Origin of the sequence: Nocardioides sp. CCNWLW216, from assembly GCF_037120545.1 — a bacterium.
Classification (GTDB): domain Bacteria; phylum Actinomycetota; class Actinomycetes; order Propionibacteriales; family Nocardioidaceae; genus Nocardioides; species Nocardioides lianchengensis.
In genome coordinates, this window is the sequence record NZ_JBBBBJ010000014.1 from 77966 (window position 1) to 134128 (window position 56163).

The following is a 56163-nucleotide window of genomic DNA, read 5'->3' on the forward strand; positions in this document are numbered from 1 at the left end:
GTGCCCCGAGCAGCTTCCCGACGGGAGCAGCCGTCCCTAGGAGTGGGTCGTGCTGGCAGGCTGGAGGGGTGGACGACTACCGCTGGGCGACGCACGCCGACCCCGACTTCCTGGTGCTGCAGCTCCCCCCGGTCCCGGTCGTGCACGAGTCGGTCGCCCACGACGCCATGAAGGCGCTCTTCGCCCAGCGCGGCTTCCGGCCCGTGGACGAGGCCGACCGGCTCGACCTGCGGGCCGCCAACGGCTGCGCCCTCACCCGGACCGGCCCCGCCGACCTCGAGCTGCTGGTCGCGATCGGTGAGCAGGTGGGCGCCAGCCGGATCCCGCTGACCGACCTCGACCCGGCCTGGCTGGACCGCGCGGTCGCACTCGGCCACGCCGCCGTGCTCATCGCCGACGCCTCGGTCGCCGACGACGGCTCCACCTCGCGGGAGCTGCTGCGGCGCGACGTCGACGCCGGGGGAGTCCGGGCCGCGCTGGTGCCGGTCGCGGGGACCTAAAGACGCCGCTTGGTCACAAACGGCAGCTAAGAGTCGTCTCAGTTGACGTTTGTGACCAATCAGCACGACCCGGGCACCCCGCCTCAGGTCCCGGTGAACTGCGGCGCCCGCTTCTCGGCGAACGCCCGCGGCCCCTCCTTGGCGTCGTTCGAGGCGAAGACGGCCATGCCGACCTTCGCGTCGTCCGCCCAGCAGTCCTCCTCGTGCTTGCCCTCGGAATCGCGGACCGTCCTCAAGATGGCCTGGACGGCCAGCGGGCCGTTGGCGCAGATCAGGTCGGCGATCTCGTGCGCCTTGGTCAGCGCCTCGCCGTCGGGGACGACGTGGCCGATCAGGCCGATCTCCTTGGCCTCGGGGGCCTTGATGGCGCGGCCGGTCAGGAGCAGTTCGAGGGCGACCGTGTAGGGGATCTGCCGCGGGAGGCGGACCGCCGAGCCGCCCATCGGGTAGAGCGACCAGCGTGCCTCCGCCACCCCGAAGCGGGCCGACTCGCCCGCGATCCGGATGTCGGTGCCCTGAAGGATCTCGGTGCCGCCGGCGATGGCCGGGCCCTCGACCGCGGCGATGAGCGGCTTGGTCAGTCGGAACCCCTTGAGCAGGCCCTTGATGACCGACGGGTCGAAGCCCGCCTTGAAGCTGTCGTCGGGCGAGCGCTTGGTGGCGGCCTTGAGGTCCATGCCGGCACAGAAGTAGCCACCGGCCCCGGTGAGGATCACGACCCGCACGGAGTCGTCGGTGTTGGCCTTGTCCCAGGCCTCCTCCATGATCGCCATCATCTCGCCGGAGAGGGCGTTGCGGGTCTCGGGACGGTTCATGGTGACGACGAGCTTGTGCCCGTCCTGCTCCACCAGGCAGTGAGGTTCAGGCTGGGGTTCGGTCATGCCGGGCGATGCTAGCCAAGAACGAGAACGTGTTCTAGTCTCGCCGCGTGGCTCTGAACATCGCTGATCTCTTCGAACACGCCGTCGACGCCGCCCCTGAGAACCCCGCGGTGAAGGTGGGGGAGCGGACGGTCACGTTCGCCGACCTGGAGCGTGACTCCAACCGGCTGGCGCACTTCCTGCAGTCCCGTGGGGTGCGGCCCGGGCAGCACGTCGGGATCTACGCCAAGAACAGCATCGAGCACGTCGTGGCGCTGCTGGCGGTGCTGAAGATCCGCGCCGTCGGCATCAACGTGAACTACCGCTACGTCGAGGGCGAGCTCGACTACCTCTTCGACAACTCCGACATGGTCGCGCTGATCCACGAGCGCCCGTACGCCCCGCTCGTCGCCGCCTGCTATCCCAAGCACGCGAAGCTCGACACCGTCGTGGTGATGCCCGACGCGATCGAGCCCGACGACGCCAGCGACGTCTCGTCGTACGACGGGGTCCTGTGGGAGGACGCGCTCGCCGGGCAGAGCGAGGCCCGCGACTTCGGCGAGCGCAGCCCCGACGACCTGCACATCATCTACACCGGCGGCACCACCGGCTTCCCCAAGGGCGTGATGTGGCGCCACGAGGACTTCTGGCGCACCCTCGGCGGCGGCATCGACTTCTACTCCGGCGAGCCGCTGGAGGAGTTCGACCAGTCCAAGCAGGCCACCGACCCGCGGATGGTCACCTTCCCGCTCAGCCCGCTGATGCACGGCGGGGCCCAGGCCGGCCTGCTCATGCACCTGTTCGCCGGCCACCTGACGATCATGGAGCCCAAGTTCGACGCGCAGCGCACCTGGGAGATCATCGACCGCGAGAAGATCCAGCTGATCTTCATGACCGGCGACGCGATGGCCCGCCCGCTGATCGAGGAGTTCGAGCGGAAGGCCGCCACCGGCTCGCCGTACGACGGCTCGAGCCTGTTCGCCATCTCCAGCAGCGCCGCGATCTTCAGCCCGCAGGTCAAGCAGCGCTGGATCGCCGCCTTCCCGAACGCCGTCTTCACCGACTCCGTCGGCGCGTCCGAGACCGGCTTCCAGGGCATGGGCATGCAGGACAAGGAGCAGATCAGCAGCGACGGGCCGGTCGTCGGGCTGGGCCCCAGCAGCGTGGTCATCGACGACGACAACCGGGTCCTCGACCTGGCGGCCAACGTCGGCAAGGTCGGCCGGCTCGGCCGCGGCGGCTCGGTGCCGGTCGGCTACTACAAGGACCCCGAGAAGTCGGCGAAGACGTTCCTGGTGATCGACGGCGAGCGCTACTCCGTCCCCGGCGACAACGCGCGGATCGAGGAGGGCAACCGGGTGACGCTCCTCGGTCGCGGCTCCAACTGCGTCAACACCGGCGGCGAGAAGGTCTACCCCGAGGAGGTGGAGATGGCGATCAAGGGCCACCCCGCCGTGTACGACGTCCTCGTGGTCGGCATCCCCGACGAGAAGTACGGCCAGGCGGTGGCCGCCGTGGTCGAGCTGCGCGAGGGCGCGACGCTCGACCTGGAGGAGCTGCGCACCTTCCTGCGCGCCCACCTCTCGGGCTACAAGCTGCCGCGCAGCCTCACCTTCGTCGACCAGATCCCGCGCAATGCCACCGGCAAGGCGCAGTACCCCCGCGCCAAGGAGCTGGCCCTCGGCGCCCAGACCGCTGGAGCGACCCCCTGATGCGCACGCCCCTCTGCGACGAGTTCGGCATCGAGTACCCGATCTTCGCGTTCACCCCGTCCGAGCACGTCGCCGCGGCGGTGTCGCGCGCCGGTGGGCTGGGCGTGCTCGGCTGCGTGCGGTTCAACGAGACCGACGAGCTCGAGCGGACGCTGTCCTGGCTCGACGAGAACACCGACGGCAAGCCGTACGGCGTCGACATCGTGATGCCGATGAAGGTGCCTGAGGAGGTCAAGGGCCTCGATGTGTCGTCGATGATCCCGGACGAGCACAAGCAGTTCGTCGACCAGACGCTGCTCAAGCTCGGCGTCCCGCCGCTTCCGGAGGGCGAGGGTCGCGAGGGCGTGCTGGGCTGGCTGCACTCGGTCGCCCGCTCCCACCTCGACGTCGCGCTCCAGCACCGGCCGGTGCTGATCGCCAACGCGCTCGGCTCGCCGCCGGTCGACGTGATCGAGAAGTGCCACCAGCACGGCGTGAAGGTCGCGGCGCTGGCCGGCGCGGCCAAGCACGCCCTCTCCCACGTCCGCAACGGCGTCGACATCATCGTGGCCCAGGGCTACGAGGCCGGAGGTCACACCGGCGAGGTCGCCTCGATGGTGCTGCAGCCCGACATCGTCGACGCGGTCGGCCCCGACGTACCCGTCCTGGGGGCCGGCGGGATCGGCTCGGGTCGCCAGATCGCCGCCTCGCTGGCCCTCGGGTCGCAGGGTGTGTGGACGGGCTCGATCTGGCTCGGGACGGCGGAGTACCGCGAGCTCTCGGCCAACCACTCCGCGTGGGAGACCGCGTTCACCCGGGCCACCTCGTCCGACACCGTCCGCACCCGGATCTACACCGGGAAGCCGGCCCGGCTGCTGAAGACCAAGTGGGTCGAGGCCTGGGCCGAGGAGGGTGCCCCCGCGCCGCTGCCCATGCCGCTGCAGAACCTGCTGGTCGCCGAGGCCCACAACCGGATCGTGGCGGCCAACGACCCCGACGTCATCTCGATGCCGATCGGTCAGATCGTCGGCCGGATGAACGAGGTGAAGCCGGTCGCGCAGGTGATGGCCGAGCTGGTCGCCGAGTTCGAGGACACGGTCGCGCGCCTCAACAAGGTCTGACGCCGGCCGGTCCCCGCGACGGGCGGGCACCGGGACGGACCGGGCGCGACGGGATCATCGGCGCGGTCCGCGAACCAGGTCGGCGGAACGTGCATCAGACCTGGTGCACGACGCCCCGCTCGTCCCTGGAGGATCCCCATGTCCGCTGGTCGCCTCGTCCGCGCCCTGCTCGTCGTCGCCGTTCTCGCCACCTCAGGTGCCGTCGGAGTGCCGTCCGCGCAGGCGCTCGTCGAGTCCCGGTGCCAGGGGCGGGCGCCGACGATCGTGGCGACCGAGAACGGCCAGCGCGTGCGGGGCACCGACGGACCCGACGTGATCAGCATCGGGGGGTCCACCGGGGTGTACGTCGATGCGCGCGGCGGCGACGACCTCGTGTGCTCGACCGCCTGGACCCAGGCCGTCGTCCGTGGCGGCACCGGCGACGACGTCTTCGTCGACGAGCTGGGGCCCGCCTCGGACCCGGACGGCGACGTGGAGCCCACGCTGATCGAGAGCGGGCCCGGCAACGACCGCGTCGTCGGTGGACCCGGCACCCGGACGACCGCCTCCTACGGGCGATCCGCCACGGGGGTCAGGATCGACCTGGCCGCCGGTGTGGTGGCCGACCGCGACGAGCGCGACTCCCTGGTCGGCGTCCACTCGGTCTCGGGGAGCCGGCACGCCGACCGGTTCACCGGGTCTGCGGGAGAGGACGTCTATGCGACCGGCGCTCCCGAGTGGCGACGTCCCGACCCCGACGATCGCGACGTCGTCGACACCCGCGGTGGGGACGACGCCGTCTACGGGTCGAACGCCGTCATCCGCCTCGGCCCGGGCGACGACTACGCCGACGTCGCGAACTCGCGGGTGCAGGCCGGCAGCGGCGACGACGTGGTCAACCTGGCCGCGCGGGGGGTGGTCCGCGGCGGCCCGGGCAACGACCGGCTGAGCGCCGCGAGCGACTTCGAGGAGCTTCCGAGGCAGCAGGTCGCGGCGCGCCTCTACGGCGACGGCGGCGACGACACCCTCGAGCCGTCCCACGCCTGGTACGACGGCGGTTCCGGTGGTTGCCCCGGCGGGTGCCGAGCCCGTCTCGACGGAGGTGCTGGGCGGAACGCGCTCGAGCTGATCGGCTCCCGCACCCGGGTCGACCTGGAGGCCGGGACGTTCGTCGCCGACGGCGCCCGGGCCGGCCTCCGGAACCTCGACACCGTGATCGGCACCTCCGGCGCCGACGTGATCCGCGGCAGTGGCGGGCGGAACCGGATCTACGGCAAGGGCGGACGCGACACCCTCGCCGGTCGGGGTGGTCGCGACGTGCTCATCGGGGGCGGCGGTCGCGATCGGGTCGACGGCGGGTCCGGCCGCGACCGCTGCGTCGGGGAGATCCGCCGGTCCTGCTGACCGCCCCGACCGGGCGACGCGCCGGAAGCGGTACGACGACCCCCGCTTACTGAGAGTGATAATCATCCGTGTGACCAGTGCGGATCCCACCCTGTCCACCTCCCGACGCGCCATCGGCCAACCGGAGGTCGTGGGGGTGCTCCTGCTGGCCGCCCTGCTCGCGCAGGGGCGGCTGGCCGACACGCTCGACAACGAGGCGCTCGGCACCTGGTGCACGATCTTCGTGGCGGTCGTGGTGCAGTCGACGCCGTTCCTCCTCGGGGGCGTCCTCCTCTCCGCGGCCATCTCGGTGCTGCTGTCCGAGCGGGTGCTCCAGCGGATCGTGCCGAGCAACCCGGTGCTCGCCGTACCCGTGGCCGGGCTGGCCGGGATCGGGCTGCCCGGGTGCGAGTGCGCCGCCGTACCGGTCGCGGGGAGTCTGATCCGGCGCGGGCTGGCGCCGGCGGTCGCCCTCACCTTCCTGCTGGCCGCGCCGGCCGTGAACCCGGCGGTCCTGGTCTCCACCGCCGTCGCCTTCCCGGGGCAGCCCGAGATGGTGCTGGCCCGCTTTGGCGCGTCGCTGCTGACGGCCGTCGCGGTCGGCTGGTGGTGCCTGAGCCGCGGTGACCGGCTGCGACTGCGGCGCCGTCCGGACCCGCCGCACCTGCACGGACCTGGCCGGTTCGTCGCCACGGTCCGGCACGACTTCCTGCACGCCTCGGGGTTCCTGGTCCTCGGCGCGATGATCGCCGCGGCGGTCAACACCTTCGTCCCGCGCTCCGTGGTCGACACGGTCGCCGGCCAGGCGGTCGTCGGCGTGCTCACCCTCGCCGCGCTGGCCTTCGTGGTCGCGCTGTGCTCGGAGTCCGACGCCTTCGTGGCGGCGAGCCTGACGGCGTTCTCGGACACCGCGAAGCTCGTCTTCCTGGTGGTCGGGCCGGCGATGGACGTGAAGCTCGCCGCGATGGAGGCCGGTCAGTTCGGCAGCGCCTTCGCCGTCCGGTTCGTGCCGGTCGTGATCGGCACGGCCGTGCTCTCCGCCTCGCTCGTCGGGTGGTGGCTGCTGTGAGGACGACGACCCAGGGCCTGGTGCTCGCGTTCCTCGGGGCGGTGCTGGTGCGCCTGGCCTGGGAGGGGGCCTACCTCCGCTTCGTGACCGAGTGGATGCGCTGGCCGCTCCTGGTCAGCGGGGTGCTCCTGGTGCTGCTCGCCGTACGCCCGCTGCTCTCGGCCGGTCAGGCCGGCCAGGACCACGCGGACGGAGTGCCGGCGGTGACCTGGCTGCTCCTGCTGCCCGCGCTGGTGGTCTTCGTGGTCAGCCCGCCCGCGCTCGGCGCCTACCTGGCCGAGCGGCGGGCCGACGAGGCGCCGCCGGCCTCGCCCGTGGCGAGCTTCGCGCCGCTTCCGGAGGGCGGGACGCCGGTCCTCGAGGTCGAGGAGCTGCTCTGGCGGGCGCTGGACGACGACGGGGCCACGCTCGCCGGGCGCAGCGTCGAGGTGCGCGGCTTCGTCAGCCACGGCCCTGACGGCGTCTGGTACGTCACCCGGATGGTCATCGGCTGCTGCGCTGCCGACGCCGCCGTGGTCCGGGTCCAGGTCGAGGGTGCCGACCGTCCGGAGCGCGACCGCTGGGTCGCGGTCACCGGGACCTGGCGGGACGGCACGGGCGTGCGGGCGGGGGAGCAGGCGGTGCTCGACGCCGAGTCCGTACGACGGATCCGGACGCCGGCGGTCACCTACGGCTGAGCCGGGGCGCAGTCCGCGCAGGTGCCGAACAGCTCCAGGGTGTGCCGGACGTCGGTGAAGCCGTGCTCGCTCGAGACCTGGGTCGCCCAGCGCTCGACGGCCGGCCCCTCGACCTCGACGGTCCGCCCGCACTGGCGGCAGACCAGATGATGGTGGTGGTGGGCGCTGCAGAGCCGGTAGACGGCCTCGCCCGCATCCGTCTTCACCTGGTCCAGCTCGCCCGCTTCGACCATCGCTTGCAGGGCGCGGTAGACCGTGGCCAGGCCGACCGCGTCGCCCTGGCCACGGAGGGCGCCGTGCAGGTCCTGCGCGCTGCGGAACCCGTCGGACTGCTCGAGGACGGCCAGCAGCGCCCGGCGCTGCCGGGTCGATCGCTGGCGGGGGGCGGTCACCACCGCGGGCCGCGCTGGGTCGGTCGGAGCATCCGCCCAACCTACAAGGCTCGCGGGCCCGACGGCGGTGACCCGCCTCACCAGCTCGACTTCCTGATGCCGGGGAGCTCGCCGCGGTGGGCGAGGTCGCGGAACCGGATCCGCGAGGTGCCGGTCTTGCGCAGGTAGCCGCGCGGGCGACCGTCCACCTGGTCGCGGTTGCGCAGCCGCACGGGCGAGCCGTCACGGGGGAGCCGGGACAGGGCGCGCACGGCGTCCGCCTGCTCGGCCGAGCCGGGCGGCGCCGTCCGGACCGCGGCCTTGAGGGCGGCCCGGCGCTCGGCGTACCGGGCGACGACCCGCTCGCGCCGTCGCTGGGCGGCGATCTTGCTCTGCTTGGCCATCAGCGCTCCTCGCGGAACGCGACGTGGCGACGGACCCGGGGGTCGTACTTGCGCAGCTCCAGCCGGTCGGGGTCGTTGCGCCGGTTCTTCTTGGTGACGTAGGTGAAGCCGGTGCCGGCGGTGGAGCGCAGCTTCACGATCGGGCGTACGTCGCTCCCGCGGCGGGCCATCAGATCCGCCCGTCGCGGCGCAGGATCTCGGCGGCGACCGCGTCGATGCCGCGGGCGTCGATCACCTTGATGCCGCGAGCGCTGACCCGCAGCGTGATCGTGCGGCCCAGGCTCGGCACCCAGTAGCGCTTGCGCTGGACGTTGACGTCGAAGCGGCGGTTGGTGCGGCGATGGGAGTGCGAGACGCGGTGGCCGAACCCCGGCACCCGTCCCGTCACCTGGCAGGTACGTGACATCGTTGCTCCTCTCGGTCATAATGAGAACGATTCTCAGTCTAACCACATTCACAGGAGGACGCATGAAGGACGGCATCCACCCGGCGTACGGCCCGGTGGTGTTCCGCGACCGCTCGACCGGGAGCCTGCTGCTGACCCGGTCCACCCTGGCGGGCCGGGGCGCCGGCGGGGAGACCGTCGAGGTCGACGGGACGGCGTACCCGGTCGTCGACGTCGACGTCTCGAGCGACAGTCACCCGTTCTGGACCGGCCGGGGGCGGGTCATGGACACCGAGGGTCGCGTCGAGAAGTTCCGCCGGCGCTACGGGGCGGGCTCGTGAGGACCCCGGTCGTGCTGCTGACCGGCGTCGACCGCGACGCGATGGCGGCGACCATGGTCGGACTTCAGTTCGACCTACCGGCCGCGGTCGCCGTACGGCACCACATCGACGTCGAGCGCGGGGTGCTGGAGCGGGTGGTCAGCGACGTGACCGGGGTCGTCGAGCGCGTCGACCACGAGCTGGAGCACGCGTGCGTGACGTGCGCGATCCGCGAGGACGTCGTCCCCACGCTGGAGCGGCTGGCCCGCTCGGGACGGTGGTCGACGATCGTCGCCCACCTGCCGGTCGGGGCCGAGGCGGCCCAGGTCTGCCAGGTGGTCTCGTGGGACACCCGTCTGGCCCGGCACCTGCGGGTGTCCGGGGTGGTCGTCGCCGTCGACGGCCAGCGCGTGGTCGACGACCTTGTCGGTGACGACCTGCTCGCCGAGCGGGGCGACCACAGTGCGGTCGACGACCGGCGCGGGGTGGCCGAGGTGAACGGCGCGATGGTCGAGTACGCCGACGTCGTCGTCACCCGCGGTGAGCCCGACCCGACCGGCGAGGCCCTGTTGCGGGCGCTGGCCCGCCCGGACGCCGACGTCGTCGCCGGGGTCGAGCACCTCGAGGCCGCGGGCCTGACCCGCGACCGCCACCAGCACGGCCGCAGCCGCGCGTGGGTCGACGCGGTCCGCCGGGACCCGCTCCCGCCGCTCGCGTCCGACCGGGTCTGGCGGGTCGAGCTCGCCTCGCCCCAGCCGTTCCACCCCGAGCGCCTCCTGGAGGACCTGGAGAGCCTCGGCGGCGGTCGGCACCGCTCCCGCGGCAGCTTCTGGCTCCCGACCCGTCCCGGCCAGGTGCTGGTCTGGGACGGCGCCGGCGGCCAGCTGAGCATCGGCGCCGGTGAGCCGTGGCGCGACCGAGAGCCACACACCCGGATCGTGCTGACCGGCGTCGGGGCGGAGCCGGCCCACCTGCGCGACGCCTTCGCGGCGATGCTGCTCGGCCCCGACGAGGCGGCGGCCGGCGGCGGCTGGCGGGTCGCCGAGGACGGGTTCGAGCCCTGGCTCGGCCCGGTGCGGAGGGTGGCCTGATGGCGGTCCCCAAGCGTCGTACGTCGCGCAGCAACACGCGGCACCGCCGCGCGCAGTGGAAGGCGGCCGCACCCGACCTGGTCACCGTCGACCACGCGGGCGAGCGCTACCGGGTGCCCCGCCGCCTGGTCGCCGCGGTCCACCGCGGGCTCGTCGATCCCGCCAGCGGACGGCTCCGGAAGGAGGGACGATGAAGGTACGCAACTCGCTGCGCTCGCTGAAGAGGCAGCCCGGGGCGCAGGTCGTGCGCCGCCGCGGCCGCGTCTACGTGATCAACAAGCAGAACCCGCGGCTCAAGGCCCGCCAGGGCTGACGCCGACCCGTCGATCCCGATCCGACACGCCGCACAATCTGGTCATCCAATGACGGGTGGGCGGGGCTAGACGGATGCCGGCTCCGAGGCGGCGTACGACGTCCCGCGCGGCTCGCGGACCCAGAGCACGCCGCCGCCCGGGGTGGGTCCCTGGGCCGCGAGCTCGCGCTTGAGCACCTTGTTGGTGGCGGTGCTGGGCAGGTCGTCGGCGATCCGGACGAACCGTGGCCAGGCCTTGGGGGAGAGGTCGGGCTGGTCGGCGAGGAACGCCTCCAGCTCGGCCGGCGTGAGCGTGGCCTCGTCGCGGAGCACCAGGGCGGCCATCACCTGATCGCCCACGTGCTCGTCGGGGACGGCGTACACCGCGACGCGGCTGATGGCGTCGAGGCGCAGGAAGATCCGCTCGATCGGGCCGGCGGCGAGGTTCTCGCCGTCGACCCGCATCCAGTCTGCGGTGCGGCCGGCGAGGTAGATCCAGCCGTCGGCGTCCTGGTAGGCGAGGTCGCCGGACCAGTACATGCCGTGCCGCATCCGGTCGGTGTTGGCCTGTTCGTCGTTGTAGTAGCCCTGGAAGTAGCCGGCGCCCTGGGTGTTGACCAGCTCGCCGACGGCCTGGTCGGCGTTGGTCAGCGCCCCGGTCTCGTCGAAGGTCGCGACCGGGCAGCGGGTGACGGTGTCGGCGTCGTAGATCTCCACGCCCTCGAAGGGCTTGCCGATCGAGCCCTTCGGGGTGCCGGCCTCGCGGGTGATGATGATCGCGAGCTCGGTGGAGCCGAAGCCGTCGACGACCTCGCAGCCGAAGCGGCGCGAGAAGTCGTCGATGTCGCGGTCGCTCGCCTCGTTGCCGAACGCGACCCGCAGCGGGTTGTCGCCGTCGTCGGGCTGCTCGGTCGTGGCGAGTACGTAGGCGAGCGGCTTGCCGACGTAGTTCATGTACGTCGCGCCGTACTGCCGGACGTCGGTGAGGAAACGGGACGCGGAGAACTTCGTCGGCACCATCGCGGCGCCGCTGCCGATGGCGACCGCCCAGCCCGCGACGACCGCGTTGGAGTGGAAGAGCGGCATCGAGAGGTAGCAGACGTCCTCGGACGTCATGGCGAACCGGCCGATGAGGTTCATGCCCGAGAACAGCACCATCAGGTGCGCCACCTGAACGGCCTTCGGGTCCCCGCTGGTGCCCGAGGTGAAGATCATCATGAACGTGTCCATCGCCTCGACCTCGCGATGGGGCACCAAGCCGGCGACGTCCGTGGTCGAGGCGGCGAGCAGCTCGGCCCACTCCGGGCTCGAGGTGTCGAGCACCCGCACGCCGTCGAGATCGAGACCCCCGAGCAGCGGCAGGTGCTCGGCGTCGGTGACCAGCACCTGGCACTCCGAGCGGCGGACGTCCTTGACCAGGCCCTCGCCGCGGCGGGTGGTGTTGATGCCGCAGAGCACGTAGCCGCCGAGGGCCGCCGCGGCCATCGCGCGCAGCATCTCGGGGGTGTTGCCGAGCAGCACGCCGACGTGGAGCGGGCGGTCCGGGTCGGCGAGGCCGATCATCGCGGCGGCCTCGGTGGCGGCCTCGTCGAGGTGCTCGCGCCAGGTCCAGGACCGGTCGGCGGTCAGGACCGCGACGCCGTCGTCCTCGGCCCGCTCCCGAAGCAGCTGCTGCACGTTCTCGGCCACGATTCCCCCATCTCCGACGAGTTGACGCGTGTCAAAATATGGCGACGGTCACACACGGTCAAGCAGGTCCCGGTAGGCGGAGCCGCGCTGGTCGCGCGCCCAGTCGAAGCCGCCGGGAAGGCCCGCCAGCTCCCGCTTCAGCACCTTGTTGGTGGCCGTGCGCGGCAGCGTGTCGACCACCCGGACGAACCGGGGCCAGGCCTTCGGAGACAGGTCGGCCTGACCCGCCAGGTGTGCCTCGAGGTCCGCCGGCGACAGGTCGCCGCGCAGCACCAGGGCCGCCGCGACCTGGTCGCCCACGGCCTCGTCCGGGACGGCGTACACCGCGGCCTCGGCGACCGCCGGGTGGCGCAGCAGCACCCGCTCGACCGGGGCGGCCGCGAGGTTCTCACCGTCGACGCGCAGCCAGTCGGCCGTGCGGCCCGCGAAGTAGACGAACCCGTCGGCGTCGCGGTAGGCCAGGTCGCCCGACCAGTACATGCCGCCGCGCATCCGCTCGGCCTCGGCGTCCGGGTCGCGGTAGTAGCCGGCGAACGCTCCGCTGCCGGTCGTGTTGACCAGCTCGCCGGTCGCCTCGTCCGCGTTCAGCAGCTCGCCCGAGGGGCTGAACACGGCGTCGGCGGTCTCGGACATGGTCTCGGGGTCGAGGACCGCCACGCCCTCGAGCGGGCGGCCCAGGGCCCCGGGCGGCATGTCGGGCACCCGCTGGACGATGACGGCGTTCTCGGTCGACGAGTAGGAGTCGACCACGGTGCACCCGAACCGCTTCCCGAACGCGGCGATGTCGCGCTCGTTGGCCTCGTTGCCGAAGACCAGGCGCAGCGGGTTCTCGGCGTCGTCCGGCTGCTCGGGGGTGGACAGGACGTAGGTGAGCGGCTTCCCGACGTAGTTGGCGTACGTCGCGCCGTACCTGCGGACGTCGGGCAGGAAGCCGGACGCGCTGAACCGGGGCGCGAGCGCCATCGCCGCGCCGGCCGCGAGCGCCACCGCCCAGCCGGCCATGATCGCGTTCGAGTGGAACAGCGGCATCGCCAGGTAGGCGACGTCCTCGCCGGTCAGGCCGAACCGGCCGGCGAGCAGCTCTCCCGGCCCGGCCACCTTGGCGTGCGTGACCCGGACGGCCTTGGGGTTGCCGGAGGTGCCGCTGGTGAAGATCAGCATGAACAGGTCGTCCGCCCCGACCTCGACGTCCGGCACCGGTGCGTCGGCGTGGCCCGCCAGCAGTCCGGCCCACTCCGCCCCGTCCAGCCGTACGACGGGGACTCCGACGTCGACGCCGTCGAGCAGCCCGGCGTGTGCGGCGTCGGTGAGCACGACCTGGGTGTCGGAGCGCCGGACGTCCTCGACCAGCGCCGCGCCGCGCCGGGTGGTGTTCAGCCCGACCACGACCTGGCCGCCGAGGGCCGCGCCGCCGAGGACCAGCGAGAACTCCGGCACGTTGTCGAGCAGCAGCCCGACGTGTGGCGGGGCGCCGGCCGGCAGCAGCTCGTCGAGCACGGCCGCCCGGACCGCCGCCGCCCGGACCACCTCGGCCCAGGTCGACGACTCGTCGCCCGCGAGCAGCCCGGCCGAGCCGTCCTCGGCGCGGGCCAGCAGCAGGTCGCGGACGGTCACGCGGGCTCGGCGGCGAGCGTCTTCCCGACCAGCAGGGCCTGCTCGGTGGCGCCGCCGTACAGGAACTCGAAGCGCTTGGCGCCGGTGAAGTAGCGGTGCACCGGCCCGTCCAGGTCGATGCCGACCCCGCCGTGGACGTGCACGGTCGTGTGCGCGACCCGGTGACCGGCGTCCGCCGCCCAGAGCTTGGCCATCGCGACGTCGGTGTCGGCCGGCAGGCCCTGGTCGAGCAGCCAGGCCGCGCGCCACAGCATCAGCCGCTGGCCGAGGGTGTCGATGTAGCCGTCGGCGAGGCGTTGGCTCACCGCCTGGAAGGTGGCGATCGGCCGCCCGAACTGCTCGCGCGTCTTCGCGTACGACGCCGTCAGCTTCAGGGCGCCCTCGGTGAGCCCGAGCTGCTCGGCCGAGGCGGCCAGCACCAGCAGGTTGCGCAGCCGACGGTCGACGCTGCCGTCGGCCGGGCCGACCAGCCGCTCCGGGCCGAGGAGGGCGCCGTCGAGGTCGAGGCGGGCCACCGCCTCGCCGTCGGAGAAGGTCTGAGGGACCACGGTGACGCCCTCGTCGCCGGGCGTGACGAGGAAGACGCCCACACCGGCCGCGGTCTCGGCCGGGACCAGGAAGAGGTCGGCGTACGCGCCGGCCGGCACCACCGCCTTGCTCCCCGTCAGCCGGTACGACGCCCCGTCGGCCGCCGCGAGGGTCGTCGGACGCGCCGGGGCGAAGGCCCGCTCCTCCGAGACCGCCGCCGTCAGGACCTGGCGGCCGGACGCCGCCGCGGGCAGCCACTCCCGCCGCTGCTCGTCGCTGCCGTGCTCGGCCAGCAGCAGCGCGGCCGGGCCGTGAGCGGCCAGCGGCACCGGCGCGACGGTGCGACCGACCTCGACCAGCACCCGGGCCAGCTCGATCAGCCCGAGCCCGGCGCCGTCGTACTCCTCGGGCACGGCGAGGCCCAGCAGTCCGGCGCTGCCGAGCTCGGCCCACAGCTCGCGGTCGAAGCGGCTGCCGGCCTTCTCGACCTCGCGCATCCGCTCGTTGGTGGCTCGGTCGCCCAGGATCTTGGCGGCCAGCTCGGCCGCGTCGTCCTGCTCGGGAGTGAAGGAGAAGTCCATGCTCAGTCCTAGATCGCTTGCGGTGGACGGGTGTGAGGCGGGCTTTCGGTGGTCGAGTGCCCGTCGTGAGGAACGAGCGACGGGTGTATCGAGACCCGAGAGCTATCGCTTCGCGGCCGGCAGGCCGAGGCCCACGTAGCCGATGATGTCGCGCTGGATCTCGTTGGTGCCGCCGCCGAAGGTCATCACCAGCGACGAGCGATACATCCGCTCCAGGCGGCCCGCGAGCAGGGCGCCGTCCGAGGTGCCGGTCAGGCCTGCGTTCGGGCCGACGATCTCCATCAGCGACCGGTAGACCTCGGTGGCCAGCTCGGAGCCGTAGATCTTGGTCGCCGACGCCTCGGCGGGGGAGAGGTCGACGCCGTGGTCGGCGTCGGAGGCCAGCTTCCAGTTCAGCTGGGTCAGCATCTCGACCCGGGCGTGCGCCCGGCCGAGGGCGATCTGCACCCACTCGGAGTCGATCACCCGCTGCCCGTCGGGGTTCTTGGTCTCCTGCGCCCAGGCCCGCACCAGCTTCAGCGACTGGGTCAGCGGGGCGGACGAGGTGAGCGCGACCCGCTCGTGATTGAGCTGGTTGGTCATCAGCGACCAGCCGCCGTTGAGGTCGCCCACCAGGTTGCCGACCGGCACCCGGACGTCCTCGTAGTAGGTCGCGCTGGTCCCGACGCCGGCGACGGTGTGCACCGGCGTGTACGACACGCCCGGGGCGTCGGCCGGCACCAGGATCATCGACAGGCCCTTGTGCCGCGGCAGGTCGGGGTCGGTGCGGCAGGCCAGCCAGATCCAGTCGGCGTACTGGATGAGCGAGGTCCACATCTTCTGGCCGTTGATCACGAACTCGTCGCCCTCGCGGACCGCCTTGGTCTTCAGCGAGGCCAGGTCGGTGCCGGAGCCCGGCTCGGAGTAACCGATCGAGAAGTGCAGGTCACCGGCGAGGATCTTGGGGAGGAAGTGCTCCTTCTGCGCAGTCGTGCCGTAGCGCATGATCGTCGGCCCGACCGTGTTCAGCGTCAGGTAGGGGATCGGGACGCCGTGGTCCGCGGCGACGTCGGTGAAGATCAGCTGCTCGACCATCGAGCGCGCCTGCCCGCCGTACTCCTCGGGCCAGCCGATGCCGAGCCAGCCGTCGGTGCCGAGCTGGCGGATCACGCCCTTGTAGACCCCGGCCTCGCCGAACTCTCCGGTCGCGGACGCGAGACCGGCGCGCACCTCCGGGGTCACCAGGGCGGTGAAGTACTCGTGCAGCTCCTCGCGGAGGGCGAGGTGCTCGGGGTCCAGAGCGAGGTGCATGCGGTCTCCCGGCCAGAAGGTGTGACAGTCGATGATGCGGGGGTGCGCTGGCACCGCCGCCGCAAAAACTATAACCTGTTCTCGTTTTGGTCCACAGGCACGAGCGACCCCGACCGGGCCGGACTCAGGAGGCACGCATGAGCGACACCAGGTTCCTCGACCAGGGCACCCCGCCCGCGCGGTTCGCGCGCGGCTGGCACTGCCTGGGCCTCGCCGAGACCTTCCGCGACGGCAAGCCGCACGCGGTCCACGCGTTCGGCACCAAGCTGGTCGTCTGGGCGGACTCGCAGGGCGAGATCCAGGTGCTCGACGGCTACTGCCGCCACATGGGCGGCGACCTGACCCAGGGTGAGGTGAAGGGCGACCAGGTCGCCTGCCCCTTCCACGACTGGCGCTGGGGCGGCGACGGCAAGTGCAAGCAGATCCCCTATGCCCGCCGCGTCCCACTGCGCGCCCGCACCCAGCGCTACCCGGTCGCGATCCGCAACGACCAGGTGCTGGTCTGGCACGACGTCGAGGGCTCCGCGCCCGACCACGACATCCTGCCGCCGCAGCTGCCCGGCCTCGCCGAGGGCGAGTACACCGACTGGGTCTGGGAGTCCGAGCACATCGAGGGCTCGCACTGCCGCGAGCTGATCGACAACGTCGTCGACATGGCGCACTTCTACTACGTGCACTTCGCGTTCCCGACGAGCTTCCGCAACGTCTTCGAGGGCCACGTCGCGACCCAGTTCATGGAGTCCAAGGGCCGCCCCGACAAGACTGGCGGGTACGGCGACGCCGAGCTGTTCTTGAAGTCGGAGGCCACCTACTACGGGCCGTCGTACATGATCAACTGGCTCGACACCGACTACAAGGGCTTCAACACCGAGGTCGTGCTGTTCAACTGCCACGTCCCCACCGGCCCCGACTCCTTCCTGCTGCAGTACGGCATCGTGGTCAAGAAGCCGCAGGGCATGGACGACAAGACCGCCAACTTCATCGCTCAGAAGTACGCCGAGATGTTCGGCAGCGGCTTCCTCCAGGACGTGCACATCTGGAAGAACAAGGTGCCGGTCCAGAACCCGCTCCTGTGCGAGGAGGACGGTCCCGTCTACCAGCTGCGCCGCTGGTACGAGCAGTTCTACGTCGACGTGGACGACATCGCCCCCGAGATGACCGACCGGTTCGAGTTCGAGGTCGACACTACGAAGGCCAACGAGTTCTGGCAGGACGAGGTCGCCGAGAACCTCCGGAAGAAGGCCGAGGAGGACGGCGACCCGCACGGCCCGGACGGCAACGGCGCGGACGCCGACAGCCCCCAGGTCATGACGGGTACCTGAGCGCCCATGGCCTCCTTCGTCCCGACCGACGCCGACACCCTCGAGGACCAGCGCCTCTACACCCAGGCCCGGCTGACCGAGGTCGCCTGCCTGGACTGCCTGGCCCGGGTCGGTGTGAAGAAGAACAGCGAGCACCACACGTCCGTCCAGTGGAACGCCGAGGCGCGGGCGCACTGTCCCGACCTCGCCCGGCGCTCCGGTGGGCGCGACGTGCATCCCGCCTGCCCGCGGATGCTGGCCAGCATCGATGCTGCCGCACGCGACGGGCAGATCCCCATCGGAGCCGAGGACGGTTACTGAGCTGATGTCCGACGAGTCCTTCGAGCTGAAGGTCGTGGACGTGGTCGAGGAGACCGCCGACGCGCACTCCATCTCCTTCGAGGTCCCCGCCGGCGCCGAGGAGCGCTTCGCCTACAAGCCGGGCCAGTTCCTGACCCTCGCCGTCCCGTCCGAGCGGACCGGGGTGGCCGCGCGCTGCTACTCGCTGTCCAGCAGCCCGGTCGGCGGCGGAGCGCTGACGGTCACGGTGAAGCGGACCGCCGACGGCTACGCCTCCAACTGGATCTGCGACCACCTGCGCGAGGGCGACAGCATCCGGGTGCTGCCGCCGAGCGGCATCTTCACCCCCGCCTCCCTCAGCGCCGACCTCCTGCTCTTCGCGGGCGGGTCCGGCGTCACGCCGATCGTCTCGATCACCCGCACCGCGCTCCAGCAGGGCACCGGGCGGATCGTGCTGTTCTACGCCAACCGCGACGAGAGCTCGGTCATCTTCGCCCGCGAGCTGACCGAGCTGGCCGCCGAGCACCCCGACCGGCTGCTGGTCGTGCACTGGCTGGAGTCGGTCCAGGGGCTGCCCAGCCAGGAGCAGGTCCGGGCCTTCGCGAGCGCCTACCCGTCGTACGACGCCTTCGTCTGTGGTCCGGCGCCCTTCATGAAGCTGACCGTCGCCGCCCTGAAGGAGCTGGAGTTCCCACGCGAGCGCCGGCACCAGGAGAAGTTCATCTCGCTGGGCGGCAATCCCTTCGGGGATCTGCACGACCAGGAGGTCGCCGAGCACGAGATCGAGGCCGCCGAGAGCGACTCCGACGACACCGGAGCCGACCTGGACGCCGATCCCGCGGCGGCCCGGCCCCAGGGGCCGGTCCGGCTGGAGGTCGAGCTGGACGGGGAGCACCACGCCTTCGACGACTGGGCGCCCGGCACCAGGCTGCTCGACCACCTCGAGTCGAAGGGCGTCAAGGCGCCGTACTCCTGTCGCGAGGGGGAGTGCTCGGCCTGCGCGATCCGGCTCCTCGAGGGCGAGGTGAAGATGCTGCACAACGACGTCCTCGACGAGGAGGACCTGGCCGACGGGATCCGGCTGGGCTGCCAGGCGGTCCCGGTGACGGACACCGTGAAGGTCACCTACAACTGAGCCCGTTGCTGCCGATAGGGGTGGCGAGCCGGGAACAGTGGTCTCCACGTCGCGGCAACAACCGATCCGGTCGTCTGGACCAGTACCACCCGCGAAATCCACAGTTTGGTAACAGCACTCCTACAGGCCGGTGCGGTCTAGTCCACAAAACAATTTCAGACGGTTTCCCTAACCCCGAGGTTTTCGGTCCCGTTGACTGGGTCAGAACCTGCCCACGAAGTACGGACGGCTCCCCCCACAGGCCGGCACCCGCCGGCCACGGTCGTCCGTGTTTTGGAAGGAGGGGGTCATGGTCATTTTTCTTCTCGTCGCCGCTGCCGCTGTTCTCGCGGTGCCGCTCGTCACCGGTCTGCCCGGATCGTCCCCTCGCGGACGTGAGCGCGACCGTCGCCTGCGCTACGTCGCCCGGCACCCCGAGCAGGTGAACACCGGCGACATCAGCCGGATGCTCTCCCGTGAGCTCGACCGCTCGGACGTCGACCTGATCATCGACCGGGCCGAGGCACTCGGCGTGAAGCCGTGGACGATGCTCAGTTGGATCCAGCGCTTCGACGTGCACACCCTGGCCGTCGTCATCGCGGCCGAGCTGAGCCACGAGGAGCTGCTGCTCCACCTCGGCAACGGCACGCTGCCCGACCTCGGCGAGCTGGAGGTGTTCGCCGCGATCAACGGGCTGCCCGCCGCTCAGTCGAAGGCCGCTCGCGGCCCCGCCTCCCGCTCCGCGCTGTCGGGGCCCGCAGCGGTCGCCGTACGCACCGCGACGCCGGGCGTCACGGCCGAGGCCGGCCCGGTCACCTCGAAGATGCCCCCCATCTTCGAGCCGGGCTCCTGGCCCTACGACCAGTTCTCCGACCTTCCGGCCTGGCCGGAGGTCCCCGGGGACCCGGGCGAGCTCGCCGCCTGAGCCACCCAGAACCTCCCGGGCGTCCACGGCCCCCGACAGCACCCGCTGTCGGGGGCCGTGGTCGTCCTGCGGGCCGAGTCAGCAGAAGTTGCGGGCCGAGTCAGCAGAAGTTGCGGGCCGAGTCAGCAGAAGTTGCGGGCCGAGTCGGCACTACTGGTGCTGACTCGGTGCGGGCGTCGCGGGTGGAGGGGCTCGCGGGAACAGATGGGTCTCGACACGCGCCTGCTGACTTCGCGGGCTCAGTCAGAGCGCTCGCTCGACCACCATCAGCGAGCCCGCTGGCGCGTCCTCGCTACCACCCTCTCGTGCGCCACTCGCCGAGGTTGGGGCGCTCGGCGCCGAGGGTCGAGTCGTTGCCGTGACCGGGGTAGAACCAGGTCTCGTCCGGCAGCCGCTGGAAGATCTTGGTCTCGACCTCGTCGATGAGCTGGGCGAACGCGGCCTCGTCGCCGAAGGTGTTGCCGACCCCGCCCGGGAAGAGCGAGTCGCCGGTGAACAGGTGCGGGTGGCCCTGCGGGTCGTCGTACAGAAGCACGATCGAGCCGGGCGTGTGGCCGGCGACGGCGATCACCTCGAGGGTGGCGTCGCCCACGGACACGGTGTCGCCCTGCACGGCGCGGCGCGTGACCGGGACCCCGGTCTGCGAGGTGATGGCGTCCGCGTCCGGCTCGCCCGCCACCACGTCGGCGCCAGTGGCCTTCACGACGTCGGCGAGTGCGCGGTGGTGGTCCCAGTGCTGGTGGGTGGTGACCACCGTGGCCAGGCCGGCCTCGCCGACCAGCGGGAGCACGGTGTCGGGCTCGGCGGCGGCGTCGACCAGCACCTGCTCGCCGGTGCGGGTGCAGCGCAGCAGGTAGCAGTTGTTCGACATCTGCTCGTCGACGGCGACCTTGGTGATGGTCAACGCGGTCAGCTCGCGGGTGTCGGGTGCGCCGCCGGGCGTCACCTCTCCGGTGTAGGTCACCATGCTCCAATCCGGGGCAGCGTGCCGCCCTCGCTCCTCAGTCCGGCGCCGTCCCCCCGCCCCGTGAGCCACCAGCCCAGGGCCGCGGCGGGTCCGGTCACCGCCGGCCCACCGTCCCCGATGGTCCACGAACGGTCAAGATCGGAGGCCGCCGCGATCAGGCCCGCCCCCTCGTCCCGGCGATCCGCCACCGCGTCGAGCAGCAGCACCGCGAAGGCGTCCGGCCAGTCGGCCCAGGAGTACGACGAGTCGAGGTCCGCGTGGTGGATCTCCACCTCCCGCAGGCGCATGTCGAGCACGGCGGCCGCCGCGAAGGATCGGCCGCCGGGTGTCCGCTCCAACCGGGTGGGCCACGCGTCGTCCGGCACCGAGGCGGCGGCGTCGGCGAACCGGGTGATCGAGCCGAGGAGCCGATCGCGCAGTGTGGCGGGACCCGCCGAGGCGAGGGTGTCGATGTCGGAGTCGCGCGCCTCGTCGGAGACGTACATCGGCACCCGCTCGCCCGCCGCGAGCCCGCCGAGCGAGCCGGCGAGCCCCTCGGCGTTCAGGGCGAGGTGGGCGACGACGTGGGCGCGGGTCCATCCGGGCAGGCCGCTGGGCGCGCGCAGGCCGTTGTCGTCGAGGGCGTCGACCGTGCGGACCAGCCGGTGCGAGGCCGGGGCGAGGAGACCGAGGACGCGGGGATCGGGAGTGGGTACCGGCACCCCGTCATCCTCCCCCGCGCGGGGGAGGGTCGCCAGTGCCCGCGCCGGGTTGTCGGTGGCCCGTGAGATCGTGCACAGCACGGTGCCCGGAGTTGTCGCACCCCGTACGATGGCGAACGCCTGTTCGAACAAGTGAGGACCGTTTTCGTGGCCGACCAGCTGATCATCCGGGGCGCCCGGGAGCACAACCTCAAGGACGTCTCACTCGACCTCCCGCGCGACTCCCTGATCGTGTTCACCGGGCTCTCGGGCTCCGGCAAGTCCTCGTTGGCCTTCGACACGATCTTCGCCGAGGGGCAGCGCCGCTACGTCGAGTCGCTGTCGGCCTACGCGCGTCAGTTCCTCGGCCAGATGGACAAGCCCGACGTCGACTTCATCGAGGGACTCTCGCCCGCGGTGTCGATCGACCAGAAGTCCACGTCGAAGAACCCGCGTTCGACGGTCGGCACGATCACCGAGGTCTACGACTACCTCCGGCTGCTCTACGCCCGGGCCGGACGGCCGCACTGCCCGGTCTGCCACGCGCCCATCGAGCGTCAGACGCCCCAGCAGATCGTGGACCGGGTGCTCGGCCTGGAGGAGGGACGGCGGTTCCAGATCCTGGCGCCGGTCATCCGCGGCCGCAAGGGCGAGTACGTCGAGCTCTTCCGCCAGCTGCAGACGCAGGGCTTCTCGCGGGCCCGGGTGAACGGCGAGACCCACACGCTGGACGATCCGCCGAAGCTGGACAAGCAGAAGAAGCACACGATCGAGGTCGTGGTCGACCGGCTGGCGGTCAAGGAGTCCTCGAAGCGGCGGCTGACCGACTCCGTGGAGACGGCGCTCGGGCTCGCCGGCGGGCTGGTGCTCTTCGACTTCGTCGACCTCGACGAGTCCGACCCGGGCCGCGAGCTGAAGTTCAGCGAGAAGATGGCCTGCCCCAACGACCACCCGATCGACACCGACGACCTCGAGCCGCGCTCCTTCTCCTTCAACTCGCCGTTCGGCGCGTGCCCGGCCTGCCACGGTCTCGGCACCCGGATGGAGGTCGACCCCGAGCTGGTCGTGCCCGACCCGGAGGCGACCCTCGGTGAGGGCGCCATCCAGCCGTGGAGCCACGCGACGGTGGCCGACTACTTCCTCCGCCTGCTGGCGGCCCTGGGTGACGAGCTCGGCTTCGACCTCAACACCTCCTGGAACGCGCTGTCGGCCAAGTCCCGCAAGGCGATCATCGAGGGCCACCCGACCAAGGTCCATGTCGTCACCCGCAACCGCTACGGGCGCGAGCGGGCCTACTACGCCGAGTTCGAGGGCGTGCGGTCCTACATCGAACGTCGGCACCGCGAGGCCGAGTCCGACACGAGCCGCGAGCGGCTCGAGGGGTTCATGCGCGAGGTCCCCTGCCCGACCTGCGGCGGCAGCCGGCTCAAGCCGGTCTCGATGGCGGTGACCCTCGGCGGCAAGAGCATCGCCGAGGTGTGCGCGCTCTCGCTCGACCAGTCGTCGGCGTTCCTCGGCTCGCTCGAGCTTTCACCCCGGGAGAAGCAGATCGCCGAGGTGGTGCTGCGCGAGATTCAGCAGCGCCTCCAGTTCCTGCTCGACGTCGGGCTCGACTACCTCTCGCTCGACCGGGCCTCCGGCTCGCTGTCCGGTGGCGAGGCCCAGCGGATCCGGCTGGCGACCCAGATCGGTGCCGGCCTGGTCGGCGTCCTCTACGTCCTCGACGAGCCCTCGATCGGCCTGCACCAGCGCGACAACCAGAAGCTGATCGAGACGCTGGTCCGGCTCAAGGACCTCGGCAACACCCTGATCGTCGTCGAGCACGACGAGGACACGATCAAGGTCGCCGACTGGGCCGTCGACGTCGGGCCGGGAGCGGGGGAGCACGGGGGCCAGGTCGTGCACAGCGGCCCGGTCGCCGACCTGCTGACCCACCCCGACTCGATCACCGGCCAGTACCTCTCCGGGCGTCGCGAGATCGCCGTACCCCCGGTGCGGCGGCCGCGGACGACCGGGCGCGAGCTGACCGTGGTCGGGGCCCGTGAGAACAACCTGAAGAACATCGACGTCACGTTCCCGCTCGGTCTGTTCGTCGCGGTCACCGGCGTCTCCGGCTCCGGCAAGTCGACGCTGGTCAACGACATCCTCTACACCTCGCTGGCCAAGCAGCTCTACAACGCACGCACGATCCCGGGCCGACACACCCGGATCACCGGGCTGGAGCACGTCGACAAGGTCATCCATGTCGACCAGTCGCCGATCGGACGGACCCCGCGCTCCAACCCGGCGACCTACACCGGGGTCTTCGACCGGGTCCGCAAGCTCTTCGCGGACACCCCCGAGGCCAAGATGCGCGGCTACCTCCAGGGCCGGTTCTCGTTCAACGTCAAGGGCGGCCGGTGCGAGGCCTGCCAGGGCGACGGCACCATCAAGATCGAGATGAACTTCCTGCCGGACGTCTACGTCCCGTGCGAGGTCTGTCACGGTGCGCGTTACAACCGCGAGACCCTTGAGGTGCACTACAAGGGCAAGACCATCGCCGAGGTGCTGGACATGCCGATCGAGGAGGCGGTCGACTTCTTCGCGGCCGTCCCGGTGATCTCGCGCTACCTCACCACGCTGGTCGAGGTCGGCCTCGGCTACGTCCGGCTCGGCCAGCCCGCCACCACCCTGTCGGGCGGTGAGGCCCAGCGGGTCAAGCTGGCCACCGAGCTGCAGCGCCGCTCCACCGGTCGCACTCTCTACGTGCTCGACGAGCCGACCACCGGGCTGCACTTCGAGGACATCCGCAAGCTGCTCGGCGTCCTGGGTCGGCTGGTCGACCAAGGCAACACGGTCCTGGTGATCGAGCACAACCTCGACGTCATCAAGACCGCCGACTGGCTGGTCGACATGGGTCCCGAGGGTGGGTCGGGCGGCGGCACGCTGGTCGCGCAGGGCACCCCCGAGGACGTCGTCGCGGTCCCGGACAGCTACACCGGCCAGTTCCTGGCGCCGGTGCTGTCCGGCAAGGAGGCCAAACAGCCGGCCCGCAAGCTGCCGGCGGCGTCCGCGCCGGAGCCGCGGGGCCGGACCGCGGCCTCGGCCTCCAAGCGGGGCGAGCGTGTGGAGCGGTCCCGGGGTCGGGGAGCGAGCCGGTCCTCCTGACGATGAGGACATTCTCATCGAGTCCACAGGTTCCAGCCGTTGTGCTCACGACCGCCGTCGGTAGTGTCATCTTCAACGACTTCCCGCCGAGAGGACCCCGATCGTGACCACGGAGAGCCGCACCACCCGGATCCCGTCCAGCCCCGCCCCTGAGCAGGAATCCGCCGTCGAATCGCGGGCTTGCGCCTGCCTGAGCCGGAGGCGCGCGCTCGCCGGCGCGGTGACGCTCGGGGTCGGCGTACCGTTCCTCGCCGCCTGCGGCTCGGACGAGGCCAGCAGCGGCACCGGCGCATCCGGCACCCCCTCGTCCGCGGGCTCGTCGGGCGCCGCGTCCTCGCCGGCGGCGCCGGCCACGTCCGAGGGTGCCGCCTCCGGCCTCACGACCACGGCCGACATCCCCGTCGGCGGCGGCACGATCTTCGCCGACGAGGGCGTCGTGATCACCCAGCCCACCGAGGGCGAGTTCAAGGGCTTCTCCAACATCTGCACCCACCAGGGCTGCCCGGTGACCGGGGTCGAGGACGGCTCGATCGTCTGCACCTGTCACAACAGCACGTTCTCGATCGAGGACGGCTCGGTGCAGGGCGGGCCGGCTTCGTCAGCGCTGGACGAGGTCGCCCTGACGGTCGAGGGCGACTCCATCAGCCTCGCCTGAGGCGATCGACGCCAGCCACCACCGGTCGCGGGTCGACGCGCGGCGGTCCAGGCGCGCGTCGATCAGCTGCCGCGCCTCGTCGTACCGGTCGGCGCGCAGGAGGGCGGCGATCCGCGCCTCCTCGACGATCTCCCGCTGCGCGTCGGACCCTCCCAGGCGGCGGGCCGCGCCCGCCAGGGCGGCCAGCTCATCGGCGGCTGCCCCCGCCCGGCCGTCGACCAGGTTGCGCAGGGCTCGGGCGAGCGGCGCGACCACCTCGCGGTGCGTGGGGTTCGGGTGGCCCTGGGCGTGGGTCGCCAGCCGGTCCAGGCCGGGGCCGTCCTCGAGCGCGAGCAGCACCACGGCGGCGTGCATCGCCAAGAACGGCGTGGCGGGCCGCTCCAGCACCCCGCGACCCGCGACCGCCGCGACCTCCTCGAGACCGGGGACGTCCTCGGCGCCCGGCGTGATCGCCCAGCGGAAGAGCAGGGACCCGGTGTCGACCAGGGCCCGGCAGCCCAGGCCCAGCTCGGGACGCAGCTGCGTGTCGTGGCGGCGTCGTACGGCGTCGAGGTCGCCCAGCGAGAGCTCGTGCAGCGCCGCGTGCCACGAGAAGTGGCTCAGGCTCTCGGTGCGCCGGCCGGAGCCGGTCACCCAGGAGTCCATCCAGGCCAGCCCGACACGGTGGTCGCCGGTCTCGTAATGGGCGTGCGCCCGGGCGTGGGCCGAGTGGCCCGCGGCCGGCTCGACCGCGAGCGAGCGGCAGGACAGATCCATCGCCTCATCGAAGCGGCGCTGCTCCTGGCGCACGAAGGCGAGCAGCCCGGTGAACCACCAGTCGTCGCCGTACGCCGGGATGGCCTGTTCGACCAGGTCCCAGGCCTCCTCGGGAACCTCGGTCGCGCCCGCGAAGGCGATCGTCGGGACGGCGGCCGACAGCAGCAGGGCGTCGCGCTGGTGGGTGCGCAGGTGCTGCAACAGCGGGCGCGAGTCGCCCCGCACGTGGGCGGCGACCGCGTGCACGTGGCTCCGTTCGCGCTCGGTCGCGCGGTTGGCGTGCAGCTCGGCGTCGCGCAGCCGGGCGTCGAGGTCGACGTTCAGGCACATCTCGTGGCCGAGCAGCGCCAGCGTGGCATGCCCGACCGCGAAGGTCGGGTCGAGGGCGACGGCGGTCGCGACGGCCTCGGCGCCGCCGCCTCGCAGTCGCAGCAGGTCGCCCAGCCCGCGGTCGTACGCCGCGGCAGCCTCGGGGCTGGTGGTGAGGGCGTACCCGTAGGAGTCGCGACACGGCATGAAAGAAGAGTAAGGCACTGGAGTAAAGGGGTGTGGCGGACGCGCGGGATGTGGCCGAGCCTGGACTGTCCCCGGTGGACCGTAGGGTTGAGTCGTGCCTCCCGCCCGTCCTCGCCGCACCTCCCGAGGACCCCTGTCCTACCGTCCCGAGCCGGGCTCGATCCCGACCCAGCCGGGGGTCTACCGGTTCCGTGACCCGCGGGGCCGGGTGATCTACGTCGGCAAGGCCAAGAACCTCCGGGCGCGGCTGTCGTCGTACTTCCAGGACATCGGCAACCTCCACCAGCGCACCGCGACGATGGTGACCACCGCGGCGAGCGTGGAGTGGACGGTCGTCAACACCGAGGTCGAGGCGCTCCAGCTGGAGTACTCCTGGATCAAGGAGTACGACCCCCGCTTCAACGTGAAGTACCGCGACGACAAGTCCTACCCGTGGCTGGCGGTGACCGTCGGCGAGGAGTTCCCGCGGGTGATGGTGGGCCGCGGGGCCAAGCGCAAGGGCACTCGCTACTTCGGGCCCTACAGCCACGCCTGGGCGATCCGCGAGACCGTCGACATCCTGCTGCGGGTCTTCCCGATGCGCTCGTGCAGCAACGGCGTCTTCAAGCGCTCCAGCCAGATCGGGCGACCCTGCCTCCTCGGCTACATCGACAAGTGCTCGGCGCCGTGCGTCGGCAACGTCAGCGCCGAGCAGCACCGCGAGATCGTCGAGGACTTCTGCGAGTTCATGGCCGGCCGCACCCGGCCGTTCACGCGCCGCATCGAGCAGGAGATGTACGCCGCGTCCGACGCCCTCGACTTCGAGAAGGCGGCGCGGCTGCGCGACGACCTGGGCGCGATGGAGCGGGCCCTGGAGAAGCAGGCGGTGGTGCTGGGCGACGGCGCGGACGCCGACGTGATCGCGCTCGCCGAGGACCCGCTCGAGGTGGCGGTGCAGATCTTCTACGTCCGCGGGGGCCGGATCCGCGGTCAGCGCGGGTGGGTCGCCGATCGGGTCGACGAGGGCAGCACCGACAAGCTGGTCGAGGACTTCCTGCTCCAGCTCTACGCCGGCGACCCCGAGTCGATCCCGCGCGAGATCCTGGTGCCCGCGATGCCGCCGGACCCGGCGACCTTCGAGCAGCTGCTCGGCGACCTGCGCGGGGCCAAGGTCGAGATCCGGGTGCCGCAGCGCGGCGACAAGAAGACCCTCCAGGAGACCGTCGCCCGCAACGCCGGTCAGGCGCTGGTGCTCCACAAGACCAAGCGGGCCAGCGACCTGACCACCCGCAACCGCGCGCTCGAGGAGATCCAGGAGGCCCTGGAGCTCGACGAGGTGCCGCTGCGCATCGAGTGCTACGACATCTCGAACCTGCAGGGCACCGAGGTGGTGGCCTCGATGGTGGTCTTCGAGGACGGCCTGGCCCGCAAGGGGGAGTACCGCCGGTTCGTGATCAAGGGCGTCGACGGTCAGAACGACGTCGCGTCGATGCACGAGGTGATCACCCGTCGGTTCCGACGGCTGCTCGACGAGCAGGCCCGATCCGAGGTGAAGCCGGGGGACGAGACGTCCGGTCCGATGCTCGTCGACCCCGAGACGGGTCGCCCGCGCAAGTTCGCCTACGCGCCGGGCCTGGTGGTCGTCGACGGCGGGCCACCCCAGGTCGCGGCCGCCCAGCGCGCGCTCGACGAGCTCGGCATCGACGACATCGCGGTCTGCGGGTTGGCCAAGCGGCTCGAGGAGGTGTGGCTCCCGGGCCAGGAGGACCCGGTGATCCTGGCCCGTTCCTCGGAGGGGCTCTACCTCCTCCAGCGGCTGCGTGACGAGGCCCACCGGTTCGCCATCACCCACCACCGGTCGCGGCGGTCGAAGACGATGGTCGACAGCCTGCTCGACGACATCCCGGGACTGGGCGAGGTCCGTCGCAAGACCCTGCTGAAGCACTTCGGGTCGTTGAAGAAGCTGCGGGCCGCGAGCGTCGAGGAGATCGCCCAGGTGCCCGGCATCGGCACCCGGACGGCGACCGCGATCAAGGACTCCGTCGCGGCCGCCGCCGAGACCCGCAAGACTGTCTCCGTGAACACCGCGACCGGCGAGATCGACGAGGGCTGAGCCATGGACCACTCCGCCACTTCCCCGGCGCCGACGGGTGAGCTGGTCGTCGTGACCGGCATGACGGGCGCCGGTCGCAGCACGGCCGCCAAGGAGCTGGAGGACCTCGGCTTCTTCGTCATCGACAACCTGCCGCCGAGCCTGCTCAGCGACGTGGTGCGCCTGGTCGACGAGAGCCGCGGCGCGCGCCAGCCGATCGCCGTCGTGGTCGACGTCCGGTCGGGGTCGTTCTTCGACTCCCTCCAGGCCAACCTGGCCCACGAGTCCAGCGGGCGGCACGCCACCCTGGTCTTCCTCGACGCCACCGACGAGGTGCTGGTCCGGCGTCAGGAGGCCGCCCGACGTCCGCACCCGCTGCAGGGCAGCGGGCGGCTGCTCGACGGGCTCGAGCGTGAGCGCGTGGCCCTGGCCGACCTCCGCGCCAACGCCGATCTGGTCATCGACACGAGCGCGCTCAACGTCCACCAGCTCACCGATCGGATCTCCGAGGCGTTCGGTACGCCCGACACGACCCGCCTGCGGGTCACGGTCCTGAGCTTCGGGTTCAAGTACGGCATCCCGGTCGACGCCGACTTCATCGCCGACATGCGGTTCCTGCCCAATCCCCACTGGATCCCCGAGCTGCGCCCCGGCACCGGTCAGGACACCGAGGTCGCCGACTACGTGCGCAGCCGGCCGGGGGCCGAGGAGTTCCTCGACGGCTATGTGCCGGTGCTGACCGGGGTGGCCGCCGGCTACCTCCGTGAGGGCAAGCGGTTCATGCGGGTCGCCATCGGCTGCACGGGCGGCAAGCACCGCAGTGTCGCGATGACCGAGGAGATCGCGCGCCGTCTCTCGGAGCAGGGCTTCGTCGCCCGGGCCGTGCACCGCGACCTGGGTAAGGAATGACCGGGCCCCGTGCCCAGTCGGTCGTCGCCTTCGGAGGCGGGCACGGCCTGCACGCCTCCCTCCGGGCCCTGCGCCGCCTGGTCGACGACCTGACCGTCGACGAGCTGACCGCGGTCGTGACCGTGGCCGACAACGGCGGCTCGTCCGGCCGGCTGCGCGGCCAGTTCGGGGTGCTCCCACCCGGCGACCTCCGGATGGCCCTCGCTGCCCTCTGCGGCGACGACGAGTGGGGGACCACCTGGTCCAACGTCCTCCAGCACCGCTTCGCGGGCGACGGCGACATGAACGGCCACGTCGTCGGCAACCTGCTGATCGTCGGGCTCTGGGAGCTGCTGGGCGACCACGTCGACGCCCTCGACCGGGTCGGACGCCTCCTCGGTGCGACCGGACGGGTGCTCCCGATGGCGCTGACCCCCATGGACATCACGGCCGACGTCCGGGGCCTGGTCCCCGGCGACCCCGACGCGCTGACCCTCGTCCGCGGCCAGGTGGAGGTGGCGACGACCGACGGGGTGATCGTCGAGATCGCCCTCGACCCGCCCGACCCCGAGCCCTGTCCCGAGGCCGTGGCGGCCGTGGAGGAGGCCGACTGGGTGGTGCTCGGACCCGGCTCGTGGTTCACCTCGGTGATCCCTCACCTCAAGGTGCCGGCGATGCGCGACGCGCTCGTGGGCTCCGACGCCCGGGTGGTCGTCGTGCTCAACCTGGAGGAGCAGGCGGGGGAGACCCCCGGCTTCGGCCCCGCCGACCACCTCGCGGTGCTCGCCGAGCACGCCCCCGACCTGCAGGTCCACACCGTGCTCGCCGACCGCGGGAGCGTCGGCGACGACCTCGCCGAGCTCCAGCAGCTGGTGACCGCCAGTGGTGCCACGCTGGTCGTCGACGACGTGGCCGAGCACGTCGGATCCGCACGGCACGACCCGGCTCTGCTGGCGGCGGCGTACGCCCGGATCCTCGAGCGGCGCTGGGGCTGAGATCCGGCTCACGGGCCGGTGCCCCTGACCTCGGACGGTGATTGACGGCCGTGGCAGGATCGGCGGCATGGCGATGACGGCACAGGTGAAGGCGGAACTCGCCAGCACCCAGACCACCAAGACGTGCTGCCGCAAGGCCGAGGTGGCCTCGTTGCTGCGGTTCGCCGGCGGTCTGCACATCGTGAGCGGGCGGATCGTGGTCGAGGCGGAGCTGGACACGGGCGCCGCGGCGCGGCGGCTGCGCACCGACATCCTCGAGGTCTACGGCCACCAGGCCGACGTCGTGGTGGTGCAGGGCAACGGCCTGCGCAAGGGCAGCCGGTACCTCGTCCGGATCGCCCGCGACGGTGAAGCCCTGGCCCGCCAGACCGGACTGCTGGACCCGCGTGGTCGCCCGGTGCGCGGCCTGCCGCCGGCCGTCGTCTCCGGGGGCGGATGCGACGCCGTCGCCGCCTGGCGCGGAGCCTTCCTGGCCCACGGCTCGCTGACCGAGCCCGGCCGGTCGTCCTCGCTGGAGGTCACCTGTCCCGGCCCCGAGGCCGCGTTGGCCCTCGTCGGCGTCGCCCGCCGGCTCGGCATCCAGGCCAAGGCCCGCGAGGTGCGCGGCGTCGACCGGGTCGTGATCCGTGACGGCGACGCCATCGGCCAGCTGCTGACCCGCCTCGGTGCCCACGAGTCGCTGATGGCCTGGGAGGAGCGGCGGATGCGTCGCGAGGTCCGCGCGACGGCCAACCGGCTGGCGAACTTCGACGACGCCAACCTGCGCCGCTCGGCCCGCGCCGCGGTCGCGGCGGGTGCCCGCGTCGAGCGGGCGATCGAGATCCTCGGCGAGGACATCCCCGACCACCTGCAGCTCGCGGGCTCCCTGCGGCTGGAGCACAAGCAGGCCTCGCTCGAGGAGCTCGGCCAGCTGCACGACCCGGTGCTCACCAAGGACGCGATCGCGGGCCGGATCCGGCGACTGCTGGCCATGGCCGACAAGCGCGCCGAGGAGCTCGGCATCCCCGACACCGAGGCCTCGCTGACCCCGGACATGCTGGTTGACGAGGCATGACGTCCTGATCTCGCCAGGACGTTCGTCGGTTACCCGCACGTAGGCCGGTCCGGCCCTCGGGTGGGCCGCCCGGGGCATATAGGGTCGGTGTGACAGCCAGAAGCCCGCGTCCTGAGGAGCAAGCGCAGTGACCGTTCGTGTAGGTATCAACGGGTTCGGCCGGATCGGCCGCAACTTCTTCCGCGCCGTACGCGCGTCCGGTCTCGACATCGAGATCGTCGGCGTGAACGACCTGACCGACAACGCGGTCCTGGCCCACCTGCTGAAGTACGACTCCATCCTGGGTCGCCTGGACGCCGACGTGTCCGCGACCGACGACGCGATCGTCGTCGGCGGCAAGGAGATCAAGGCGTTCGCCGAGCGCAACCCGGCCGACCTCAAGTGGGGCGACCTGGGCGTCGACGTCGTCGTCGAGTCCACCGGCTTCTTCACCGACGCCACCAAGGCCGCCGCCCACGTGCAGGCCGGCGCCAAGAAGGTCATCATCTCGGCGCCCGCCTCCAACGAGGACATCACCGTCGTGATGGGCGTCAACCACACGCAGTACGACGCCGCGAAGCACACCGTGATCTCCAACGCGTCGTGCACCACGAACTGCCTCGGCCCGATGGCCAAGGCGCTCAACGACGGCCTCGGCATCAACAAGGGCCTGATGACCACGATCCACGCCTACACCGCGGACCAGAACCTCCAGGACAACATCCACAAGGACCTGCGCCGCGCCCGCGCCGCCGCCCTCAACGTGGTGCCGACCTCGACGGGTGCCGCCAAGGCGATCGGCCTGGTCCTGCCCGAGCTGAAGGGCAAGCTCGACGGGTACGCCCTGCGCGTCCCGGTCCCGACCGGCTCGGCCACCGACCTCACCTTCGAGGCGGCCCGCGAGACCACGGTCGAGGAGGTCAACGAGATCGTGAAGGCAGCGGCCGACGGCCGGTTCCTGAAGTACTCGACCGACCCGATCGTCTCCTCCGACATCGTCACCGACCCGGCGTCGTGCATCTTCGACGCGCCGCTGACCAAGGTCATCGGCAACCAGGTCAAGGTCGTCGGCTGGTACGACAACGAGTGGGGCTACTCCAACCGCCTCGCCGACCTGATCGACTACATCGGCGAGACCCTCTGACCGTGGGCGACTTCGCTGGACTCGGAGACGTGAGCGGCAAGCGCGTCCTGGTCCGTTCCGACCTGAACGTGCCGCTCGACGGCACCACCATCACCGACGACGGCCGGATCCGAGCCAGCGTCCCGACCATCCGCGCGCTGGCCGAGGCCGGCGCGCGGGTGGTCGTGACCGCCCACCTCGGCCGCCCGAAGGGCGCGCCCGAGGACCGCTACTCCCTCCGCCCGGTCGCCGCTCGCCTCGGCGAGCTGCTCGGCCAGGACGTCGCGTTCGCGACCGACACGGTCGGAGACTCCGCTCGCTCGACCGTCGCGGCCTTGGCCGACGGCCAGGTCGCGGTGCTCGAGAACGTCCGCTTCAACGCGGGCGAGACGAGCAAGGACGACGCGGAGCGAGGGGCGTTCGCCGACCAGCTGGCGACACTGGCCGACGCGTTCGTCTCGGACGGCTTCGGGGTCGTGCACCGCAAGCAGGCGTCGGTGTACGACGTCGCGCAGCGGCTCCCGCACGCCATGGGCGGCCTGGTCGCCACCGAGCTCGACGTCATGAAGCGGCTGACCGAGTCGCCGCAGCGACCGTACGTCGTCGTCCTCGGCGGCTCGAAGGTCTCCGACAAGCTCGGCGTGATCGACAACCTGCTCGGCAAGGCCGACCGCCTGCTGATCGGCGGCGGCATGGTCTTCACCTTCCTCAAGGCCCAGGGCCACGAGGTCGGCAAGAGCCTCCTCGAGGACGACCAGCTCGACACCTGCCGGGCCTACCTGGCCCGGGCTGAGGAGTCCGGCGTGCAGATCGTGCTGCCGACCGACATCGTGGTCGACACCGCGTTCCCGGCCGGTGACCGGACCCCCGAGCCGCAGGTCGTGGCGGCCACCGAGATCCCGGCCGACGCCCTGGGCCTCGACATCGGCCCCGAGTCCGGTGCCGCCTTCGCGGCGGCCCTGGCCGACGCCCGCACGGTCTTCTGGAACGGGCCGATGGGCGTCTTCGAGGTCGAGGCGTTCGCCGAGGGCACCCGCGCGGTTGCCGAGGCCCTGACCAAGGTCGACGGTCTCTCGGTCGTCGGTGGCGGCGACTCCGCCGCGGCCGTGCGCACGCTCGGCTTCGACGAGGCCGCGTTCGGACACATCTCCACCGGCGGTGGTGCCTCCCTCGAGTACCTCGAGGGCAAGGAACTTCCCGGCATCAAGGTCCTGGAGGACTGACACCCATGCCCAAGGCTGCCGCCCGCGTCCCGATCATGGCGGGCAACTGGAAGATGAACCTCAACCACCAGGAAGCGGTGGTGCTGGTCCAGAAGCTGGCCTGGACGCTGTCCGACAAGCGTCACGACCATGCCAAGGTCGAGGTCGTCGTCGTCCCGCCGTTCACCGACCTGCGCTCGGTCCAGACCCTGGTAGACGGCGACCGGCTCGCGGTCAAGTACGCCGCCCAGGACGTCTCCGTGCACGACTCCGGCGCCTACACCGGCGAGATCTCGGCCGGCATGCTGGCCAAGCTCGGCTGCTCGTACGTCGTGGTCGGGCACAGCGAGCGCCGTGAGTACCACGGGGAGACCGACGAGGTCGTCAACGCGAAGGCGCGCAAGGCGCTGGACGCCGGGATCACCCCGATCGTCTGCGTCGGCGAGGGCCTGGAGGTCCGTCAGGCGGGGGAGCACGTCGCCCACTGCCTGACCCAGGTCACCGGCTCGCTGGCCGGCTTCACCGCCGAGGAGGTCGCCGGGCTGGTGGTCGCCTACGAGCCCGTCTGGGCGATCGGCACCGGCGAGGTCGCTACTCCGGAGGACGCCCAGGAGGTCTGCGCGGCCATCCGGGTGGGCATCCGCGAGCAGCACGGCGACGCCGCGGCGGACGCCGTCCGCATCCAGTACGGCGGCTCCGTGAAGGCGGGCAACGTCGCCGGGATCATGGCCAAGGACGACGTCGACGGCTGCCTGGTGGGCGGCGCGAGCCTGCAGGTCGACGAGTTCAGCGGGATCTGCCGCTTCTACGACATGCCGGTCCTGTGATCCGCGCAGACGTGCCGTAGGATTTCGCCCCGTGACTACCGTCTTCACTGTCGTGCTCATGATCACGAGCGGCCTGATGATCCTCATGGTGCTCCTGCACAAGGGTCGCGGAGGTGGCCTCTCCGACATGTTCGGCGGCGGCGTCTCCAGCTCCCTGGGCGGCTCCTCCGTCGCCGAGCGGAACCTCGACCGGCTCACGGTCGGGATCGGCGTCATCTGGTTCGCCACCGTGATCGCGCTCGGCCTGCTGCTCGCTTACCCCTGATCAGTTCCCCCTCGGGACCCCCTCGAAGAGACAGGACACCGTCGTAGTGGCTGGTGGAGGAAACGCCATTCGTGGAAGTCGGGTCGGTGCCGGCCCGATGGGCGAGGCGGAGCGTGGCGAGGCTGCCCCGCGGCAGGCCGTGTCGTACTTCTGCTCGCGCGGCCACAGTGCCGTGGTGACGTTCGCCGTCGAGGCGGTCGTCCCGGATTCGTGGGACTGTCCCAAGTGCGGCCTGCCGGCCGGGCGTGACTCGGAGAACGCGCCGCCGGCGACCAAGATCGAGCCCTACAAGACGCACCTGGCCTACGTGAAGGAGCGTCGCTCCGACCAGGAGGCCCAGGACATCCTGGACGAGGCGCTCCAGCTGCTGCGTTCGCGCCGCAAGTCCGGCGACCTGATCTTTTGACGGGGACGCGCCAGCGGACTCGTCGTCGGTGGTCGAGCGAGCGGCGCGACTGAGGCACGAAGTCGCGACCCGCGTGTCGAGACCTGATCCTGCTCCCGCGAGCAGCTCCTCAGCTCCGCAGCTCGTCCACGAACTCGCCGACCTCGGCCCGCAGCAGCTCGGCCAGCTCGGCCAGGCCCTGCATCGGACCGGCGTCCACCCCCGCGGCCGTGCTCTGGCTGCCGTCGACGGCGACCCAGACGGCGTCGACCATCGGGGACATCTCACGGACCGTGGTCTCCACGGTGCCCATCGCCGCGGTGCTGGCGACCGCGGCCTCCTGCATGGCCTGCACCTGCTCGGTGATCCGCTCGGTCGAGCGGGCGGTGGAGTCGGCGAGCGACTTCACCTCGGTGGCGACGACCGCGAAGCCGCGGCCGGTCTCGCCGGCCCGGGCCGCCTCGATGGTGGCGTTGAGGGCCAGCAGCCGGGTCTGGGCGGCGATCGAGGAGATCACCTGGACGACGTCCTGGATCTCGGTGGACGCCGCCTTCAGCCCGCGCACGGTCGTGCCGGCCTCGTCGGACTGGGTGACCGCGTGGCGGGCCGAGTCGGACAGCCCCGCGGCGGTGGCGCTCAGCTCGGTCGCGGCGGCGGCCAGCTGCTCGGCGACCTGAGCGACGGTCTGCTCCAGCCGGTCGGCGAGCTCGAGGCGTCGGGCGGTCGCGGCGTCCAGACGTTCCTGGGTCGCCGCCATCTCAGCCGTGGCGGCGTTGATGGTGGCGGCGCCGGCGCGGAAGACGCCGCGGGTGCCGGCCGCCAGGAACCGTCGGTAGAAGCGGCCGGCGCTGGCGGCCTCCAGTGAGGCGGCGGACTCGCGCACGTAGGCGTCGGTGCGGTCGAGCAGCCGGTTGAGCGCGGTGCGCAGCTCCAGCAGGTCCGGATGCCCGTCCGTGCCGGGTACGGCGGCCGCCCGCACCTCCAGGTCACCGTCGGCCGCGGCGCGGCAGGTGCGCAGCCATTCGGAGGCGGCCGCGGCGTGCACGGCGGCGGCGTCGGGACCGCTCGCGCGGCGGCGCCTCATGCCGCGCACCGCGAGGTCAGGCTCCACACCAGCTCGTCGTACGACGTGTCGAGGTCCGCGAGGTGGGCCTCCAGCAGGGCCAGTCCCGCGGCGGCGGCCTCGGGGGCCTTCGTGAAGCGGCGCTCCTCGAGGAGCATCCGCTGGTAGACCGGCTGCACGGCTCGGATCGCCTGCGGGTCGGGGAGCCGACGGTTGGAGTGGTAGCCCACCACGCGGCCCGCGGCGTCGAGGCTGGGGGTGACGTGCGCGAGCACCCAGTAGTGAGCGCCGTCGCTGGCCAGGTTCACGACGTAGGCGAAGATCTCCCGGCCCTCGGCGAGGGTCTGCCAGAGCAACCGGAAGACACCGCGGGGCATCTCGGGGTGGCGGATCATGTTGTGCGGGCTGCCGAGCATCTCGCTCTCGGGGTAGGCCGAGACACGGCAGAAGACGTCGTTGGCGTAGGTGATCCGGCCCTGGAGGTCGGTCTTGGTCACGATGACCTCGTCGGCCCCGAAGGTGCGCTCGACGCCGGTCGGGCGAAGGGTGGTCGGCATGTCTGGGCCATCGGTGGCGTCGGTCACGCGTTGAGGAGAACCCCGCCGGATCGGGACTTCTCGGGACCAAAGTCCCGAGAACTTGTCACCCGCGTGCCAACTCCCGTCGTCGTCCTCGCCGGTCGGGTGTGCGAGCGGTGCCGACGGGTCATCGTCGGTACCGGTGAGTTCGCCCGGGACGAGGGAGCCGAGCATGGGCAGCGAGGGGACCGACGTGCTGGGACGGCTGCGCGAGGGGGTGCACGGGATCGCCTGGCGTACTCCCCAGCGCCTGGTCGCGGACCAGCCAGTGGTCCTGGTCGGCGTGATCGAGCGGGTTGCGGCCGGGCCGGACCGGGTGACGGCCGCCTGGCACGGTCCGGTGCGGCACCGCGCGGTGCTGGTGGGCGTGAGCGTCCTGCAGGTGCTCAAGGACGGTGAGGGAATCGTGCATGGACCCGCGGTCGACGTCTCGCTGCCTCGGGGGGACGAGGCACTGCGGCCCGACGGGACACCACTCCGGCAAGATCCGCACCCCACGCTGGCCGAGGTGCAGGCCGCTCTGCCGGCGGGTCTCCGGGTGCTGGTCGCCTCGCGCCCCGAGCGCCGCCACGGTACGACGGACGCCGCCGTCCTGCTCGACGGCCGGCACCCCCAGAAGCTGGTCGTCGACCGGGCTGGCTGCGAGCTCCCGGAGTGGCCGGGCCGGACGTTCGCCGACCTCCTGACCGACGTCCGCCGGGGGCTCAGATGACGAGGTCCGAGGGATCGCACGCTCCGCGGTGCTCATCACGCACGCGCTGAGCACTGCTCGCCTGCACGCCCCCTCGGCCCTCGCCATCTCAGCGGACGCGGGTGAGCGTGAGCGCGGCCAGTGCCGTGGTCATCGGCACCGCGGCGACCAGGCCGAGGGTCGCGACCGCGCTGCGCACGATCTCCTGCGCGATGACCTGGTTGGTGACGACGCCTCCGAGCGAGTCGTTGCTGGCGACGATGAGGATCACCAGGGGCAGCGAGGAGCCGGCGTACGCCAGGACGATGGTGTTGACCACCGACGCGACGTGGGCCCGACCGACGCGGCTGCCGGCGCGGTAGAGCTGCCGGAAGCCGTACGACGGATCCGCCTGCTTGACCTCGGCGACGGTGGCGGCCTGGGTGATGGTGACGTCGTCGAGCACGCCGAGCGAGCCGATCACGATGCCGGCCAGCAGCAGGCCCGCGGTGTCGACGCCGTAGGTGTCCCCGACGGAGGCGGAGAGGTCGTCGGTGACGCCGGTGAGGTGCAGCGCGGCGACGGCTCCGTAGCCGAGCAGCCCGGTCAGCGCCAGGCTGCCGAGCGTTCCGACGAGCGCGACCGTCGTCGAGAGCGTGAGGCCGTGGGTGAGGTACAGGACGACCAGGGCGATCAGGGCGGAGCCGACGACGGCCACGAGCAGCGGTGACTCACCGGCCAGGATCGCGGGGACCACGAAGGCGAGGAGCACTCCGAAGGTCACGGCGAGCCCCCCGAGCGCCAGCAGGCCGCGCCAGCGGCCGAACGCGACCACCGCCAGGGCGAACGCGATCGCCAGGACCCACATCTGGCTGCCGCGCCGGTGGTCGACGATCGTGTACGACGCCCCGTCCGGCCCCGGCGTCGCGATCAGCACCACCTGGTCGCCCTCGGCCACCCGGGGCGCGCCGGCGCCGTTGGGCAGCGCGACGTCGCGCTCCCGGGTCTGCCCGCTCTCGGTCAGCTCGACCGTCGCGGTGCCGCAGCCGTTGACGTCGTCGCTGAGCTCCTCGGTGCAGGGCTGCCGGTCCAGGCCGGTCACGAGCCCCGAGAACTCCTCGGCGGCCGAGTCGGCGCGGTCGGGTCCGTCCGAGGGCCAGAGCCACACGACCGCGACGAGGGTGACGACGGCCAGGGGCAGGACGACGGCGAGGGTCAGGCGGCGCATCCACCGCGAGTCGGTCGTCGCGTGCCGCGGGTGGTGCGCCCCCATCCGTGTCAGAGCAGGGACGCGGAGGCCCGGTCGAGGAACCAGATGGTCTCCTCCTGGCCGGTCACGCCGGCCGCCGGGACGTCGTGCGGGTCGACCGGCGCGTCGGCGGTGCCGGCGTGGGCGCGGGCGACCGCCTCGGCCTTGCCCTCGCCGCTGACCAGGAACCACACCGACGCCGAGCGGTTGAGCGCGTCGAAGGTCAGCGTGACCCGCTCGGGCGGCGGCTTGGGGGAGCCGGTGACCCCGACCGCCACCTGGCCGGTGACGTCGAGCGCCGGGTGACCGGGGAAGAGCGACGCGACGTGGCCGTCGGGGCCCATGCCGAGCATCAGCACCTCGAACTGGCCGGCCCCGTGCTCGCGCAGCTCGGCGGCGTACGACGCGGCGGCGGCGTCGACGTCCGGCGCGTCGGCGGTCGACGGCATCTCGTGCACGTGCTCGGCCGGGACGCCCAGCGCGTCGAGGAACGCCGCACGGGCGTCGACCGCGTTGCGGTCGGCGGAGTCCGGGGCGACGAACCGCTCGTCGCCCCACCAGACCACGACCCGGGTCCAGTCGACCTCGGAGCCGGGGGAGAGCCGGGCGATCTCGCGGTGGATCGCCTCCGCGATGCTGCCGCCGGTCAGCCCGACGTGGGGGACCCGGCCGGCGTCCTGGGCGTCGGCCAGCCGGGACAGCAGCTCGCCCGCCACCGCCGTGGCCAGGTCGGCGGCGTCCGGGTGGACCTCGATGCGGGGGGAGACGGTCACGACGAGGCCTTCTTCCGGGTGGGCGCGGTCTGCTGGTCCTGCTGGGCCAGGTAGCGGGCGGTGGCGGCGTACACGTCGTCCTCGTCGAGGCGACGCAGCTCCTCGGCGAGCAGCTGGGGCAGGTCACGCCGCTTCAGGGCGATCGGGCGGTCCGGCCGACCGGGGGTCGCGAAGGTCGCGTTCTTGCCGTCGGCGCGCGAGATCCGGATCGGTCCCGCGGCGGTCTCCAGCACCACCTCGGTGATGCCGGGACCCGCGGTGGTGGTCCGCTCGACGGGGATCCGGAGGCGGTGGGCCAGCCAGGCGACCAGCAGGTCGGCCGACGGGCTCACCTTCTCGCCGGCCACCGAGGCACCGGTGACCTTCAGCGGGTGCTGGTCGAGGGCCGCGGCGAGCAGGGCGCGCCACGGGGTGATCCGGGTCCAGGCCAGGTCGGTGTTGCCGCGCGTGTAGCGGGCGCACTGCACGTGGATGGCCTTCGTGCGGGCCTTGGTCGCCCCGGCGGCGTCGGTGATCCGGCGCTGCGCCAGCCGGCCGAGCGGGTCGGCGGCGGGGTCCTCGGGCGGGTCGGTCGGCCACCACGCGGCGACCGGCGAGTCCGGCAGCAGCAGCGGCAGTACGACGGACTCCGGGTGCTTGACCACCTCGCCCTTCAGCCGGATCAGCGCGGTCTCGCCGGTCCAGCCCGAGCCGGTGCCGACCTGGGCGTTCACGACGCCCGCTCCGCGTGCGTCGCCGAGGATCACGCCGAGCACCCGGGCGGGGTGCTCGTGGGCGGCCTCGCGGGCGACCCGCATGGCGTCCTCGGCGTCGTCCTCGTCGACCACGATGACCAGGGTCATCACCATGCCCATCGCGGGGCTGCCGGCCCGGGTCCGGGCGCGCAGGAACTCTGCCGCGATCTTCGAGGAGTTGGTGTCCAGGAGCTCGATCATGGCCTTCTCCAGGTCCGGCCGTCGCGGGCCAGCATCTTGTCCGCGGACTCGGGTCCCCAGCCGCCGGAGGCGTACGGCTCCGGCGTCCCCTTCTTGGCCCACGCCTCGAGGATCGGGTCCAGGATCCTCCAGGACAGCTCGACCTCCTCGCTGCGCGGGAAGAGCGGCGGGTCGCCCAACAGCACGTCGAGGATGAGCCGCTCGTAGGCCTCCGGCGACGACTCGGTGAAGGTGCCGCCGTAGACGAAGTCCATGTTGACGTCGCGGATCTCCATCTGGGTGCCGGGCACCTTGGAGCCGAACCGGACGGTCATGCCCTCGTCGGGCTGGACCCGGATCACCAGGGCGTTCTGGGTCAGCTCCTCGGTCGAGTTCTCGCTGAACGGCTGGTGCGGAGCGCGCTTGAAGACGACCGCGACCTCGGTGACCCGACGGCCGAGGCGCTTGCCGGTGCGGAGGTAGAACGGCACACCGGCCCAGCGGCGGGTGGCGACGTGCAGGGTGACGGCGGCGTACGTCTCGGTGGTGGAGTCGGCGGCGACGCCGTCCTCGTCGTGGAAGCCGCCGACCTTCTGGCCCCCGGCCCAGCCGGCGGCGTACTGCCCGCGGGCGGTGGTGAGGTCGAGGCGGCGGGGGAGCGTCACCGAGGAGAGCACCTTCTGCTTCTCGATCCGCAGGCTCTCGGCGTCGAAGGACGTCGGCTCCTCCATGGCGACCAGGGCCATCAGCTGGAGCAGGTGGTTCTGGATCACGTCGCGGGCGGCGCCGATGCCGTCGTAGTAGCCGGCGCGCCCGCCGATCCCGACGTCCTCGGCCATGGTGATCTGCACGTGGTCGACGTAGTTGGCGTTCCAGAGCGGCTCGAACATCTCGTTGGCGAACCGGATGGCCAGGATGTTCTGGACCGTCTCCTTGCCGAGGTAGTGGTCGATGCGGAAGACCGAGTCCTCGGAGAAGACCCCGGCCAGCACCCGGTCGAGCTCCTGGGCGGAGGCCAGGTCGTGACCGAACGGCTTCTCGATGACCACCCGCCGCCAGGACCCGTCGGAGGCCCGGGCCAGGCCGTGCTCGTCGAGCTGGCCGACGACCTGCCCGAAGGCGCCCGGCGGGATCGCGAGGTAGAAGGCGTGGTTGCCCTCGGTGCCGCGCAGCTCGTCGAGCTCCTCGATGGTCCGGCGCAGCTGGGCGAAGGCCTGGTCGTCGTCGAAGGCGCCCGGCACGAAGCGGATGCCCTCGGCGAGCTGGCGCCAGACCTCCTCGCGGAACTCGGTGCGCGCGTGCTCCTTCACCGAGTCGTGGACGATCTGGGCGAAGTCCTGGTCGGCCCAGTCACGGCGGGCGAACCCGACCAGGCTGAACCCGGGCGGCAGCAGCCCCCGGTTGGCCAGGTCGTAGATGGCCGGCATGACCTTCTTGCGCGACAGGTCGCCGGTCACCCCGAAGAGGACCAGGCCGCAGGGCCCGGCGATCCGGGGCAGGCGGCGGTCGGCGGGGTCGCGCAGCGGGTTGACGTACGGCGGAGGCGTCATCGGCGCCGGTGCTCCTGGTAGTAGGCGATCAGGGCGCGCGTGGACGCGTCCTGCTCGGCGAGGGCGTCGGCGTCGCCGGCGATCGCCGGCCCGACCTGCTGGGCGAGCTGCTTGCCGAGCTCGACGCCCCACTGGTCGAAGCTGTCGATGCCCCAGACCACGCCCTGCACGAAGGTGAGGTGCTCGTAGAGCGCGATCAGCTGACCGAGGACCGACGGGGTCAGCTCGGGGGCGATGATCGAGGTGGTCGGCCGGTTGCCCTCGAACACGCGGGCCGGTACGACGGCCTCTGCGGTGCCCTCGGCCCGGACCTCGTCGGCGGTCTTGCCGAAGGCCAGCGCCCGGGTCTGGGCCAGGAAGTTGGCCAGGAACAGCTCGTGCACGTCGGTGTCGCCGTCCTGCAAGGGGTACGACGGGTTCGCGAACGCGATGAAGTCGGCCGGGATGAGCCGGGTGCCCTGGTGGATCAGCTGGTAGAACGCGTGCTGGCCGTTGGTGCCGGGCTCGCCCCAGAACACCTCGCCGGTGTCGGCGGTGACCGGGGTGCCGTCCCAGCGCACGCCCTTGCCGTTCGACTCCATGGTCAGCTGCTGGAGGTAGGCCGGGAACCGGTGCAGCAGTTGGGCGTAGGGGAGCACCGCGTGGGTCTGGGCGCCGAGGAAGTTGGTGTACCAGACGTTGAGCAGCCCCATCAGGGCCGGCACGTTGTGCGCGGTCTCGGTGGTGCGGAAGTGCTCGTCCATCGCGTGGAAGCCGGCCAGCAGCTCGGCGAACCGGTCCGGGCCGATCGCCACCACGAGCGAGGTGCCGATCGCGGAGTCCATCGAGTAGCGGCCGCCGACCCAGTCCCAGAAGCCGAACGCGTTGGCGGGGTCGATCCCGAAGTCGGCCACCTTGTCGAGCGCGGTCGAGACCGCGACGAAGTGCCGTCGTACGGCGTCCGCCTCGTCCTGGCCGGCCAGGCCCTCGAGCAGCCAGGCCTTGGCCAGTCGCGCGTTGGTCAGCGTCTCCAGGGTGCCGAAGGTCTTGCTCGAGACGATGAACAGGGTCGTGGACGGGTCCAGCCCGGACAGCGTCGTGGCCGCGTCGGTCGGGTCGATGTTGCTGATGAACCGGCACTCCAGGCCGTCCTGGCGGTAGGCCGCCAGCGCCTCGTAGGCCATCACCGGGCCGAGGTCCGAGCCGCCGATCCCGATGTTGACGACCGTGCGGATCCGCTCGCCGGTGACGCCGGTCCAGGCGCCGCTGCGGACCTGCTCGGCGAACGCGTAGACCCGCTCGAGCACCTCGTGCACGTCGGCGACGACGTCCTGCCCGTCAACCACGAGGGTCGCGTCGGCCGGCAGCCGCAGGGCGGTGTGCAGGACGGCGCGGTCCTCGGTGACGTTGATGTGCTCACCGCGGAACATCGCCTCCCGTCGCTCGGCCAGGCCGACCTCGTCGGCCAGGTCCAGCAGGGCGGCGAGGACGTCGGCGTCGAGCAGTGCCTTCGAGAGGTCGACGACCAGGTCGCCCGCCCCGAAGGTGAGCCGCTCGACCCGACCCGCGTCCTGGGCGAACCAGGAGCGCAGGTCGGGCTCGAAGGCCTCAGCCAGCTCGGTGAGGCGGCCCCAGGCGGCCGTCGAGGTCGGGTCCACCGGGGCGTCGGTCACGAGCGGGCCTTCTCCATCTGCCCTTCGACGGTCTCCACGAGCTCGGTCCACGACTTCTTGAACTTGTCGACGCCCTCCTGCTCGACCGTCCACAGGACGTTCTCGAAGTCGATGCCGGCGGCGGTCAGCTCGTCGAGGACCTGGCGGGCCTCGTCGGCCTTGCCGGTGACCTGGTCGCCGTGCACCTCGCCGTGGTCGGCGAACGCCTCGAGGGTCTTCTCCGGCATCGTGTTGACGGTGTCGGCCACGACCAGGTCGGTGACGTAGAGGGTGTCGGAGTAGTCGGGGTTCTTGACCCCGGTCGACGCCCACAGCGGGCGCTGCGGGTTCGCGCCGGCCTCGGCGAGGACGGCCCAGCGGTCGCTGGCCAGGACCTCGGTGAAGGCGGCGTACGCGACGCGGGCGTTGGCGACGGCGCCCTTGCCCTTCAGCGCCTTCGCCTCGTCGGTGCCGATCTTGTCGAGGCGGGCGTCGACCTCGGTGTCGATGCGGCTGATGAAGAACGAGGCGACCGAGCGGATGCCGCTGAGGTCGAGGCCGGCGTCGCGGGCCTGCTCCAGGCCCGTGAGGTAGGCGTCCATGACCTCGCGGTAGCGCTGCTCGCCGAAGATCAGGGTGACGTTGACGCTGATGCCCTGGGCGACGACCGCGGTGATGGCCGGCAGGCCCTCCTTGGTCGCCGGGATCTTGATCAACGCGTTCGACCGGTCGACGGCCTTCCAGAGGGCCTGCGCCGAGGCGATGGTCTTCTCGGTGTCGTTGGCCAGGTCGGGCTCGACCTCGATCGAGACACGGCCGTCGTCGGCGGTGCGCTCGGCGACCGGCGCGAGCACGTCGCACGCGTTGCGGACGTCCTCGGTGGTGAGCTCGAAGATCACCTTGTCGACGGGCTCGCCGGCCGCGACGAGCTTGCGGACCTGCTCGTCGTAGCGCTCGCCGTTGGCGATGGCGCTCGCGAAGATGGTCGGGTTGGTGGTCACCCCCACGACCGACTTCTCCTTGACCAGATCGGCCAGGTTGCCGGTCTCGATGCGCTCGCGGGACAGGTCGTCGAGCCAGATCGACACGCCGGCGTTGGCCAGCGCTTCCAAGCGGTCACTCATGGGTTCCTCCTGAGGTGGGTGCTGGTGGGGTGCAGCGGGTCGGACACCGGATCAGACGGTGGCGACCCGGATGCTGTCGCGGGCGGCGTCGGCCACGGCCTGCGCGGTGACGCCGTACTCGGTGTAGATGCGGGCGTAGTCGGCCGACGCGCCGTACTGGTCGATCGAGACGATCCGGCCGTGGTCGCCGACGTACTCGCGCCAGCCCTGCTTGACGCCGGCCTCGACGGCGACGCGCGCCTTGATGGTCGGCGGGATGACGGTCTCGCGGTAGGCCACCGACTGCTCCTCGAACCACTCCTGGCAGGGCATCGACACGACGCGCGCCGAGATGCCGTCGGCGGCCAGCAGCTCGCGCGCCTCGACGGCGAGCTGGACCTCGGAGCCGGTGCCGATCAGGACGACGTCGGGGTCGCCGCTCTCGGCGTCGACCAGGACGTAACCGCCCTTGGCGACGTCGTCGGTCGTGGCGAAGCCGTCGGTGCCGCGCGGGAAGACCGGCACGTTCTGGCGGGTCAGGATCAGGGCCGACGGCCGGTCGAGGTGGTGCAGAACGGCCAGCCACGCGGCGGCCGTCTCGTTCGCGTCGGCCGGGCGGATCACGTCGAGGCCCGGCATGGCCCGCAGCGCGGCCAGGTGCTCGATCGGCTGGTGGGTCGGGCCGTCCTCGCCGAGTCCGATGGAGTCATGGGTCCAGACGTAGGTCACGGCCAGCTTGCTGAGGGCCGCGACGCGGACCGAGCCGCGCATGTAGTCGGAGAAGGTGAGGAAGGTGCCGCCGAAGACGCGGGTCAGCTTGTCGGCCGCGATGCCGTTCATGATCGCGCCCATGCCGTGCTCGCGGATGCCGAAGTGGAGCACGCGGCCCTGGAGGGGGTCGGTGGACCACTCGCCGACCTCGGCGACGGCCGGTCCGACCGACGGGGCGCTGGTGATGGTGGTGTTGTTGGAGCCGGCCAGGTCGGCCGAGCCGCCCCACAGCTCGGGCAGGGCGCCGGCGAGCGCGTTGATGACCTTGCCGGAGGCGGCCCGGGTGGCCACGCCCTTGGCGTCGGCCTCGAAGGTCGGCAGCAGGTCGGCGAGGCCCTCGGGCAGCTCGCGGCTCTTCAGCCGGTGGAGCAGCTGCTCGCCCTCGGGGTTGGCCTTCGCCCAGGCCGCGTACTTCTCGTCCCACTCCCGGCCCCAGCCGGAGCCGCGGGTGCGCAGCGCCCGGGTGTGCTCGATGACCTCGGGCGGGACCTGGAAGCGCTGCTCCGGGTCCCAGCCCAGGATCTCCTTGGTGGCCGCGACCTCGGCGTCGCCGAGCGCGGACCCGTGGGCCTTCTCGGTGCCCTGGGCGTTCGGGGCGGGCCAGGCGATGATCGTGTCGAGCACGATGAGCGACGGCTTGTCGGTCACCTCGCCCGCGGCGCGGACGGCGTCGTACAGGGCGGGGACGTCCTCGACGTACTTCTTGCCGCCGTTGGTCCAGTCGACGGTCTGGACGTGCCAGCCGTAGGCCTCGTAGCGCGCGGCGACGTCCTCGGTGAAGGCGATGTCGGTGTCGCCCTCGATCGAGATCTTGTTGCGGTCGTAGATCACCGTCAGGTTGCCGAGCTGCTGGGTGCCGGCGATCGAGCTCGCCTCGCCGCTGACGCCCTCCTGCAGGTCGCCGTCGGAGCAGAGCGCGTAGACCTGGTGGTCGAAGAGGCTCTCGCCCGGCGCGGCCTTCGGGTCGAGCAGACCGTGCACGCGGCGGGCCGACAGGGCCATGCCGACGGCGTTGGCGACGCCCTGGCCCAGCGGTCCGGTGGTCACCTCGACGCCGGCGGTGTGGCCGAGCTCGGGGTGGCCGGGCGTCTTCGAGCCCCAGGTGCGCAGCGCCTTGATGTCCTCGATCTCGAGGCCGAAGCCACCGAGGTAGAGCTGCGTGTAGAGCGTGATGCTCGAGTGACCGCACGACAGCACGAAGCGGTCGCGGGCGATCCAGGTCGGGTCGGCCGGGTCGTGGCGCATCACCTTCTGGAAGAGCAGGTACGCCGCGGGGGCGAGGCTCATGGCCGTTCCGGGGTGGCCGTTTCCGACCTGCTGCACGGCGTCCATCGCCAGCACCCGCGCGGTGTCCACGGCCTTCTCGTCGAGCTCGGTCCAGTCCAGTCCAGCAGCAGTGCTCACGGGGTTCCTCTCCGGGGTGATCAGGCACCTCCGAGCCTACTCACGCCGCGCGATAGACTCACACCCGCTCCACGCTCCCGAGATCTGCTGAGGACACCTGTGACGTACGTCGGCCAGTCGGCCTCTGCAGCCCAGCAGAGCGACCCGGGGGAGCCCGGAGCCCGCGCGTCCTTCCGCGACGTCGTGATGGCGTACGTCGGCCTCACCAAGCCGCGGGTCATCGAGCTGCTGCTCCTGACCACCGTGCCGGTGATGTTCTACGCGGCCCGTGGGGTCCCCGACCTCGACGCCGTCGTGTGGACCGTGCTCGGCGGCACGTTCTCGGCCGGCTCGGCCTCGGTCTTCAACTGCGTCTACGACCGCGACATCGACGAGCAGATGCGTCGTACCCGTCGGCGGGCGCTGCCGCGGCACATCGTGTCGCCCCGGGCGGCCCTGGTCTTCGGGTTCGTCCTCGGCATCCTCTCGACCGTGGTGCTCTACGTCGGCGTCAACGCGCTGTCGGCCGTGCTGTCGGTGACCGCGATCGCGTTCTACGTCTTCGGCTACACCATGCTGCTGAAGCGGCGCACCACCCAGAACATCGTCTGGGGCGGGATCGCCGGCTGCTTCCCGACCCTGATCGGCTGGACCGCCGTCACCGGGTCGCTGTCCTGGACGCCGGTCGTGCTCTTCATGGTGGTCTTCTTCTGGACCCCGCCGCACACCTGGGCGCTGGCTCTGCGATACCGCGAGGACTACGCGAACGTCGACGTCCCGATGCTGCCGGTCGTGAAGCCGGCCCGCGAGGTCGGCCGGCAGATCGTCCTCTACAGCTGGGTGATGGTGGCGACCTCGCTGCTGCTGTGGCCGGTCGCGAGCACCGGACCGGTGTACCCGGTCGCAGCCGCGATCCTGGGCGCGGTCTTCCTGGTCGAGGCGCACCGGATGTGGCGGCGGACCAAGGGCACCGAGGACCTCTCGGTGATCCAGCCGATGCGGCTGTTCCACCACTCGAACCTCTACCTCACGCTGCTCTTCGTCGCGGTCGCGCTGGATCCCCTGCTCACCCGCTGAGCCTGCCGGACACCCCCGGGCGCATGTTGAAGTACAAATGTTCACTGAAGTGAGCCGTCGCACGTCGAATCGTGTGTAAAGGCCACCCAGGTCGGGCAGGGGTCTAGTGGCGCCGGTCGCAACCCGGTCGGCGCGACCGGGGGGTCAAGACCGTGGCACCCCCATGGCGACCTTGGGGGGTCTTGGACCAGATGCAGCCGCACGCGCACCGACCACGAACGGACCGACCGGACGACCCGCGCATCAGCGTGGTGATCCCCGCGCTCAACGAGGCCCGCAACCTCACCCGGGTGCTGCCCGAGCTGCCAGAGGTGCACCAGGTCGTCCTCGTCGACGGCGGCTCGGTCGACGGCACCGTCGCCGTCGGCCGGGAGGTGATGCCCGGGATCGAGGTGGTGACCCAGGTCCGCCGTGGCAAGGGCAACGCCCTGGCGGCCGGCTTCGCCCGGGTGACGGGCGACGTCGTCGTGATGTTCGACGCCGACGGCAGCGCCGACCCCGCGGAGATCCCGCGCTTCGTCGACGCCCTGCGGGCCGGCGCCGACTTCGCGAAGGGCAGTCGCTTCTGCGCCGGCGGTGGCAGCGCCGACATCACGCCGGTCCGCCGGGCCGGCAACGAGTTCCTCAACGCCGTGACCAACCGGGCGTTCGGCACCGCCTTCAGCGACCTCTGCTACGGCTACAACGCCTTCTGGGCCGACCAGCTGCCGGTGCTCGACCTGCCCGACCCGGACGTCCCGGGCCCGGCGAGCGGCAAGATGCTGTGGGGCGACGGCTTCGAGATCGAGACCGTGATCAACTGCCGCTTCGCGGCGGCCCGGGTCGCGATCACCGAGGTGCCCAGCGTCGAGCGGCTCCGGATCTTCGGCGAGAGCAACCTGCACGCGGTCTCCGACGGGCTGCGGGTGCTGCGCACGGTCCGCACCGAGCACCGCCGCGCCCGCGCCCGCGCCGTACCGGCTCCGGTCGGTGCCGCTGCGCGCCGCCGCGTCTCCATCGCGTCATGAGCGGCGCGACCCGCGTCGCGATGGTCACCGCCCGCAGCCAGCCCGAGATCGGCGGCATCGAGGCGCACGTCGCCGAGGTGGCTCGACGCCTGGCCGAGGCCGGCGTCGACGTCGAGGTGCTGACCACCGACCGCAGCGGCACGCTGCCCCGCGCCGAGCGCGTCGAGGGGTACGTCGTCCGTCGCTTCCGGGCCTACCCGCGCACCCGCGACTGGTACCTCAGCCCCGGTCTCCTTCTGGCCGTCCTGCGCACCCGGGCCGACCTGGTGCACGTCCAGGGCATCCACACCCTGGTGCCGCCGCTGGCCATGCTGGCCGCGGTGCTGCGGCGTACGCCGTTCGTGCTCACCTTCCACAGCGGCGGGTCGTCCTCGGCCTTCCGCTCCCGGGCGCGCAGCACCCAGTTCCGGCTGCTCGCGCCCCTGCTGCGCCGGGCTCGCGCGCTGGTCGGCGTCTCCGACTTCGAGGTCGCCCGCTTCCAGGCGGTCGTCGGTCCCGAGCCGCGGGTCCGCCTGGTCCGCAACGGCGGCGCCCTGCCCCCGGTGCACGAGATCGTCCAGCCGGAGGCCGACCTGGTGGTCAGCGCCGGGCGCCTGGAGCGCTACAAGGGGCACCACCGGGTGATCGAGGCGCTGCCGCACCTGCTGGAGACCCGTCCCGGCGCCCGGGTCGAGATCCTCGGCAGCGGCCCCTACGAGGCCGAGCTCCTGGCCCTGGCCGCGCGGCTGGGAGTCGCCGACCGGGTCAGCGTGCGGTTGGTGCCGCCCGTCGACCGGGCCGCAATGGCCGACGCGCTGGCCCACGCCGGCGTGGTGGCGCTGCTCAGCGACTACGAGGCGCATCCGGTGGCCGTGATGGAGGCACTGGTCGCCGGTCGGCCCGTCGTGGTCAGCCGGACCTCCGGCCTGACCGAGCTCGCCGACCGGGGCTGGGCCGTGGGCCTGGATCCCGCGGCCGGCCCCGCGGCCGTGGCGGCGGCGCTGGACGCCCAGCTGACCGCCCCGGTCGTCCCCGGGCCGGCCGAGCTGCCGACCTGGGAGGGCTGCACCACTGCGCTGGCCGACCTCTACTCCGAGGTGCTGCCCGCCGGCGCCGGCCCCATCCCCGTGAGGGCTGCATGACGCTGACCCTCGAGCGGCCGGCGCCCTCGCCGGCCGCGCCCTCCCGCGTGCGCCGCCCGGTCGCCCTGGCGACCCTGGCGGGCTCGGCCGCGCTGCTGCTCCAGGCGGTCGGCTACGCGCTGGGCTGGGCCGGCTCGACCGGCCCCGCCCTGGTCGCCTGGTACGGCGGCCTCGTCCTGCTGGTGGCCGTCTTCGCGCCGGTGCTCACCGGCCGCGGGCTGAGCGGCACCCAGCGGCTGGCCGGGTCGCTCGCGCTGACCCTGCTGCTGCACGCGTCGTACCTGCTCTCGAACCCGGTGCTGGCCACCCGCTTCGACGAGTCGCTGCACGTCACCACGCTGCTCGGCCTGACCGGCGGCGACGGCTGGTTCGCGTCGAACCCGATGCTGCCGGTGAGCCCGCACTACCCGGGCCTGGAGCTGGCCACGGCGGCGGTGGCCTGGCTGACCGGGCTCCCGCTGATGGTCTGCCAGGTCGCCGTGGTGCTCCTCGCCCGCGCCGCCTTCGTGGTGGCGCTCTTCGCGCTGGCGAGCCGGGTCGGCGGCTCCACCCGGGTCGGCTCGACGGTCGTGCTGCTCTACGCCGCGACCTCGCAGTTCTACTTCTTCAACGCCCAGTACAGCTACCAGACGGTCGCGGTCGCGCTGCTCGTCGCCGCGGCCGCCTTCCTGCTTCGCGCGTACGACGACCCCGCCCGCTGGCCGTGGCTGCCGCTGGTCGCCGCCCAGGTGTGCCTGGCCGCGCTGACCGTCACCCACCACCTGACCTCCTGGCTGGCCCTCCTCGGCCTGGCCGCCCTGGCGGTGCTGCATCTGGTCGGCCGCGAGCGGCGTCGGGCCCGGCTCGCGGGGACGACGGTCGCCCTGGCGGCGCTGGTCACCGCCGCCTGGACCGCGCTGGTCGTGCCGCTGCTGGCGTCGTACCTCGGGCCGGTCTTCGAGACCGCGGGCTCCGAGCTGCGGGCGCTCCTGCAGCTCGACACGGGCCGCCAGCTGCTCGCCGACGGAGGGGGCGACCCGGCTCCGGTGTGGCAGGTCGGTGTGATGGCCGCGGCGATCCTGCTGTGGTGCCTGCTGCTGGTGCCGTCCGCCTGGGCCGGCCTGCGCGGGCGGACCCTGCCCAGCCGGCCGGTGCGGCTGCTGCCGCTCGGGCTGGCGGTCGTCTACCCGGCACTGCCGCTCACGCGCTTCTCGCCCACGGCCTCCGAGGTCGCGGACCGGGCCTCCACCTTCGTCGGCCTCGGACTCGCCCTGGTCGTCGGGATCTGGGTCGCGTCGCGGTCCGGCCAGCTGCGCGGGCTGGTCACGGCCGGCGCGGTGGTGCTGGTGCTCGGCGGCACGATCCTCGGCAGCGGTCCGGACTGGCAGCGGGTCCCCGGTCCGTACGTCGCCGGTGCCGAGCAGCGCTCGGTGGACGCCGAGGCGGTCGCGGTGGGGGAGTGGGCCGGCACCTACCTGCCCGCGGGCTCGCGGATCGCCTCCGACACCACGCTCAACCGGGTGCTGCCCAACTTCGCCCCCGTCCTGCCCGTGACCGGCACCTCCGGATCGGTCAACGCGACCCCGGTCTTCGCGGCCCGCTGGCTGACCGACGCCGAGCTCGGCCTGCTCCGGGAGGGCGAGGTCGACTTCGTCGTGGTCGACACCCGCCTCGCCGGCCAGACCGTGCGCTCCGGCTCGTTCTTCGAGGCCGGCTCGTCGTTCGGCCCGGGCGCCGTCACCGTCGACCCGGTCAGCATCACAAAGTTCGCGATCACCCCCGGCTTCGACCTGGTGCTCGACGGCCCGATCCGGGTGTACGACGTCCGCTCGCTGCGCGGCGAGCCCCGGACCTGGGCCGACCGCGAGCCGCCCGGGCTGCCGGGGTCCTGGAACCCGGCCCAGGCGGGCGCGGCGGCCGTCCTGCTGCTGGTCGGCCTGCTGCTGGTCGTCCGCCGGCGCGTCGACCTGGCCTGCCTGCTGCTCGCCCTGCCCGCCCTGATGCTCGTCGGCGCCGCCGGCGTGCAGCTGGGGATGCCCCCGGTCGCGGGGTCGCTGGTCCTGCTCGCCGGGGTGCTCGTGCTGGCCGGGCTGCCGGCCCGCCCGCGGGTCCCGCGGGTGCCCTGGCCGGTCGTGGTCGCGGCCGTGGTGCTGCTCGCCGCGACCGGCGTGGCGACCCGCGCCGCGTGGGAGCACCAGCTGCCCGACCAGCCGCTCCCGCCGCCCGTCACCGGGACGCTCTCGTGAGGGCCCGGACCGACAGCGGGATCCTGGCCCCGTTCCGCTCGCTGTTGGGCGCCCAGGTGATCGGCACCGCACTCGGCCTGCTCTTCTGGGTCATGGTGGCCCGGCTGGTCCCGGGCCACGAGGTCGGCGTCGCCGCGGCGGCGATCAGCACCCAGACCCTGCTCGGCACGGCCACGGCCCTCGGGCTCGGCACCCTGCTGATCGCCGAGCTCCCGCGGCACGTGCCGGGCCGCCAGCACCAGCTGGTGCTGCGGGCGCTGGCCGCGGTCGCGGTCGCCGGCACGCTCGTCGGGGGGCTGGTGGCCGTCCTCGGTCAGGGGGGAGCGCTGGGCGACAACCTGCGTGCGGCCGTGGACGGCCTCGGGGCCCCGGTGCTCGTCGCGGGCGTCGTCGCCGCCGGCTGGGCCGTCGTCCTCGACGAGGCCGTCCTCGGGCTGCGCCGCTCCCGCGTCCAGGTCGTCCGCAACACGGTCGCGGCCGGCCTCCGGTTCCCGCTGGCCGCCGCGCTGCTGCTCGGCGGCGTCCGCGACGCGACCGTGCTGATGGTCTGCTGGGTGCTGCCCCTGCTGGTCTCGATCGGCGGCGCGCTCCTCGCCCTCCGGCTGCCCCGAGCCGCCGGCGGACCGGCGCTCGGCGCCGACGTCACGTCGTACGGCCGGGCCGCGCTGCGGCACCACGGCCTCAACCTCTCCCTCGCCGCGGGCCCGCAGCTGATGCCGGTCGTCGCGGCGCTCACCCTGTCGTCGGTCGGCAACGCCGAGTTCGCGATCGCCTGGCTGGTGGCCACCTTCGTCTTCCTGCCGCCGTACCTGCTCGCGGTCGCGCTCTTCGCGCACGGCTCGCGGGTCACTCCCGAGGAGCTCCGCGCCAGCATGTCCACCACCCTGCCCGCCTCGCTGGGGCTCAGTCTGCTGCTCTGCCTGGGAGCCTGGGTGCTCGGCCGACCGGCCCTGCACGTCTTCGGTGACGGGTACGCCGAGCAGTCCTGGATCCTGCTCGCGCTGCTCGTGCCGGCCGGGCTGTGGATGGTCGTCAAGGATCACCTGGTCGCGCTGTGGCGGGTCCAGCGCCGGTTCGCGCTGGCCACCCGGCTGGCCGGCGCCGCGGTCGTGCTCGAGGTGACCGGCGCGGCGCTCGGCGGCGTGGTCGGCGGCGGTCCCGGGCTGGCCGTGGGCTGGCTGGCCGCGATCGCCCTCGAGGCGCTGCTCGCCGTACCCCTCGTGCGCGGAGCGCTCGGCGGACTGCCCTGGCAGCTGCCGGCGCTGCCCGGTCGGGCTCGTGCGCACTCCGAGCGGGGCGCCGCGAGCTGGGCCTTCGCGTCCGCCGCCGTGGTCCTGGTCGTGGCGGTGGCCTTCGGCGTCGTCGCGGCCCGCGGCGGGTCCTCCGGGTCGCAGGCCGAGGCGGTCCCCGACGCCGTCGCCTGCCCGCCGACGTCGGCCCGCCCGGGTCCGCTGGTCGACCTCGGCGTGCAGGCGGCCACCGGCGACCCGGCCCGCCCGCTGCTGTCGCAGGCCGAGGTGGAGCGGCTGGTGGCGCGGGCCGTGGACGCCGGCGCGTCGGTCGTGTCGACCGGAGTGTCGTGGCAGATGGCTCGCCCCACGCAGGCCGGGGGCTACGACTGGTCCGGTCTCGACCGGGTCGTCGACGCCGCCCGGGCGCGCGGCCTCACGGTGCGCGTGCAGCTCTCCGGTCTCCCGGAGTGGGCCCGGACGGCGCGGCTCGACCTGGTCGGGCCGACCGGCTGGCGTCCGCCCCTGTCGACGGTCGAGCTCGCCCGCTGGTCCCGGTTCGTGACGGACGTCGTCGAGCACCTCGACGGGCGCGCGGCGTTCCTCGAGGCCTGGACCGAGCCCAACAGCGCCGACTTCTGGGCCACCGGTCCGGACCCGGCGGCCTTCGCCCGCCTGCTGACCACGACGTACGACGCGGTGCGCGCGGCCGACCCGGGCGTCCTCGTCGTCAGCGGGGGACTGGCCGGCAACGACCTCGGCTTCCTCACCCGGACCTACGACGCCCTCGGCGACGAGCGACCGTTCGACCTGCTCGGGCTGCACCCCTACACCGACGGAGCGGCCCCGCTGGAGCGCCCGTCGGCCTCGCGCTTCCGCGGCACCTTCGGGACGGTCGACGAGAGCCTGCTCGGCTACCGCGACGTGCACGAGCTGATGGTCGAGCACGGCGACGAGGACGTCCCGATCTACGTCGGCGAGCTCGGTTGGTCGACCACTGCCTGGAGCGAGGCGGCCGGCGTCCCCGACGCCACCCGCGCAGAGTACCTCGGCGAGGCGCTCGGGGCGGTCACCTGCACGCCGTACGTCGAGGTGCTGTCGTGGTACTACCTGCACCCGACGCCCTGGAATCCCGCGTCCTGGACGCTGCTCGACGAGGACCTGCGGCCCTCGGAGACCTACCGCGCGCTGCAACAGTGGAGTCGCGCCGTGAAGGACGTGTCCTGATGCTACGTTTCGACCTCCGGACGAATGGGGCGTCCGTTCGATGTTCCACGACCGGGGAGACACGACGTGCCACGCAGTCCGCTGCGCAGCGACGCGGCCGAGTGCCGCTGCGGGCACCCACGCTCGGCACACCGCCACCTGCGCCGGGGCAGCGACTGCGCGCTGTGCCCCGGCACCTGCCCGCGGTTCCGGCTGCGGCTGGGCTCCCTCCTCGGGCGGCCGGCCGATGACGGGGACGACGCGCCGACCTGACGTGACCGCCGTGGTGTGCGCCTACACCGCGGCGCGCTGGACCGACCTGGTCGCGGCGCTGGACGGCCTCGCGACCCAGACCGTCGCCCCGAGCCAGGTGCTGGTCGTCGTCGACCACGAGGACGACCTGCTGGCCCGTGTGCGGGAGGCCTTCCCCGCCGTCGAGGCGGTCCCGAGCACCCGGCTGCGCGGTCTCTCCGGGGCCCGCAACACCGCCGTCGGCCTCGCCCGCGGTGAGGTCGTGGCGTTCCTGGACGACGACGCGGTGCCGCGGCCCGACTGGCTGGAGCGGATGCTCGACCCGTACGACGACCCCGACGTGCTGGCGGTCGGCGGCGCCGCCCGGCCGGTCTGGCCGGACGGCGCCCGCCCCGGCCAGCTGGCCACGGAGCTCGACTGGGTCGTCGGCTGCACCTACCGCGGACTGCCCGAGGAACGCGCCGACGTCCGCAACCTGATGGGCTGCAGCATGTCCTTCCGTCGTACGGCGCTCGAGGAGCTCGGCGGCTTCGCGGAGGGGGCCGGCCGGATCGGGGCGCTGCCGCTGGGCTGCGAGGAGACCGAGCTCTGCATCCGGCTGCGCCAGCGGCACCCGCACGCCCGAGTGGTCCTGGAGCCGGCCTCGGTCGTCGACCACCGGGTCACCGCCGACCGCACGACCTGGCGCTACCTGCGCACGCGCTCCTACGCGGAGGGTCTCTCGAAGGCCGCGATGGCTGCCGTGGTCGGCAGCACCGACGCGACCGCGGTCGAGCGCGGCTACGTCACCCGGGTGCTCCCCGGCGGGGTCCGGCGCGAGCTGGCCCGCGCCGCCCGGGGCGACCGCGATGGCTGGCAGGGCGCCGCGGGCATCGTCACCGCCCTGGCCGCGACCGCCGCGGGCTACGCCCGGGGCCGGCTGGGACCGCGCGCCCGGCTGGTCCGGCGGGCGGAGGAGGCGAGGACCGCATGAGCGACCTGCCCGTGCTGATGTACCACGCCGTCGGGACCCCGATGCCCGGCCGGTTCGCCGACCTGAGCGTGCCGACCGGCCTGCTCGCCGAGCAGCTGTCCGCCCTGTCGGAGGCCGGCTACGCGCTGCTCGGGCTGTCCGACGCGCTCGCCGCCCACGCGGCGGGTCGCACGGCGGTGGCCCTCACCTTCGACGACGGGTACGTCGACTTCGCCGAGCAGGCGATCGCCGTACTGGCGGCCGCGCGGGCGAGCGCGACCCTCTACGTACCGACCCGGGACCTGGGCGGGACCGCCTCCTGGCTCTCCGACGGCGCGTCCGGGCTGCCGCTGCTCGGCCCGGACGATCTCGCCGACGTGGCCGCCGGCGGCATCGAGGTGGGCAGCCACGGCG

General features: G+C 72.5%; 56 protein-coding genes (2 of these 56 only partly in view). 35 read left to right on the top strand and 21 right to left on the bottom strand.

Going from position 1 to position 56163, the window contains the following annotated elements:
* On the top strand, positions 1–40 hold the end of the coding sequence (locus V7S47_RS23800) for a M15 family metallopeptidase (RefSeq protein WP_336563911.1). The gene continues 503 nt to the left of window position 1, outside the view; only the last 40 of its 543 coding nucleotides appear in the window; its start codon lies off the left edge, out of view; its stop codon occupies positions 38–40.
* A 28-nt stretch (positions 41–68) separates the two neighbouring features.
* Positions 69–500: a hypothetical protein gene (locus V7S47_RS23805; protein WP_336563912.1), complete on the top strand. Its 432-nt coding sequence runs from the start codon at positions 69–71 to the stop codon at positions 498–500.
* An 83-nt stretch (positions 501–583) separates the two neighbouring features.
* Here V7S47_RS23805 and V7S47_RS23810 read toward each other — a convergent pair whose 3' ends face one another.
* Positions 584–1381 carry a crotonase/enoyl-CoA hydratase family protein gene (locus tag V7S47_RS23810; protein ID WP_336563913.1) on the bottom strand — a complete coding sequence of 266 codons (798 nt, stop codon included), beginning with the start codon at positions 1379–1381 and terminating at the stop codon, positions 584–586.
* A gap of 47 nt (positions 1382–1428) precedes the next feature.
* Here V7S47_RS23810 and V7S47_RS23815 point away from each other — a divergent pair, with 47 nt between their 5' ends.
* The 5 genes from V7S47_RS23815 to V7S47_RS23835 all read left to right on the top strand — a co-directional run bounded on the left by V7S47_RS23815 (position 1429) and on the right by V7S47_RS23835 (position 7280).
* On the top strand, positions 1429–3072 hold the full coding sequence (locus V7S47_RS23815; RefSeq protein WP_336563914.1) for an acyl-CoA synthetase: 1644 nt from the start codon (positions 1429–1431) through the stop codon (positions 3070–3072).
* A complete protein-coding gene (locus tag V7S47_RS23820) occupies positions 3072–4172 on the top strand; it encodes an NAD(P)H-dependent flavin oxidoreductase (protein ID WP_336563915.1) in 1101 nt (366 codons plus the stop codon). Before V7S47_RS23815 ends, V7S47_RS23820 begins: the two co-directional genes overlap by 1 nt.
* A gap of 138 nt (positions 4173–4310) precedes the next feature.
* A complete protein-coding gene (locus V7S47_RS23825) occupies positions 4311–5555 on the top strand; it encodes a hypothetical protein (RefSeq protein ID WP_336563916.1) in 1245 nt (414 codons plus the stop codon).
* Positions 5556–5625: 70 nt separating this feature from the next.
* On the top strand, positions 5626–6603 hold the full coding sequence (locus V7S47_RS23830; RefSeq protein ID WP_336563917.1) for a permease: 978 nt from the start codon (positions 5626–5628) through the stop codon (positions 6601–6603).
* A complete protein-coding gene (locus tag V7S47_RS23835; protein WP_336563918.1) occupies positions 6600–7280 on the top strand; it encodes a TIGR03943 family putative permease subunit in 681 nt (226 codons plus the stop codon). Before V7S47_RS23830 ends, V7S47_RS23835 begins: the two co-directional genes overlap by 4 nt.
* Here V7S47_RS23835 and V7S47_RS23840 read toward each other — a convergent pair.
* From V7S47_RS23840 to rpmB, 4 genes are all read right to left on the bottom strand, one after another.
* The gene (locus V7S47_RS23840; protein WP_336563919.1) at positions 7271–7675 is read right to left on the bottom strand and encodes a Fur family transcriptional regulator; all 405 of its coding nucleotides are present in this window, start codon (positions 7673–7675) and stop codon (positions 7271–7273) included. The genes V7S47_RS23835 and V7S47_RS23840 overlap by 10 nt on opposite strands.
* A gap of 74 nt (positions 7676–7749) precedes the next feature.
* A complete protein-coding gene (rpsN, locus tag V7S47_RS23845) occupies positions 7750–8055 on the bottom strand; it encodes a 30S ribosomal protein S14 (RefSeq protein ID WP_336563920.1) in 306 nt (101 codons plus the stop codon).
* The gene (gene rpmG / locus V7S47_RS23850; RefSeq protein WP_090856043.1) at positions 8055–8225 is read right to left on the bottom strand and encodes a 50S ribosomal protein L33; all 171 of its coding nucleotides are present in this window, start codon (positions 8223–8225) and stop codon (positions 8055–8057) included. The genes rpsN and rpmG overlap by 1 nt, the downstream gene beginning before the upstream one ends.
* The gene (gene rpmB, locus V7S47_RS23855) at positions 8225–8461 is read right to left on the bottom strand and encodes a 50S ribosomal protein L28 (RefSeq protein WP_336563921.1); all 237 of its coding nucleotides are present in this window, start codon (positions 8459–8461) and stop codon (positions 8225–8227) included. The genes rpmG and rpmB overlap by 1 nt, the downstream gene beginning before the upstream one ends.
* A gap of 62 nt (positions 8462–8523) precedes the next feature.
* Here rpmB and V7S47_RS23860 point away from each other — a divergent pair, with 62 nt between their 5' ends.
* The 4 genes from V7S47_RS23860 to ykgO are packed head-to-tail and all read left to right on the top strand — an operon-like array spanning position 8524 to position 10164.
* Positions 8524–8781, top strand: coding sequence for a type B 50S ribosomal protein L31 (locus tag V7S47_RS23860; protein WP_336563922.1), 258 nt, complete (start codon positions 8524–8526; stop codon positions 8779–8781).
* Complete coding sequence (locus V7S47_RS23865) at positions 8778–9851, top strand: CobW family GTP-binding protein (protein ID WP_336563923.1); 1074 nt, start codon at positions 8778–8780, stop codon at positions 9849–9851. Before V7S47_RS23860 ends, V7S47_RS23865 begins: the two co-directional genes overlap by 4 nt.
* Positions 9851–10045 (top strand): 50S ribosomal protein L32, encoded by a 195-nt coding sequence (gene rpmF, locus V7S47_RS23870; protein WP_336563924.1) that lies wholly within the window; start codon positions 9851–9853, stop codon positions 10043–10045. The genes V7S47_RS23865 and rpmF overlap by 1 nt, the downstream gene beginning before the upstream one ends.
* The gene (gene ykgO / locus V7S47_RS23875) at positions 10042–10164 is read left to right on the top strand and encodes a type B 50S ribosomal protein L36 (protein ID WP_336563925.1); all 123 of its coding nucleotides are present in this window, start codon (positions 10042–10044) and stop codon (positions 10162–10164) included. The genes rpmF and ykgO overlap by 4 nt, the downstream gene beginning before the upstream one ends.
* A gap of 66 nt (positions 10165–10230) precedes the next feature.
* On the opposite strand, the gene fadD1 is transcribed toward ykgO, so the two are convergent.
* The 4 genes from fadD1 to V7S47_RS23895 form a co-directional block, all read right to left on the bottom strand.
* Positions 10231–11832: a fatty-acid--CoA ligase FadD1 gene (fadD1, locus tag V7S47_RS23880; RefSeq protein WP_336563926.1), complete on the bottom strand. Its 1602-nt coding sequence runs from the start codon at positions 11830–11832 to the stop codon at positions 10231–10233.
* A gap of 48 nt (positions 11833–11880) precedes the next feature.
* The gene (locus V7S47_RS23885; RefSeq protein WP_336563927.1) at positions 11881–13446 is read right to left on the bottom strand and encodes an AMP-binding protein; all 1566 of its coding nucleotides are present in this window, start codon (positions 13444–13446) and stop codon (positions 11881–11883) included.
* Complete coding sequence (locus tag V7S47_RS23890) at positions 13443–14555, bottom strand: acyl-CoA dehydrogenase family protein (RefSeq protein ID WP_336563928.1); 1113 nt, start codon at positions 14553–14555, stop codon at positions 13443–13445. Before V7S47_RS23890 ends, V7S47_RS23885 begins: the two co-directional genes overlap by 4 nt.
* 102 nt (positions 14556–14657) lie before the next feature.
* Complete coding sequence (locus V7S47_RS23895) at positions 14658–15845, bottom strand: acyl-CoA dehydrogenase family protein (protein ID WP_336563929.1); 1188 nt, start codon at positions 15843–15845, stop codon at positions 14658–14660.
* 137 nt (positions 15846–15982) lie between these two features.
* Between V7S47_RS23895 and V7S47_RS23900 the strand changes: the two genes are divergently transcribed.
* The 4 genes from V7S47_RS23900 (at position 15983) to V7S47_RS23915 (ending at position 19485) form a co-directional block, all read left to right on the top strand.
* The gene (locus V7S47_RS23900) at positions 15983–17167 is read left to right on the top strand and encodes a Rieske 2Fe-2S domain-containing protein (protein ID WP_336563930.1); all 1185 of its coding nucleotides are present in this window, start codon (positions 15983–15985) and stop codon (positions 17165–17167) included.
* Positions 17168–17173: 6 nt separating this feature from the next.
* Positions 17174–17467 (top strand): hypothetical protein, encoded by a 294-nt coding sequence (locus V7S47_RS23905; protein ID WP_336563931.1) that lies wholly within the window; start codon positions 17174–17176, stop codon positions 17465–17467.
* 4 nt (positions 17468–17471) lie between these two features.
* Positions 17472–18581, top strand: a complete 1110-nt coding sequence (locus tag V7S47_RS23910; protein WP_336563932.1) for a ferredoxin--NADP reductase — start codon at positions 17472–17474, stop codon at positions 18579–18581.
* A 289-nt stretch (positions 18582–18870) separates the two neighbouring features.
* Positions 18871–19485: a hypothetical protein gene (locus tag V7S47_RS23915; protein WP_336563934.1), complete on the top strand. Its 615-nt coding sequence runs from the start codon at positions 18871–18873 to the stop codon at positions 19483–19485.
* A 292-nt stretch (positions 19486–19777) separates the two neighbouring features.
* Here the strand turns inward: V7S47_RS23915 and V7S47_RS23920 are convergent, their stop codons facing one another.
* Together V7S47_RS23920 and V7S47_RS23925 are read right to left on the bottom strand one after the other, a co-directional pair.
* Entirely contained in the window at positions 19778–20452 is a 675-nt protein-coding gene (locus V7S47_RS23920; protein ID WP_336563935.1) for an MBL fold metallo-hydrolase, read from the bottom strand.
* Complete coding sequence (locus V7S47_RS23925) at positions 20446–21153, bottom strand: maleylpyruvate isomerase family mycothiol-dependent enzyme (RefSeq protein ID WP_336563936.1); 708 nt, start codon at positions 21151–21153, stop codon at positions 20446–20448. The genes V7S47_RS23920 and V7S47_RS23925 overlap by 7 nt, the downstream gene beginning before the upstream one ends.
* A gap of 147 nt (positions 21154–21300) precedes the next feature.
* Between V7S47_RS23925 and uvrA the strand changes: the two genes are divergently transcribed.
* Both uvrA and V7S47_RS23935 read left to right on the top strand, forming a co-directional pair.
* Positions 21301–24279, top strand: a complete 2979-nt coding sequence (gene uvrA / locus V7S47_RS23930) for an excinuclease ABC subunit UvrA (protein WP_090856084.1) — start codon at positions 21301–21303, stop codon at positions 24277–24279.
* A 103-nt stretch (positions 24280–24382) separates the two neighbouring features.
* A complete protein-coding gene (locus V7S47_RS23935; protein ID WP_336563937.1) occupies positions 24383–24934 on the top strand; it encodes a Rieske (2Fe-2S) protein in 552 nt (183 codons plus the stop codon).
* On the opposite strand, the gene V7S47_RS23940 is transcribed toward V7S47_RS23935, so the two are convergent.
* Positions 24878–26206, bottom strand: a complete 1329-nt coding sequence (locus tag V7S47_RS23940) for a pyridine nucleotide-disulfide oxidoreductase (protein ID WP_336563938.1) — start codon at positions 26204–26206, stop codon at positions 24878–24880. The two genes, V7S47_RS23935 and V7S47_RS23940, sit on opposite strands and share 57 nt — an antisense overlap.
* Positions 26207–26300: 94 nt before the next feature.
* Between V7S47_RS23940 and uvrC the strand changes: the two genes are divergently transcribed.
* From uvrC to V7S47_RS23985, 9 genes are all read left to right on the top strand, one after another.
* Positions 26301–28298 carry an excinuclease ABC subunit UvrC gene (gene uvrC, locus V7S47_RS23945; protein WP_336563939.1) on the top strand — a complete coding sequence of 666 codons (1998 nt, stop codon included), beginning with the start codon at positions 26301–26303 and terminating at the stop codon, positions 28296–28298.
* A 3-nt stretch (positions 28299–28301) separates the two neighbouring features.
* Positions 28302–29186: an RNase adapter RapZ gene (gene rapZ / locus V7S47_RS23950; protein ID WP_090856090.1), complete on the top strand. Its 885-nt coding sequence runs from the start codon at positions 28302–28304 to the stop codon at positions 29184–29186.
* The gene (locus tag V7S47_RS23955) at positions 29183–30160 is read left to right on the top strand and encodes a gluconeogenesis factor YvcK family protein (protein ID WP_090856093.1); all 978 of its coding nucleotides are present in this window, start codon (positions 29183–29185) and stop codon (positions 30158–30160) included. The genes rapZ and V7S47_RS23955 overlap by 4 nt, the downstream gene beginning before the upstream one ends.
* A 67-nt stretch (positions 30161–30227) precedes the next feature.
* Positions 30228–31214, top strand: coding sequence for a DNA-binding protein WhiA (gene whiA, locus V7S47_RS23960; protein ID WP_336563940.1), 987 nt, complete (start codon positions 30228–30230; stop codon positions 31212–31214).
* Positions 31215–31341: 127 nt separating this feature from the next.
* Positions 31342–32337 carry a type I glyceraldehyde-3-phosphate dehydrogenase gene (gene gap / locus V7S47_RS23965; RefSeq protein ID WP_090856099.1) on the top strand — a complete coding sequence of 332 codons (996 nt, stop codon included), beginning with the start codon at positions 31342–31344 and terminating at the stop codon, positions 32335–32337.
* Positions 32338–32339: 2 nt separating this feature from the next.
* Complete coding sequence (locus V7S47_RS23970) at positions 32340–33539, top strand: phosphoglycerate kinase (protein ID WP_336563941.1); 1200 nt, start codon at positions 32340–32342, stop codon at positions 33537–33539.
* Between the two features lie 5 nt (positions 33540–33544).
* Entirely contained in the window at positions 33545–34345 is an 801-nt protein-coding gene (tpiA, locus tag V7S47_RS23975; protein WP_090856105.1) for a triose-phosphate isomerase, read from the top strand.
* Positions 34346–34376: 31 nt separating this feature from the next.
* Positions 34377–34610, top strand: coding sequence for a preprotein translocase subunit SecG (gene secG / locus V7S47_RS23980; protein WP_090856108.1), 234 nt, complete (start codon positions 34377–34379; stop codon positions 34608–34610).
* Positions 34611–34656: 46 nt separating this feature from the next.
* Positions 34657–35016, top strand: coding sequence for an RNA polymerase-binding protein RbpA (locus tag V7S47_RS23985; protein ID WP_090856111.1), 360 nt, complete (start codon positions 34657–34659; stop codon positions 35014–35016).
* Positions 35017–35125: 109 nt separating this feature from the next.
* Here the strand turns inward: V7S47_RS23985 and V7S47_RS23990 are convergent, their stop codons facing one another.
* Entirely contained in the window at positions 35126–36079 is a 954-nt protein-coding gene (locus tag V7S47_RS23990; RefSeq protein ID WP_336563943.1) for a methyl-accepting chemotaxis protein, read from the bottom strand.
* Positions 36076–36615, bottom strand: coding sequence for a PAS domain-containing protein (locus V7S47_RS23995; protein ID WP_336563944.1), 540 nt, complete (start codon positions 36613–36615; stop codon positions 36076–36078). The genes V7S47_RS23990 and V7S47_RS23995 overlap by 4 nt, the downstream gene beginning before the upstream one ends.
* A 193-nt stretch (positions 36616–36808) precedes the next feature.
* Between V7S47_RS23995 and V7S47_RS24000 the strand changes: the two genes are divergently transcribed.
* Positions 36809–37348, top strand: a complete 540-nt coding sequence (locus V7S47_RS24000; RefSeq protein ID WP_336563946.1) for a hypothetical protein — start codon at positions 36809–36811, stop codon at positions 37346–37348.
* A gap of 88 nt (positions 37349–37436) precedes the next feature.
* Here V7S47_RS24000 and V7S47_RS24005 read toward each other — a convergent pair whose 3' ends face one another.
* Genes V7S47_RS24005 through tkt form a run of 7 tightly spaced genes read right to left on the bottom strand, consistent with a single transcriptional unit; the run spans position 37437 to position 46701 of the window.
* Positions 37437–38579, bottom strand: coding sequence for a YibE/F family protein (locus V7S47_RS24005; RefSeq protein WP_336563947.1), 1143 nt, complete (start codon positions 38577–38579; stop codon positions 37437–37439).
* A 5-nt stretch (positions 38580–38584) separates the two neighbouring features.
* Positions 38585–39328, bottom strand: coding sequence for a 6-phosphogluconolactonase (gene pgl, locus V7S47_RS24010; protein ID WP_090856117.1), 744 nt, complete (start codon positions 39326–39328; stop codon positions 38585–38587).
* The gene (locus V7S47_RS24015) at positions 39325–40263 is read right to left on the bottom strand and encodes a glucose-6-phosphate dehydrogenase assembly protein OpcA (protein ID WP_336563949.1); all 939 of its coding nucleotides are present in this window, start codon (positions 40261–40263) and stop codon (positions 39325–39327) included. The genes pgl and V7S47_RS24015 overlap by 4 nt, the downstream gene beginning before the upstream one ends.
* A complete protein-coding gene (zwf, locus tag V7S47_RS24020) occupies positions 40260–41792 on the bottom strand; it encodes a glucose-6-phosphate dehydrogenase (RefSeq protein WP_336563951.1) in 1533 nt (510 codons plus the stop codon). The genes V7S47_RS24015 and zwf overlap by 4 nt, the downstream gene beginning before the upstream one ends.
* A complete protein-coding gene (pgi, locus tag V7S47_RS24025; protein ID WP_336563952.1) occupies positions 41789–43444 on the bottom strand; it encodes a glucose-6-phosphate isomerase in 1656 nt (551 codons plus the stop codon). Before pgi ends, zwf begins: the two co-directional genes overlap by 4 nt.
* On the bottom strand, positions 43441–44547 hold the full coding sequence (gene tal, locus V7S47_RS24030; protein ID WP_336563953.1) for a transaldolase: 1107 nt from the start codon (positions 44545–44547) through the stop codon (positions 43441–43443). Before tal ends, pgi begins: the two co-directional genes overlap by 4 nt.
* 51 nt (positions 44548–44598) lie before the next feature.
* Positions 44599–46701, bottom strand: coding sequence for a transketolase (tkt, locus tag V7S47_RS24035; protein WP_336563955.1), 2103 nt, complete (start codon positions 46699–46701; stop codon positions 44599–44601).
* Positions 46702–46800: 99 nt separating this feature from the next.
* Here tkt and V7S47_RS24040 point away from each other — a divergent pair, with 99 nt between their 5' ends.
* The 8 genes from V7S47_RS24040 to V7S47_RS24075 form a co-directional block, all read left to right on the top strand.
* Positions 46801–47757, top strand: coding sequence for a heme o synthase (locus V7S47_RS24040; RefSeq protein ID WP_336563956.1), 957 nt, complete (start codon positions 46801–46803; stop codon positions 47755–47757).
* A gap of 191 nt (positions 47758–47948) precedes the next feature.
* Entirely contained in the window at positions 47949–48764 is an 816-nt protein-coding gene (locus tag V7S47_RS24045; RefSeq protein ID WP_336563983.1) for a glycosyltransferase family 2 protein, read from the top strand.
* Positions 48761–49885 (top strand): glycosyltransferase family 4 protein, encoded by a 1125-nt coding sequence (locus tag V7S47_RS24050; protein WP_336563958.1) that lies wholly within the window; start codon positions 48761–48763, stop codon positions 49883–49885. The genes V7S47_RS24045 and V7S47_RS24050 overlap by 4 nt, the downstream gene beginning before the upstream one ends.
* Positions 49882–52110, top strand: a complete 2229-nt coding sequence (locus tag V7S47_RS24055; RefSeq protein WP_336563959.1) for a hypothetical protein — start codon at positions 49882–49884, stop codon at positions 52108–52110. The genes V7S47_RS24050 and V7S47_RS24055 overlap by 4 nt, the downstream gene beginning before the upstream one ends.
* Positions 52107–54566: a hypothetical protein gene (locus tag V7S47_RS24060; RefSeq protein ID WP_336563960.1), complete on the top strand. Its 2460-nt coding sequence runs from the start codon at positions 52107–52109 to the stop codon at positions 54564–54566. The genes V7S47_RS24055 and V7S47_RS24060 overlap by 4 nt, the downstream gene beginning before the upstream one ends.
* 66 nt (positions 54567–54632) lie before the next feature.
* The gene (locus tag V7S47_RS24065; protein ID WP_336563962.1) at positions 54633–54818 is read left to right on the top strand and encodes a hypothetical protein; all 186 of its coding nucleotides are present in this window, start codon (positions 54633–54635) and stop codon (positions 54816–54818) included.
* 1 nt (position 54819) lies between these two features.
* On the top strand, positions 54820–55770 hold the full coding sequence (locus V7S47_RS24070) for a glycosyltransferase family 2 protein (protein WP_336563963.1): 951 nt from the start codon (positions 54820–54822) through the stop codon (positions 55768–55770).
* A protein-coding gene (locus V7S47_RS24075) for a polysaccharide deacetylase family protein (RefSeq protein WP_336563964.1) crosses the window boundary here: on the top strand, positions 55767–56163 show its 5' portion. The gene runs 389 nt beyond the window's last position; only the first 397 of its 786 coding nucleotides appear in the window; its start codon is at positions 55767–55769; its stop codon lies beyond the right edge, outside the window. The genes V7S47_RS24070 and V7S47_RS24075 overlap by 4 nt, the downstream gene beginning before the upstream one ends.

Coding starts and splice junctions, on each gene's coding strand:
- V7S47_RS23810 (WP_336563913.1), bottom strand. CDS start 1,381: ATGACCGAACCCCAGCCTGAACCTCACTGCCTGGTGGAGCAGGACGGG.
- V7S47_RS23820 (WP_336563915.1), top strand. CDS start 3,072: ATGCGCACGCCCCTCTGCGACGAGTTCGGCATCGAGTACCCGATCTTC.
- V7S47_RS23825 (WP_336563916.1), top strand. CDS start 4,311: ATGTCCGCTGGTCGCCTCGTCCGCGCCCTGCTCGTCGTCGCCGTTCTC.
- rpsN (WP_336563920.1), bottom strand. CDS start 8,055: ATGGCCAAGCAGAGCAAGATCGCCGCCCAGCGACGGCGCGAGCGGGTC.
- rpmG (WP_090856043.1), bottom strand. CDS start 8,225: ATGGCCCGCCGCGGGAGCGACGTACGCCCGATCGTGAAGCTGCGCTCC.
- rpmB (WP_336563921.1), bottom strand. CDS start 8,461: ATGTCACGTACCTGCCAGGTGACGGGACGGGTGCCGGGGTTCGGCCAC.
- V7S47_RS23860 (WP_336563922.1), top strand. CDS start 8,524: ATGAAGGACGGCATCCACCCGGCGTACGGCCCGGTGGTGTTCCGCGAC.
- rpmF (WP_336563924.1), top strand. CDS start 9,851: ATGGCGGTCCCCAAGCGTCGTACGTCGCGCAGCAACACGCGGCACCGC.
- ykgO (WP_336563925.1), top strand. CDS start 10,042: ATGAAGGTACGCAACTCGCTGCGCTCGCTGAAGAGGCAGCCCGGGGCG.
- V7S47_RS23890 (WP_336563928.1), bottom strand. CDS start 14,555: ATGGACTTCTCCTTCACTCCCGAGCAGGACGACGCGGCCGAGCTGGCC.
- V7S47_RS23895 (WP_336563929.1), bottom strand. CDS start 15,845: ATGCACCTCGCTCTGGACCCCGAGCACCTCGCCCTCCGCGAGGAGCTG.
- V7S47_RS23900 (WP_336563930.1), top strand. CDS start 15,983: ATGAGCGACACCAGGTTCCTCGACCAGGGCACCCCGCCCGCGCGGTTC.
- V7S47_RS23905 (WP_336563931.1), top strand. CDS start 17,174: ATGGCCTCCTTCGTCCCGACCGACGCCGACACCCTCGAGGACCAGCGC.
- V7S47_RS23910 (WP_336563932.1), top strand. CDS start 17,472: ATGTCCGACGAGTCCTTCGAGCTGAAGGTCGTGGACGTGGTCGAGGAG.
- V7S47_RS23915 (WP_336563934.1), top strand. CDS start 18,871: ATGGTCATTTTTCTTCTCGTCGCCGCTGCCGCTGTTCTCGCGGTGCCG.
- V7S47_RS23920 (WP_336563935.1), bottom strand. CDS start 20,452: ATGGTGACCTACACCGGAGAGGTGACGCCCGGCGGCGCACCCGACACC.
- V7S47_RS23940 (WP_336563938.1), bottom strand. CDS start 26,206: ATGCCGTGTCGCGACTCCTACGGGTACGCCCTCACCACCAGCCCCGAG.
- rapZ (WP_090856090.1), top strand. CDS start 28,302: ATGGACCACTCCGCCACTTCCCCGGCGCCGACGGGTGAGCTGGTCGTC.
- V7S47_RS23955 (WP_090856093.1), top strand. CDS start 29,183: ATGACCGGGCCCCGTGCCCAGTCGGTCGTCGCCTTCGGAGGCGGGCAC.
- whiA (WP_336563940.1), top strand. CDS start 30,228: ATGGCGATGACGGCACAGGTGAAGGCGGAACTCGCCAGCACCCAGACC.
- tpiA (WP_090856105.1), top strand. CDS start 33,545: ATGCCCAAGGCTGCCGCCCGCGTCCCGATCATGGCGGGCAACTGGAAG.
- V7S47_RS23990 (WP_336563943.1), bottom strand. CDS start 36,079: ATGAGGCGCCGCCGCGCGAGCGGTCCCGACGCCGCCGCCGTGCACGCC.
- V7S47_RS23995 (WP_336563944.1), bottom strand. CDS start 36,615: ATGCCGACCACCCTTCGCCCGACCGGCGTCGAGCGCACCTTCGGGGCC.
- V7S47_RS24000 (WP_336563946.1), top strand. CDS start 36,809: ATGGGCAGCGAGGGGACCGACGTGCTGGGACGGCTGCGCGAGGGGGTG.
- V7S47_RS24005 (WP_336563947.1), bottom strand. CDS start 38,579: ATGGGGGCGCACCACCCGCGGCACGCGACGACCGACTCGCGGTGGATG.
- V7S47_RS24015 (WP_336563949.1), bottom strand. CDS start 40,263: ATGATCGAGCTCCTGGACACCAACTCCTCGAAGATCGCGGCAGAGTTC.
- zwf (WP_336563951.1), bottom strand. CDS start 41,792: ATGACGCCTCCGCCGTACGTCAACCCGCTGCGCGACCCCGCCGACCGC.
- tal (WP_336563953.1), bottom strand. CDS start 44,547: ATGAGTGACCGCTTGGAAGCGCTGGCCAACGCCGGCGTGTCGATCTGG.
- V7S47_RS24045 (WP_336563983.1), top strand. CDS start 47,949: ATGCAGCCGCACGCGCACCGACCACGAACGGACCGACCGGACGACCCG.
- V7S47_RS24050 (WP_336563958.1), top strand. CDS start 48,761: ATGAGCGGCGCGACCCGCGTCGCGATGGTCACCGCCCGCAGCCAGCCC.
- V7S47_RS24055 (WP_336563959.1), top strand. CDS start 49,882: ATGACGCTGACCCTCGAGCGGCCGGCGCCCTCGCCGGCCGCGCCCTCC.